At 69.3% G+C, this 57,267-nt stretch carries 51 protein-coding genes (2 of these 51 cut by a window edge); 22 read left to right on the top strand and 29 right to left on the bottom strand.

All coding sequences use genetic code 11. The annotated features are described in order from the left end of the window. Positions 1-96, top strand: partial view of a glycosyltransferase gene (locus tag ABFX55_RS28320; protein ID WP_346125811.1) — the 3' portion only. 1,050 nt of this gene lie to the left of the window's left edge; 96 of the gene's 1,146 nt are visible here — the last part of the coding sequence; its start codon lies beyond the left edge, outside the window; it ends in the stop codon at positions 94-96. On the opposite strand, the gene ABFX55_RS28315 is transcribed toward ABFX55_RS28320, so the two are convergent. Beyond that, positions 56-2,401, bottom strand: coding sequence for an ABC transporter permease (locus ABFX55_RS28315; protein ID WP_346131270.1), 2,346 nt, complete (start codon positions 2,399-2,401; stop codon positions 56-58). The two genes, ABFX55_RS28320 and ABFX55_RS28315, sit on opposite strands and share 41 nt — an antisense overlap. Continuing rightward, the gene (locus ABFX55_RS28310; protein ID WP_346125810.1) at positions 2,401-3,132 is read right to left on the bottom strand and encodes an ABC transporter ATP-binding protein; all 732 of its coding nucleotides are present in this window, start codon (positions 3,130-3,132) and stop codon (positions 2,401-2,403) included. The genes ABFX55_RS28315 and ABFX55_RS28310 overlap by 1 nt, the downstream gene beginning before the upstream one ends. A gap of 98 nt (positions 3,133-3,230) precedes the next feature. Between ABFX55_RS28310 and ABFX55_RS28305 the strand changes: the two genes are divergently transcribed. Beyond that, entirely contained in the window at positions 3,231-3,839 is a 609-nt protein-coding gene (locus ABFX55_RS28305) for a response regulator transcription factor (protein ID WP_346131268.1), read from the top strand. On the opposite strand, the gene ABFX55_RS28300 is transcribed toward ABFX55_RS28305, so the two are convergent. Together ABFX55_RS28300 and ABFX55_RS28295 are read right to left on the bottom strand one after the other, a co-directional pair. Next, positions 3,836-5,800 carry a sensor histidine kinase gene (locus ABFX55_RS28300; protein ID WP_346125809.1) on the bottom strand — a complete coding sequence of 655 codons (1,965 nt, stop codon included), beginning with the start codon at positions 5,798-5,800 and terminating at the stop codon, positions 3,836-3,838. The genes ABFX55_RS28305 and ABFX55_RS28300 overlap by 4 nt on opposite strands. 27 nt (positions 5,801-5,827) lie before the next feature. After that, the gene (locus tag ABFX55_RS28295; protein ID WP_346125808.1) at positions 5,828-6,622 is read right to left on the bottom strand and encodes a universal stress protein; all 795 of its coding nucleotides are present in this window, start codon (positions 6,620-6,622) and stop codon (positions 5,828-5,830) included. Positions 6,623-6,699: 77 nt separating this feature from the next. Between ABFX55_RS28295 and ABFX55_RS28290 the strand changes: the two genes are divergently transcribed. After that, the gene (locus ABFX55_RS28290) at positions 6,700-7,026 is read left to right on the top strand and encodes a hypothetical protein (protein ID WP_183649272.1); all 327 of its coding nucleotides are present in this window, start codon (positions 6,700-6,702) and stop codon (positions 7,024-7,026) included. A 136-nt stretch (positions 7,027-7,162) separates the two neighbouring features. Continuing rightward, positions 7,163-7,732 carry a phosphatase PAP2 family protein gene (locus ABFX55_RS28285; protein WP_346125807.1) on the top strand — a complete coding sequence of 190 codons (570 nt, stop codon included), beginning with the start codon at positions 7,163-7,165 and terminating at the stop codon, positions 7,730-7,732. On the opposite strand, the gene pip (ABFX55_RS28280) is transcribed toward ABFX55_RS28285, so the two are convergent. Genes pip (ABFX55_RS28280) through ABFX55_RS28270 form a run of 3 tightly spaced genes read right to left on the bottom strand, consistent with a single transcriptional unit; the run spans position 7,665 to position 10,170 of the window. Further along, the gene (gene pip, locus ABFX55_RS28280) at positions 7,665-8,627 is read right to left on the bottom strand and encodes a prolyl aminopeptidase (protein WP_346125806.1); all 963 of its coding nucleotides are present in this window, start codon (positions 8,625-8,627) and stop codon (positions 7,665-7,667) included. The two genes, ABFX55_RS28285 and pip (ABFX55_RS28280), sit on opposite strands and share 68 nt — an antisense overlap. Positions 8,628-8,638: 11 nt before the next feature. Continuing rightward, positions 8,639-9,556: a prolyl aminopeptidase gene (pip, locus tag ABFX55_RS28275; protein ID WP_346125805.1), complete on the bottom strand. Its 918-nt coding sequence runs from the start codon at positions 9,554-9,556 to the stop codon at positions 8,639-8,641. A 26-nt stretch (positions 9,557-9,582) separates the two neighbouring features. Beyond that, positions 9,583-10,170 carry a hypothetical protein gene (locus tag ABFX55_RS28270; RefSeq protein ID WP_346125804.1) on the bottom strand — a complete coding sequence of 196 codons (588 nt, stop codon included), beginning with the start codon at positions 10,168-10,170 and terminating at the stop codon, positions 9,583-9,585. Between the two features lie 87 nt (positions 10,171-10,257). Between ABFX55_RS28270 and ABFX55_RS28265 the strand changes: the two genes are divergently transcribed. Continuing rightward, on the top strand, positions 10,258-11,820 hold the full coding sequence (locus ABFX55_RS28265) for a hypothetical protein (protein ID WP_346125803.1): 1,563 nt from the start codon (positions 10,258-10,260) through the stop codon (positions 11,818-11,820). Here ABFX55_RS28265 and mscL read toward each other — a convergent pair whose 3' ends face one another. From mscL to ABFX55_RS28245, 4 genes are all read right to left on the bottom strand, one after another. Then, complete coding sequence (gene mscL, locus ABFX55_RS28260) at positions 11,821-12,243, bottom strand: large conductance mechanosensitive channel protein MscL (RefSeq protein ID WP_346125802.1); 423 nt, start codon at positions 12,241-12,243, stop codon at positions 11,821-11,823. It abuts the gene before it with no gap. Between the two features lie 36 nt (positions 12,244-12,279). Further along, complete coding sequence (locus ABFX55_RS28255) at positions 12,280-12,468, bottom strand: DUF397 domain-containing protein (protein WP_346125801.1); 189 nt, start codon at positions 12,466-12,468, stop codon at positions 12,280-12,282. 82 nt (positions 12,469-12,550) lie between these two features. Beyond that, positions 12,551-12,742, bottom strand: coding sequence for a DUF397 domain-containing protein (locus tag ABFX55_RS28250; RefSeq protein WP_346125800.1), 192 nt, complete (start codon positions 12,740-12,742; stop codon positions 12,551-12,553). A gap of 178 nt (positions 12,743-12,920) precedes the next feature. After that, on the bottom strand, positions 12,921-13,775 hold the full coding sequence (locus ABFX55_RS28245; protein WP_346125799.1) for a helix-turn-helix domain-containing protein: 855 nt from the start codon (positions 13,773-13,775) through the stop codon (positions 12,921-12,923). Between the two features lie 181 nt (positions 13,776-13,956). On the opposite strand from ABFX55_RS28245, the gene ABFX55_RS28240 reads away from it, so the two are divergent. The 9 genes from ABFX55_RS28240 to ABFX55_RS28200 all read left to right on the top strand — a co-directional run bounded on the left by ABFX55_RS28240 (position 13,957) and on the right by ABFX55_RS28200 (position 26,253). Further along, entirely contained in the window at positions 13,957-14,223 is a 267-nt protein-coding gene (locus ABFX55_RS28240; RefSeq protein WP_346125798.1) for a hypothetical protein, read from the top strand. Continuing rightward, positions 14,220-14,729 (top strand): hypothetical protein, encoded by a 510-nt coding sequence (locus ABFX55_RS28235; RefSeq protein WP_346125797.1) that lies wholly within the window; start codon positions 14,220-14,222, stop codon positions 14,727-14,729. The genes ABFX55_RS28240 and ABFX55_RS28235 overlap by 4 nt, the downstream gene beginning before the upstream one ends. Positions 14,730-14,780: 51 nt before the next feature. Beyond that, a complete protein-coding gene (gene glgX, locus ABFX55_RS28230) occupies positions 14,781-16,811 on the top strand; it encodes a glycogen debranching protein GlgX (protein WP_346125796.1) in 2,031 nt (676 codons plus the stop codon). Continuing rightward, the gene (treY, locus tag ABFX55_RS28225; protein ID WP_346125795.1) at positions 16,804-18,864 is read left to right on the top strand and encodes a malto-oligosyltrehalose synthase; all 2,061 of its coding nucleotides are present in this window, start codon (positions 16,804-16,806) and stop codon (positions 18,862-18,864) included. The genes glgX and treY overlap by 8 nt, the downstream gene beginning before the upstream one ends. After that, complete coding sequence (gene treZ, locus ABFX55_RS28220; RefSeq protein WP_346125794.1) at positions 18,854-20,572, top strand: malto-oligosyltrehalose trehalohydrolase; 1,719 nt, start codon at positions 18,854-18,856, stop codon at positions 20,570-20,572. Before treY ends, treZ begins: the two co-directional genes overlap by 11 nt. Positions 20,573-20,697: 125 nt before the next feature. Further along, the gene (locus ABFX55_RS28215) at positions 20,698-21,675 is read left to right on the top strand and encodes an ABC transporter permease (protein ID WP_346125793.1); all 978 of its coding nucleotides are present in this window, start codon (positions 20,698-20,700) and stop codon (positions 21,673-21,675) included. 2 nt (positions 21,676-21,677) lie between these two features. After that, positions 21,678-22,520, top strand: coding sequence for an ABC transporter permease (locus ABFX55_RS28210; RefSeq protein WP_183649240.1), 843 nt, complete (start codon positions 21,678-21,680; stop codon positions 22,518-22,520). Next, complete coding sequence (locus ABFX55_RS28205) at positions 22,517-24,547, top strand: ABC transporter ATP-binding protein (protein ID WP_346125792.1); 2,031 nt, start codon at positions 22,517-22,519, stop codon at positions 24,545-24,547. Before ABFX55_RS28210 ends, ABFX55_RS28205 begins: the two co-directional genes overlap by 4 nt. Beyond that, entirely contained in the window at positions 24,544-26,253 is a 1,710-nt protein-coding gene (locus tag ABFX55_RS28200; protein WP_346125791.1) for an ABC transporter family substrate-binding protein, read from the top strand. The genes ABFX55_RS28205 and ABFX55_RS28200 overlap by 4 nt, the downstream gene beginning before the upstream one ends. 130 nt (positions 26,254-26,383) lie before the next feature. Here ABFX55_RS28200 and ABFX55_RS28195 read toward each other — a convergent pair whose 3' ends face one another. The 5 genes from ABFX55_RS28195 to ABFX55_RS28175 form a co-directional block, all read right to left on the bottom strand. After that, on the bottom strand, positions 26,384-27,379 hold the full coding sequence (locus tag ABFX55_RS28195) for an ABC transporter ATP-binding protein (RefSeq protein WP_346125790.1): 996 nt from the start codon (positions 27,377-27,379) through the stop codon (positions 26,384-26,386). Beyond that, positions 27,376-28,449: an ABC transporter ATP-binding protein gene (locus ABFX55_RS28190; RefSeq protein ID WP_346125789.1), complete on the bottom strand. Its 1,074-nt coding sequence runs from the start codon at positions 28,447-28,449 to the stop codon at positions 27,376-27,378. Before ABFX55_RS28190 ends, ABFX55_RS28195 begins: the two co-directional genes overlap by 4 nt. Then, positions 28,449-29,423, bottom strand: a complete 975-nt coding sequence (locus ABFX55_RS28185) for an ABC transporter permease (protein WP_346125788.1) — start codon at positions 29,421-29,423, stop codon at positions 28,449-28,451. The genes ABFX55_RS28190 and ABFX55_RS28185 overlap by 1 nt, the downstream gene beginning before the upstream one ends. A gap of 14 nt (positions 29,424-29,437) precedes the next feature. Continuing rightward, the gene (locus tag ABFX55_RS28180) at positions 29,438-30,985 is read right to left on the bottom strand and encodes an ABC transporter permease (protein WP_346125787.1); all 1,548 of its coding nucleotides are present in this window, start codon (positions 30,983-30,985) and stop codon (positions 29,438-29,440) included. A 160-nt stretch (positions 30,986-31,145) separates the two neighbouring features. Beyond that, the gene (locus tag ABFX55_RS28175) at positions 31,146-32,894 is read right to left on the bottom strand and encodes an ABC transporter family substrate-binding protein (RefSeq protein ID WP_346125786.1); all 1,749 of its coding nucleotides are present in this window, start codon (positions 32,892-32,894) and stop codon (positions 31,146-31,148) included. Between the two features lie 1,745 nt (positions 32,895-34,639). Here ABFX55_RS28175 and ABFX55_RS28170 point away from each other — a divergent pair. Further along, the gene (locus tag ABFX55_RS28170; RefSeq protein ID WP_346125785.1) at positions 34,640-35,014 is read left to right on the top strand and encodes a hypothetical protein; all 375 of its coding nucleotides are present in this window, start codon (positions 34,640-34,642) and stop codon (positions 35,012-35,014) included. Between the two features lie 254 nt (positions 35,015-35,268). Then, positions 35,269-36,039 carry an SAM-dependent methyltransferase gene (locus ABFX55_RS28165; protein WP_346125784.1) on the top strand — a complete coding sequence of 257 codons (771 nt, stop codon included), beginning with the start codon at positions 35,269-35,271 and terminating at the stop codon, positions 36,037-36,039. A gap of 822 nt (positions 36,040-36,861) precedes the next feature. On the opposite strand, the gene ABFX55_RS28160 is transcribed toward ABFX55_RS28165, so the two are convergent. Further along, complete coding sequence (locus ABFX55_RS28160; protein WP_346125783.1) at positions 36,862-37,458, bottom strand: GNAT family N-acetyltransferase; 597 nt, start codon at positions 37,456-37,458, stop codon at positions 36,862-36,864. A 260-nt stretch (positions 37,459-37,718) separates the two neighbouring features. Then, positions 37,719-38,297, bottom strand: coding sequence for a TetR/AcrR family transcriptional regulator (locus ABFX55_RS28155; protein WP_346125782.1), 579 nt, complete (start codon positions 38,295-38,297; stop codon positions 37,719-37,721). Between the two features lie 76 nt (positions 38,298-38,373). Between ABFX55_RS28155 and ABFX55_RS28150 the strand changes: the two genes are divergently transcribed. From ABFX55_RS28150 to ABFX55_RS28140, 3 genes are all read left to right on the top strand, one after another. After that, the gene (locus ABFX55_RS28150; RefSeq protein ID WP_346125781.1) at positions 38,374-39,369 is read left to right on the top strand and encodes an alpha/beta hydrolase; all 996 of its coding nucleotides are present in this window, start codon (positions 38,374-38,376) and stop codon (positions 39,367-39,369) included. A 358-nt stretch (positions 39,370-39,727) separates the two neighbouring features. Then, positions 39,728-40,990: a serine hydrolase domain-containing protein gene (locus ABFX55_RS28145; protein ID WP_346125780.1), complete on the top strand. Its 1,263-nt coding sequence runs from the start codon at positions 39,728-39,730 to the stop codon at positions 40,988-40,990. A gap of 48 nt (positions 40,991-41,038) precedes the next feature. Further along, positions 41,039-41,986, top strand: a complete 948-nt coding sequence (locus ABFX55_RS28140; RefSeq protein ID WP_346125779.1) for a hypothetical protein — start codon at positions 41,039-41,041, stop codon at positions 41,984-41,986. Positions 41,987-42,190: 204 nt separating this feature from the next. Here the strand turns inward: ABFX55_RS28140 and ABFX55_RS28135 are convergent, their stop codons facing one another. The 9 genes from ABFX55_RS28135 to ABFX55_RS28095 form a co-directional block, all read right to left on the bottom strand. Then, complete coding sequence (locus ABFX55_RS28135; protein WP_346125778.1) at positions 42,191-43,066, bottom strand: winged helix-turn-helix transcriptional regulator; 876 nt, start codon at positions 43,064-43,066, stop codon at positions 42,191-42,193. Between the two features lie 37 nt (positions 43,067-43,103). Beyond that, entirely contained in the window at positions 43,104-44,669 is a 1,566-nt protein-coding gene (locus tag ABFX55_RS28130; protein WP_346125777.1) for an FAD-dependent monooxygenase, read from the bottom strand. A gap of 104 nt (positions 44,670-44,773) precedes the next feature. Then, positions 44,774-45,064, bottom strand: coding sequence for an MTH1187 family thiamine-binding protein (locus ABFX55_RS28125; protein WP_346125776.1), 291 nt, complete (start codon positions 45,062-45,064; stop codon positions 44,774-44,776). Between the two features lie 54 nt (positions 45,065-45,118). After that, positions 45,119-45,439, bottom strand: coding sequence for a hypothetical protein (locus tag ABFX55_RS28120; protein WP_346125775.1), 321 nt, complete (start codon positions 45,437-45,439; stop codon positions 45,119-45,121). Between the two features lie 11 nt (positions 45,440-45,450). Next, the gene (locus ABFX55_RS28115) at positions 45,451-46,128 is read right to left on the bottom strand and encodes a uracil-DNA glycosylase (RefSeq protein WP_346125774.1); all 678 of its coding nucleotides are present in this window, start codon (positions 46,126-46,128) and stop codon (positions 45,451-45,453) included. 107 nt (positions 46,129-46,235) lie between these two features. After that, positions 46,236-47,111: a carbohydrate ABC transporter permease gene (locus tag ABFX55_RS28110; RefSeq protein WP_183649196.1), complete on the bottom strand. Its 876-nt coding sequence runs from the start codon at positions 47,109-47,111 to the stop codon at positions 46,236-46,238. Then, positions 47,111-48,676 (bottom strand): ABC transporter permease, encoded by a 1,566-nt coding sequence (locus ABFX55_RS28105; protein WP_346125773.1) that lies wholly within the window; start codon positions 48,674-48,676, stop codon positions 47,111-47,113. Before ABFX55_RS28105 ends, ABFX55_RS28110 begins: the two co-directional genes overlap by 1 nt. A 12-nt stretch (positions 48,677-48,688) precedes the next feature. Next, complete coding sequence (locus ABFX55_RS28100) at positions 48,689-50,002, bottom strand: ABC transporter substrate-binding protein (RefSeq protein WP_346125772.1); 1,314 nt, start codon at positions 50,000-50,002, stop codon at positions 48,689-48,691. A 16-nt stretch (positions 50,003-50,018) separates the two neighbouring features. Further along, positions 50,019-51,236 carry an ABC transporter substrate-binding protein gene (locus ABFX55_RS28095; protein ID WP_312895604.1) on the bottom strand — a complete coding sequence of 406 codons (1,218 nt, stop codon included), beginning with the start codon at positions 51,234-51,236 and terminating at the stop codon, positions 50,019-50,021. Between the two features lie 120 nt (positions 51,237-51,356). Here ABFX55_RS28095 and ABFX55_RS28090 point away from each other — a divergent pair, with 120 nt between their 5' ends. From ABFX55_RS28090 to ABFX55_RS28080, 3 genes are read left to right on the top strand one after another with little or no spacing between them, the layout of a single operon-like run. Next, positions 51,357-51,863 carry a PadR family transcriptional regulator gene (locus tag ABFX55_RS28090; RefSeq protein WP_183649189.1) on the top strand — a complete coding sequence of 169 codons (507 nt, stop codon included), beginning with the start codon at positions 51,357-51,359 and terminating at the stop codon, positions 51,861-51,863. Then, positions 51,860-52,591 carry an ABC transporter ATP-binding protein gene (locus ABFX55_RS28085; protein ID WP_346125771.1) on the top strand — a complete coding sequence of 244 codons (732 nt, stop codon included), beginning with the start codon at positions 51,860-51,862 and terminating at the stop codon, positions 52,589-52,591. The genes ABFX55_RS28090 and ABFX55_RS28085 overlap by 4 nt, the downstream gene beginning before the upstream one ends. Beyond that, the gene (locus tag ABFX55_RS28080) at positions 52,588-54,861 is read left to right on the top strand and encodes an ABC transporter permease (RefSeq protein ID WP_346125770.1); all 2,274 of its coding nucleotides are present in this window, start codon (positions 52,588-52,590) and stop codon (positions 54,859-54,861) included. Before ABFX55_RS28085 ends, ABFX55_RS28080 begins: the two co-directional genes overlap by 4 nt. Here ABFX55_RS28080 and treS read toward each other — a convergent pair. Together treS and ABFX55_RS28070 are read right to left on the bottom strand one after the other, a co-directional pair. Then, complete coding sequence (gene treS, locus ABFX55_RS28075) at positions 54,837-56,510, bottom strand: maltose alpha-D-glucosyltransferase (protein ID WP_346125769.1); 1,674 nt, start codon at positions 56,508-56,510, stop codon at positions 54,837-54,839. The two genes, ABFX55_RS28080 and treS, sit on opposite strands and share 25 nt — an antisense overlap. 333 nt (positions 56,511-56,843) lie before the next feature. After that, positions 56,844-57,267, bottom strand: partial view of an asparagine synthetase B family protein gene (locus ABFX55_RS28070; protein ID WP_346125768.1) — the 3' end only. The gene runs 1,220 nt beyond the window's last position; the window shows 424 of its 1,644 coding nt (coding positions 1,221-1,644); its start codon lies off the right edge, out of view; the stop codon is at positions 56,844-56,846.

Below are 57,267 nucleotides of genomic sequence, written 5' to 3'. Positions count from 1 at the left end.
CGCTTCTCTCCCTCGGTGATGGCCGACCGCTACCTCGAGGTGTACGGCAGGGCCATCACTCGCGGGCTCCGATCGCCTCGCCGGGGGGCTGCCTGAGGACGAACCTGGCAGGCAGCGCGGTGGCGGCCAGCGCGAGGAGGGCCGCCGCCGCGACCACCGCGAGATAGGCGAGCGGCGGGACCGAAGGCGTCGCCGAGCCGGTCATCCCCGTGCTGAAGGCGGAGAGCGTGACCAGCGAGACGGCGGTTCCGAGCACGGCGGCGACCAGCACGGCCGTCGCCGTCTCCAGGCGCAGCATGCGCAGCACCTGGCGCCTGGTCGTGCCCACCAGGCGCAGGAGCGCCAGCTCGCGGGCGCGGCCCACCGTCGACATCGCCAGGGTGTTGACCACCGCGATCGCGCAGAAGGCGACGATCAGCCCCATCGCGACGTAGTTGACCGCCGCGTTGGACATCGCGACCTCGGCCGGGTACTCCACCCGGGCGCCGCCCGCCGCCCGCTCCAGCGCGGCCCGGTCGCCGCCCGCCACCAGGAGGGTGCCGCGCGGGTCGTCCACGTGCGCGGCCACGAGCGTGTGGTGCAGGGTGAGGTCGCCGAAGGCGAGGCCACGGGTGTAGACGGCGGCGACCTTGAGCGAGGCGGGCGTGCCGTCGCCGAGCGTGAGTGTGAGCGGGGAGCCCACGCCGACGCCCAGACGCTCGGCCGCCGTCGAGCTGACCGCGACCGAACTCTCGCCGAAGCCCTGCAGGGAGCCCGCGCTCACGCCCAGGTCCATGGTCTGGTCGAGCCCTTCGGGGGTGACGGCCTGCGCGCCGTACCTCTCCAGGTCGATCCTGACCGAGGTGCGCAGCACGTCGGTCGTGGCGCGGACGCCCGGCACCCTCCGGACGGCCGCGGGCGCGTCGGAACCGAGCACGTGGTCGGCCCTGATCCCCGCCGCCGCCTGGCCGGTGGCGGCCTGGCCCATCGTGGTCTGGACGAACAGGATGGTGCACGTCATCGCGATCATCAGGCTGAGCGGGGTGATGACGGCGGCCATGCGGGCGGAGTTCGCGCGCAGGTTGGCGGCGGCCAGATAGCCGCCTGCCCCGGGCGCGCGCACCGGCAGCGCCATGACCAGCCTGGCGAGCGCCGGGCCGAGCACCGCCACCGCGATCGTCCAGACCAGCGCGGTGAGCATCGTGACGGGGCTGGAGGCGGCCTCGGTGTTCAGGTTCGACAGCACGATCGTGAGGACCACGGCGCCCGCCATGATGAGCACCCCCGCGAGCAGGCGCGCCCATGGCAGCCGCGCCCCCGGCATGGCCGCCTCGCCGAGCGCCTCGACGGGCCGGATCCTGGCCGTACGGCGGGCGCTGACGCGGGCGGCGGCCCACGCGGCCGCCACGGTGGCCAGGAGCGCCGCGGCCACGGGGAACGGGCTCACCACGAGCCCGAGGTTGTCGGGCATCGCGCCGAGCGCGACGAACCGTGAACGCAGCCAGAAGCCGAGGAGGATGCCCAGCAGCGACCCGGGCAGGCCCGCGCCCAGGCTGACCAGCAACGCCTCGCCGCCCAGCAGCTTGCGGATCTGCCTGGGCGTGGCGGCCACCGCCCGCAGCATGGCCAGCTCGCGCTGACGCTGCTGGACCGAAAGCGCGAACGTGCCGACCACGACCAGGATCGCGACCAGGAGCGAGGTGCCGCCGAGCGCGCCGCCCAGGCTGATCAGCATCACCCTCGCCTTCTCCGCGCCGAGGAACTCGACCGTGCCGCGCTCGTCGCCCGTGTACACGACGGCGCCCTTGACGCTGACGTTCACGGCGGGGAAGACGCCGACGGCGCTGACCTGGCCCGGCCTGCCGGCCAGTCGCCTGGCCTCACGGGTGCTGAAGAAGATCGTGTCCTGGCTGGGCAGGACCTGCGCGGTGACGCCGACGACCCGGTAGACACGCGAGCCCACCGTGAGCGAGCGCCCCGCGAACCGCGCGTCGACCACCACCTCGTCGGCGGCCTCAGGGGCACGGCCCGAGGCCAGGGTGAAGGGGGTGAGCGCGGCCGACTCCCATCCGTGGCCGAGCGCGGAGCCGACGGGGAAGGTCACCTCGCTGACCACCTTCTCCACTCCCTGCGCCTTCGCCAGCTCGGCGGCCACGGAGGCGGGGATCCAGCGCCGCTCCGACAGCGCCTTGGCCTTGGTCTTGACCTTCTCTCCCTCACCGACCGTGCTGCGGACGAACTGGTCACCCGCCACGATCACCGGCGCGCCGGCGTACCGCTCGGGCGCGACCCCGCCGCGCAACCCGGTCTCCAGCAGCAGTCCGCACGCCGTCACCAGCGCCGCCGCGCACAGCAGGGCCACGAACGCGCCGGCGAAGCCCGCCTTGCGGTGCCGCAGCGTACTCAACGCGAAGGAGATCATCAGTTCCACGCCCCCAGCCTGGTCATCCGCTCGGCCACCTTCTCGGCGGTCGGGGCGGCCATCGAGTCCACGATCCGGCCGTCGGCCAGGAAGAGCACGGTGTCGGCGTAGGAGGCGGCCACCGGGTCGTGCGTGACCATCACCACGGTCTGGCCCAGCGAGGAGACGACCTCGCGCAGCAGGACCAGCACGTCGCGGGCGGTCATCGTGTCGAGCGCGCCGGTCGGCTCGTCACCGAAGACCACCTCGGGCCTGGTCACCAGTGCCCTGGCGATCGCAACCCGCTGCTGCTGCCCGCCGGACAGCTGGGCGGGGCGGTGTCCCGTGCGGCCGTCGAGGCCGACCCTGCCGACGATCTCGGCCAGCCACGCGCCGTCCACCTTGGCGCCGGCCAGGCGCAGCGGCAGGGTGATGTTCTCGAGCACCGTCAGCGCCGACACCAGGTTGAACGCCTGGAAGACGAAGCCGACCCGGCGCCTGCGCAGCTCGGTGAGCGCGCTCTCGTTCATCCCGGCCAGCTCGGTGCCGCCGAGCCTCACCGAGCCCGAGGACGGCACGTCCAGACCCGCCGAGCAGTGCAGGAACGTGCTCTTGCCCGATCCCGAGGGGCCCATCACCGCCGTGAAGCTCCCGCGAGGGATGCCCACCGACACCTCGCGAAGGGCGGCCACCGCGCTCTGCCCCCTGCCGTAGATCTTGCTCACCGACTCCAACCGCACCACGTCTGTCATGGCTCCAAGCCTGCTGAACTGCGGCTTCACCGACCAGAGACGCGATCACCCGTCGACCATGACGTCATCATGATCCGGACACTGGTAGACATATGCCTGTGATTCGCGTGCTGCTGGCAGAGGACCAGCACGTCATCAGGGGCGCTCTCGTCGCGCTGCTCGGCCTCGAACACGACCTCGAGGTCGTGGCCGCCGTGGAGTCCGGCGACGAGGTCGTGGCCGCCGCGCTGGCGCACCGGCCCGACGTCGCGGTGCTCGACATCGACATGCCGGGCGCGATCGACGGCCTCGAGGCGGCAGGCGAGCTGCGCACCAGGCTGCCTGGCTGCCGCACACTCATGCTGACCGCGTACGGCAAGCCGGGACATCTGCGGCGCGCGCTCGACGCCCAGGTCGACGGGTTCGTGCTGAAGACCGTGCCGCCCGAGGAGCTGGCGGCGGCGATCCGCAAGGTGGCGGCAGGAGAGCGGGTGCTCGACCCCTCGCTGGCGGTCACGGCGTGGGACCTGGCGGACAACCCGCTCACCCCCAGGGAGGCGGACGTGCTGTGCATGGCCGCCGACGGCGCGGAGGCCACCGAGATCGCCACCAGGCTCTTCCTGAGCGCGGGCACCGTGCGCAACTACCTGACGGCGATCGTCGCCAAGCTCAACGCCCGCAACCGCACCGACGCCGCCCGCATCGCCCGCGAGGCGGGCTGGATCTAACGGGCCGCCCAGGTCAGGACCGGCGCCTCGGCGGTCAGCTCGAACCAGCCCTCGCCTCGCGCGGTGGTGAGAGCGCCCTGCAGCACGGCCAGGCGGGTGGTCAGGTTGCCGATGCCCGCAGAGCCGTGGCGGCCCTCGGCCGAGCCCACGCCGTCGTTGCGCACGCGCAGCCGCACCACGCCGTCCACCCGGGTGGTCGTGACCGTGCAGTGGCGCGCCGAGCTGTGGCGCAGCACGTTGGTGACCGACTCCCTGAGCACCGTGCTCAGCACGGTCTCGACCTGCTCGCCGAGCTCCCCGTGGCCGAGGTCGAGCGTGACCGAGATGCCCGCCGCCGCCAGCACCGAGCGCGCCGAGTCGGCCTCCGCGCCCAGCGACATCGAGGGGCCCTCTCCTGAGACCGCCTGCAGATCCCGCTCCGCGCGCTTGACCATCGCCTGCACCTCCTCGAGCCGCGCCCTCGCGCCCTCGGGGTCGAGCCTGCGCGCCAGTTCGCAGGTGAGCAGGATCGCCGCGAGGTTGTGGCCGAGCAGGTCGTGCAGGTCACGGGCGGCCCGCAGGCGCTCCTCGACCACCGCCGAGCGGGCCAGGGCCTGCCGCGCCTCCATCAGCTCCTTGACCAGCTGGGCCAGCCGCACCAGCCCGTAGACGACCAGGCCGGTGACCAGTGCGCTGACCGTGTGGTTGACGGTCACGGGCACGGGCAGCTCCAGCAGGACGCCCGCCCAGGCCACGCTGGCAAGCACCAGGCCGACCAGGGGCAGTGCCACCTTCCACGAGAAGGTGAGCAGGACCGGTCCCGCCAGGAACCCCGCCACACCGAGCCAGGAGGTGCCGAGGAGCGGGAGCGGCGCGTAGGTGAGCGCGGTCATCACGGCGAGGGCGACCATGTGGCGGCCCCTGACCGAGCGCAGCTGCATGACGCAGATCAGCGCGAGGAGCGCCGTGGAGGCCCACACGTGTTCGGCGAGCAGCAGGCCCTTCAGCGAGAAGCCGGCCAGCACGGCGGCGAGCAGGGCGAGTGAGAGCGCGTAGGCGCCGTCGCGCTCGGGGAGCGGGCGGGTGCCAGGGAGCGTGGCCTCGACCGTCAGCCTGCCGTCCGCGCCCATGGACGTGGTCAACGTGCCGCCCGCCTCCTCGACCCTCACGGGCAGCTCGCCCATGAACTGCGACTCGGCGGTGCGGGCTCCGTCGTTGGTCACGCGCAGCCGTACGCCGCCCTCTTCGGCGACGGTCTCGATCAGGCAGGTGGTCGCGGCGTGGCGCCGTACGACCTCGGTCACCGCCTCGCGCAGGACGGCCGCCAGCAGCGCGCCCGCGGGGCCCAGCGGCTCGTGGTGGCCGACCCTGACCTCCGCGCCGATCCCCGCCGCGGCCAGCATCGCCCTGGCGGTCGTGATCTCGGGCGTCAGCGACATCGCCCGGTAGCCGGCGGCGGCCGCGCGGGCGTCGGCCAGGGCGCGCCTGGCGGTGTCGACGTCGGGCCTGCCCGCCCGCGCGCTGTCCGCGATCACGGCCAGCGCCCTGCCCAGGCCCTCGTTCAGCTCGGCGGCGATGCGCAGGCGCTCCTCGGCGACGGAGGTCATCGCCAGGGCGAGCCTGGTGGCGTGGACCTCGTCGACCCGCTCCGTCAGGCGGGTGAGGCCGTAGACGACCAGCGCGATCAGCACCGCGCTGATCGCGGAATCGGCGGGGCCGAGCAGCGCGGCGCTGACCCCGACCACGGGCGCGAGCGGCCACAGCCGGGTCAGCAGCAGCGAACCGCCCACGAAGCCGAGGATCCCGACCGAGGTGCCCATGGTGAGCACCGAGGTGTAGGCGGCCATCGCGACGACGAGCGGCAGCCACCACCAGCGGCGGACGACGAAGGCGGCCTGCGCGGCGAACACCACCAGGGCCAGTGGCGAGCCCGCCACCACGTAGACGCCGGCGAACCCGCCGAGAACGACGAAGGTGATCAAGCGGGCTCTCTGCGGCACTCCCGCAGCTTAGGAGAAGCCCCTGGGCAGCACGGCGACGGGGCACGACGAGGCGCGCAACACCTTCATCGCGACCTCGCCGAGGAAGACCCTGTGCGGCTGGGCGTCCTCGCCGGCGGCGCACACCAGCAGCTCGCCGGGCGGCCACTCCACGCTGGCCAGCGCCGCCGACACGTCATGGCCCTCCGCGGTCTCGGCCTCCGCCTCGATGCCGGTGCTCTCCCACGCCAGCCGTACGGCCAGCGCCAGATCGTCGCGGAGCCTGCCGCTGTCCTCGGTGCGCAGGTCGAGTGTGATGAGGCGCATGGGCACGCCCAGCCGGAGCGCCGCCTGGGCCACCCGCTCGACCGCCTCGTCGGCCTGCGGCCTGTGCACGTAGGCCAGCGTCAGCCTGGTCGGCGCGCCGGCCGGCTCGTAGCCCAACGGGGCGATCATGACCGCCTCGGGCGACAGGTGCAGCAGGTGGTCGGCGGTGCTGCCGATGGCGATGCGCCCTCGCGGCCCGCCAGGAGGGGAGCCGACCACGATCAGGTCGGCCCTGATCCTGCTGGCCAGCACCGACAGGCCCCGCCCCGAACCACGGCTCTCGAAGGCGAGGTACTCCGCGGGCACCTCGCCCAGTTGCTCGGCCGCGTGCGCCAGATTGGCCTGCGCCTCGACGGCCCGTCCGGCGCTCTCCTGGGGGTAGATCGTGGCCACTGTCAGCTCGCCGCCGGTGACCCCCGTGATGGCGGCCCCGAGTGCGAGAGCGTCACGTCCACCCGAGTCGTGCGTGTATCCGACGACGACGTGCTCTCCGATCACGCTGCGCCCTTACCCCATCTGACCTGGGAATATTCATGATTCGTCAGGGGTTGTACGTTAAGGGATCCACGGAGAAGGTGAGGACGACGAAGATCACGCTGGACACCCGTTTCAATGACGCCTTCGGCCCCGTCACCCTGCGCGAGGCGGTTCGCAGGATGAAGGCTCATGAGATGGCCTGCACGGTCGAGCCCGAACTGCTCGAAGGCAAGGCGAACGTCTTCTGCGACTGCGTCGAGCGCGGGTTCACCCCGCTCCGCGGCGAGATCATGGCGGCCTACTACGTGGCCGAGCGCGACGCCACGCTCGACGCGTTCGACAGAGGGCTGATCACCGAGGGCGAGCTGCTGCAGAAACGCATCGACCTCGACCGGCAGGTGCTCGGCCACCTGTCCCATTCCTGACTTTCGTCAAGGTCGGGCAACCGGCCGAAAGACCGAAGTCAAGGTCGGCCAGTCGACCGAAAGGGCGACGCAGCGGGTATCGCTGTTCCCTAGGGTTCATGTTCATCGATCTTTCACCGATTGGACATGACACGAGATGTACGGGGACATCGTCGCCTTCGCGATGAGCATGCCGGAATGGGTGCACGCCCTCGCCGAGATCGGCACCGACGCGGGACTGCTGCTGTTCGCGGCGCTCTTCGCGGTGGCGTTCTGGCGGGCCAGGGCGGCACCCGACCGCGACCTGGCCCTCACCTTGACAGGCCCTTTCGCGGTCGTGGCCGCCTACGTGCTCAGCGAGGTGGTCAAGTTGCTCATCAAGGAGGAGCGGCCGTGCAGGGGCGGGATCGCCACCATCGCGGCCTGCCCACCGGTCGGTGACTGGTCCTTTCCCAGCAACCACGCCGTGATCGCGGCCGCCTCCGCGGGTGCGCTGACCCTGGTGTGGCGGCGGCTGGCCTGGCTGGTGCTGCCCCTGGCCGCGCTGATGGCGTTCTCGCGCGTGTTCGTCGGTGTGCACTACCCGCACGACGTGGCGATCGGCTACCTGTTCGGTGTCACCATGGCGCCCCTGCTCGCGCTACTGATGATCGGCGCCTTCACCCCTTTGGTACGGCGAACGCGTCAGTGGCTGCCACCAGCCTGGCGAGAGTCCCAGGCTCGGTGAAGGCGTGCCCCGCGTCGTCCACGATGTGGAACTCCGCCTCGGGCCAGGCCTTGTGCAGGTCCCAGGCGGTGGCCATCGGGGTGCAGGCGTCGTAGCGGCCCTGCACGATGACCGCGGGGATGTGCCTGATCCTGTCGACGCCGCGGATGAGCTGCCCCGGCTCGAAGAAGCCGCCGTTGACGAAGTAGTGGTTCTCGATCCTGGCGAAGGAGACGGCCCTGCCCTCCTCGCCGTACTCGGCCACGTGCTCGGGATCGGGGTAGAGCGTGATGGTGGCCGCCTCCCACTGCGCCCAGGCGCGGGCGGCGGCCACCCGCACCTGGTCGTCCTTGCTCTCGAGCCTCCTGGCGAAGGCGGCGATCAGGTCGCCGCGCTCCTCCTCGGGGATGGGCGCGAGGTAGGACTCCCACAGGTCGGGGAAGAGGAACGAGGCGCCCTCCTGGTAGAACCAGCGCAGCTCTGCGGGCCTGAGCGTGAAGATGCCGCGCAGGACCAGCTCGGTGACCTTGTCAGGGTGGGTCTGCGCGTAGGCCAGCGCGAGCGCGCTGCCCCACGAACCGCCGAAGACCTGCCAGGTGTCGATCCCGAGGTGCTCGCGCAGCAGCTCCATGTCCCTGACCAGGTGCCAGGTGGTGTTGGCCTTCAGCGACACCAGGGGATCGCCGGCGTGGGGCCTGCTGCGCCCGCAGTTGCGCTGGTCGAACAGGACGATCCGGTACGCCGAGGGGTCCCACTGGCGCCGGTGCTTGGCGGAGCAGCCGCTGCCAGGCCCTCCGTGCAGCATGACCGCGGGCTTGCCGTCGGGGTTGCCGCAGACCTCCCAGTAGATCTGGTTGCCGTCGCCGACGTCGAGCATGCCGTGGTCGTAGGGCTCGATGGGTGGATAGAGGCTCATGGGATCCTGTCTTACCTGAATCGGTCGGTGGCGGCGACCAGCTCGGCGGCCACGGCGGGTTCGCCGCCCGAGTGCCCCGCGCCCTCCACGATCCTGAAGTCGGCCTCGGGCCAGGCCCTGTGCAGGTCCCAGGCGGTGGCGATGGGGGTGGCCAGGTCGTAGCGGCCCTGCACGATGACCGCGGGGATGTGCCTGATCCTGCCGACGTCGCGGATGAGCTGCCCCTCCTCGAGGAAGCCGCGGTTGACGACGTAGTGACTCTCGATCAGGGCGAAGGACAGGGCGAACTCGTCGTCCATCGGGCTCAGGTCGGGGATCAGGTTGCAGATCACCATCTCCCATCGCGCCCACGCCCTGGCCGCGGCCAGCCGTACGGACGGTTCCGGGTCGGCGAAGCGGCGGCGATAGTGGGCGATCACGTCGCCTGTGACCCCCTCGGTGAATCGCTCCCAGTGGTCGGGAAGCAGGTCACGGGCGGGCTCCCACCGCAGCTCGGACTCCCGCATGGTGAAGATGCCGCGCAGGATCAGCTCGGTGACCCTGCCAGGATGGGTCTGCGCGTAGGCCAGCGCCAGCGTGCTGCCCCACGAACCGCCGAAGACCTGCCAGGTGTCGATCCCGAGGTGCTCGCGCAGCAGCTCCATGTCCTGGACGAGGTGCCAGGTGGTGTTGTGCTCGAGCGAGACGCCCTCGGCGCACACGTGCGGCGTGCTCCTGCCGCAGTTGCGTTGGTCGAACAGGACGATGCGATAGGCGTCGGGGTCGAACAGCTGCCGGTGGACGGGCAGGAGCCCGCCTCCGGGGCCGCCGTGCAGGAAGACGGCGGGCTTGCCGTCGGGGTTGCCGCAGACCTCCCAGTAGATCTCGTTGCCGTCGCCGACGTCGAGCATCCCCGAGGCGTGCGGCTCGATGGGTGGATAGATCTCCATCTCTCGATCATGCAGGGCGGGCGCGCCTAGCGTGCGCTCCAGTGGAAGCGCTCGAGGAAGCCCCGCTCGCCGATGGCGTACTCGTGGAAGGCCCTGCGCACCTCCTCGAGGGCGGGCACCATCGTGCTGCGGATCGTGCCCTCCTTGTACTCCAGCTCGTAGCCGGGCGAGACCTGGATGAAGTGACGGCCGAAGGTCACCAGGACGGCGAAGGGGTTCTGCGGCGACAGCGTGCCGAGCACGTCGTGCACCAGCGCCAGGTCGGGGTTGGTCACCAGCATGCCGTCGCCGGTGTGGAGCTGGGTCTCGGGGTCGACGCCGAGCGGGGCCAGGTTGTGCACCAGGTGGCGCTGCGGGTCGTAGCAGACCAGGCCGTAGTGGCGGGCCAGGGCGAAGACGCGGTTGGAGACCTCGTCGAGGTCGTCGGGCTCCATGACGATCAACGCGTGCTCGGTGAAGAGCCTGGCGTGGCCGGGCACCTCCTTCGCCAGCGCGGCCACCTCGGGGACCACCGTGTCGGCCGGCGGCGTGCCCTGGGCCAGGCTGTAGGTCTGAGCGGCCTGCTCCCTGGTGATCGGTTCGTTCTCGCGCCAGACCATCAACTCCATGCTCATGCCCCCTATCTTGCCGTGCGGCAGGCGGGCGAGTGACACCATGGCTACGATATGTGCTTGAGCAGTCACCAATCGTGAGGAATGCCGGTGCGAGGGTCGATCCGAGACAGCCGGGCGCTCGCCAAGCCGTACCGCGACCTGGTCTGGCTCGCCTACCTGACACTGCCAGCGTGGACGGACGAGCACCGCAGGGTGGTGCTCGCCCACCGGCTGGCGGCGGCCACGCTCTCCCGCCATCAGGAGGAGGATCCCGTACGGCTGCGCGCCCTGCTGCTGCGTTCGGCGCTGCGCGCGAGGCCGCGCCCGTGGACGGGCCTGCTGGCCGCCGTGGAGGTCGTGCCCGCCGTGACCGGCAGCGGCGACATCGGCTTCACTCGGGCGCTGGAGGCCGTGCCGGCCCCCGCCCGCGCCGCCTACGCGCTGCTCAGGCTGGAGGAACGCGCGGCCGAGGAGGTCGCCCAGGTGCTGGCGGGCGCGGGAGTGCCCGACCCCGCGGGCGCCCTGGCGGCTCTGGCCGAGATGGAGGAGCGGTTCGGCGTCACGGCCACGCTGCACAGCCCCGCCGCCGATCCCTGCCTGGCCAGGCTCTACGGCAGGCTCGACGTCGAGGCGCCGCGCAGGCTGCTGGCGGCTCTGGTCTTCTGCGCCGTGGCGGTGGCCGCCGTCGTGCCGTGGCTCGGCTCCGGCCGTCCGAGCTCGGCCGCCGCACCGGCGGCCACCCCCGAGACGGCCGCGCCCGGCGCCTGGCGCACCACGACCTCACTCGACCTCGCCACCTGGCCTCCGCGCGGCGACCTCCTGTCCGACCGCGCGCTGATCGGCAGGGCGATGCGCGCGTGGGGGCGCCGCCATCCTCAGCTCCTCTACGCGGGGCGCCTCGGCGCGACCGCCGTCGTTCTCCTCAGGCGGTCCTCGCAGGTGGCGCGCTACCTCGAGACGAAGGGCAGGCCCACGCTCGAGGTCCTTCCCGAGCCCGGCGGCTCGAGCCCGCTGAAGCTCACCGCCACCCCCAGGGGCAGCCGCTACCTGCTCCCGCCGTGGGTGACCGAGGCCGCCATGGCGCCCTTCGACGGCCGGTGGCGTCCGTCGGTGATCGCCGACGGGGTGATCGGGCCGGTTCCCGTGCTGCGCGAGGACGGATGCTGGCGCGGTCCGCTGGTCAGGCTGCGCGCGCCCGAGGTGCCTCCCGGCCTGCCGTACACGATGGTCGACCTGGGGCGGCTCGCGCCCGCGAGGGTCAGCTATCGGGGCGAGGGGTCGCTGGCGAGCGCGTGGCGGCGGCTCGGCTGCGCCCTTCCCCGCCCGGTCAGCGAGGTGCGCGAGGCCTCGGCGTGGGCCTTTCGCTCCGTGCGGCTGCCCGAGGGCGCGCGCGGGCAGTGGTTCTGCGTCAGGCTGACCGACCCCTCGGGAGCGGGCGCGGTCCAGGCGGTCCTGCTGGCCACCTCCGGCGGGCGCACCACCGCCACCCGCACCGGCGTCACCCACGGAACATGGGACTGCAGCCGCCTGGCCCCCGACATCGCCGCCAGCGTGTGGTGGAGCGCCCCCTCGGGCCGCCACTACCGTGTCTACGCCGCCAGCGCGGGCGTCACGGTCGACGGCGACACGGCCACGAACGCCGACGGCGAGGCCGTCACGGTGCTGCGTTGATCAGACCTGCGGCTTCTCGGCCTCCGGCACCAGCTCCACCGTGCAGTGGGCGCACCTCCTGGCCTCGATCGGGATGTCGCTGAGGCACTCGGGACACTGCTTCGTCGTGGCGGCCCTGTCCCTCTCGAAGAGGCTGACCAGCTTGGTCATCGGCGTCACGACCAGCCAGTAGACGACCGCTGCGATGATCAGGAAGCTGATCAGGTGGTTGAGGAAGTCGCCGTACTTGAACTCGCTGCCGTTGATCGTGAAGGAGTACTGCGCGAAGTCGGGGTTCTTGCCGCCGGTCACCGCGCCGATGAGGGGCGTGATGAGGTCGGCGACGAGCGCCTGGACGAGCCCGCTGAAGGTGGCCCCGACGATCACCGCGACGGCTAACTCGATGATGTTGCCCCTGAGGAGAAACTGTTTGAATCCGCCCATGGCGCTGGCACATTGCCGGGGGACCGGACGGCAAACCTAGATGCCGTCGAATCGACCCCTTTTGACGGCCTCGACGAAGCTTTCCCATTCCTGAGTGGAGAAGCGCAGAACGGCGCCATCGGCACTCTTGCTGTCCCGAATGAGAACCCTGTCGTCGAGCTTGGCCACCTGAACGCAGTCACCGTTGTTGCACGCGTGCCAGATCAGTTCGTGGGGGGAACTCATGCGCTACCTCTCAGCGGTTGCCTGCAGGACGTCGTGCGCACTGTAAGCGTAACCCGGACGTACTTCGCGAAGAGGGCAGGAGTTAGACGTGCTTGAGACGAAGGACGAACTCGTCCCATTCTTCGGCCGTGAAACGCAGGACGGGGCTGTCGGCCTGCTTACTGTCGCGCACCCCGATCAGTGTTTCCGGCAGCACGGCGACCTCGAGGCAGTTGCCGTTGTTGCAGTACCTGGAGGCCTTCCAGCGAGGCGCCGCTTGAGGCAGTGACGTCATCTTGTCTCTCCTGGAGACTCGAAACAGGCATTGCCCGACCAGGGCGTCGCCTTTTCAGGACGGATAGAACCATCCGTCGCCACCTGCCGGGTGCGCGGTGTGGTTCCCGCATGCTAACGCGCGGGGGCACTTGCCGGCGGTAATTTCCATGCCCTTCTTCGCTAACGATACGCCCTCGTCAGGTGGTGAACTGAGCGATCCCCGCTTCTATCCGAAGAGCGGAGTCGTGCGGGGTCAGCGCCACGGCGCGCAGATAGTTGAGCACCTCCCGAAAGCGATTCAGCTGGGTGGCCTTCTCGATGAAGAAGGACCCCGCCAGCGTCTCCATGTGGACGGTGTCGCGAATCGCTGCGTCGGCGTCGAACTCCAGGAGCCTGAACGCCGCGTCGAATCCCATGTGGGCGCCTGCGGTGTAGGGGACGACCTGGACCGTGATGGTGGGCAGGTCGGCCTGCCGCCTCAGGTGGCGGAGCTGCTCTCGCATGACCTCAACGCCGCCGACGTGGCGGTGCAGCGCCGACTCGTCGAGGAGGACCCAGTAGCGGGGGGGCTGGACCTTCGACAGGATCTGCTGGCGCTTCATCCTGACCTCGACCCGCTCCTCCAGCACGCCGGGGTCGATGAGGGGCAGGTAGCCGAGGATGACGGCGCGGGCGTACTCGGGGGTCTGCAGCAGGCCGGGGATGGTGGTCGTCTCGTACTCGGAGATGGCGATGGCCTCGCTCTCCAGGCCGATCAGCGGGCGGAAGTCCACGTCTTCGGACTTCTGCCACCACTCGTCCTGCTTCGACTCCCTGGCCAGCGCCATCAGCCGCTCGACCTCGTCGGGATCTGTCAGGCCGTAGATGGCGCACAGGTCGCGCACGTCGCGCAGGCTCGCACGGCGTCTGGCGGTCTCCAGCCTGCTGATCTTGGCGGAGGAGCACAGGAGGCGTTCGGCGACGTCGGCGATGCTCAGCCCTGACTCCTGGCGCAGCTCCCGCAGGCGCTTGGCCAGTTGACGCTGTCTCAGGGTGGAGTTGGCGCTCTCCATGGCGGGATCGTACCTCTCTGGCGAGATTGCCGGGGGCATGTGAGGTAGGTAAACGTCACCGGCATGTTCCTGTGGCAATTGCCAAAACGGGTAGGGAGTAACCAGGCAGCGAAACGGAGGATCCGATGCCTGTCGAAGACACAGAGACCCGCCCCGCACCGACGCCACCGGAGGAGTCACCATGGACGTTAACCACCTGACCACGAGAGCCGCGATCGGTTCGCCGGTTCGCGCGCTCCTGGAGCTCCTGGAGGCCTGGGCCTTCGACGCGCAGGACGCGCGGGCCAGGCGCCAGGGCTGGACGGTCCACAGGCCCGCTCCGCTGATACGCGTCTACCGCAATCCCCGCTTCGACACCATGATCCCCTGCGAGCACTGCGCGGGGGAGGGCGTGACGACGAGGGGCGCGTGCCGTACCTGCCTGGGCTCGGGGAGGGAGCGGCCGTGAACCGCAGGCTGCTGGACGAGCTGAATCGTGCCACGACCCCCACCGCACGCCCCAACCCCCTGGTCGTGCTCTGGCGGTGGCGGTACGAGATCGGGCTGCCGGTCCTGCTCTCCTTCGCGATCAGGCAGCTCGGCCCTGTCGTGCTGCTGTTCGCCGCGGTCCTCCTCTGGCCGCCTGCCAGGTCGGAGGTGTGGGGGCGGATCCGGTGCGTGGTCCTCGCGCACCGGATCCGCGTCGGATGCGTCGAGGCGTACGTGGTGAACAGGCGCGGCAAGATCCCCATCGTGCTGTGGTGCGCCCCCGCCCCCTTCGGCGCGCGGGTGTGGGTGTGGTGCAGAGCCGGAACCACCCCCGACCAGCTGGAAGCCGGACGCCAGGTGATCGCGGCGGCCTGCTGGGTGAGTGAGGTGGTCGTGCTGCCCCATCCGCGTCACGGACACCGCGTGCTTCTGGAGGTGGTGTGTAACCGATACGGGGTTATCCAGGGGCGAGAAGTGGGCATCTAGGCAGCCGCTGCCTCCTGGGTGAACATGGGGCCAGAGCGGAAGGGAGCCTAGATGATCGAAATCTGGCCGGGAGACCCCTACCCCCTCGGGGCGACCTACGACGGCGCGGGCACGAATTTCGCGCTCTTCACCGAGGTCGCCGACAAGGTGGAGCTCTGTCTGTTCGACGACGACCAGAACGAGACCAGGGTTCCGCTCACCGAGGTGGAGGGGTTCGTCTGGCACGGCTATCTGCCGCGCGTCGGCCCCGGCCAGCGTTACGGCTACCGCGTCCACGGCCCCTTCGACCCGGCCAGGGGACAGCGCTGCAACCCCGCCAAGCTCCTGCTCGACCCGTACGCCAAGGCGATCGAGGGCGCCATCACGTGGGACAAGTGCCTGTACGACCGTGACCGCCCGAAGCCGAAGGACACCGCCCCCTTCGTCCAGCGCTCCATCGTCATCAACCCGTTCTTCGGGTGGGGCCATGACAGGCCGCCCGCCACGCCGTACCACGAGACGGTGATCTACGAGGCGCACGTGCGCGGGCTGACGATGGCGCACCCGAAGATCCCCGAGCGGATCCGCGGCACCTACGCGGCGCTCGGCCACCCCGAGGTCATCGACCATCTCACCAAACTCGGCGTGACCGCGCTGGAGCTGATGCCGGTCCACCAGTTCGTCACCGACCAGCACCTGGAGGAGCGGGGGCTGAGCAACTACTGGGGCTACAACACCAGCGGCTTCTTCGCCCCGCACAACCGCTACTCCAGCCAGGGGCAGCGCGGCGGCCAGGTGCTGGAGTTCAAGGCCATGGTCAAGAGCCTGCACGAGGCGAACATCGAGGTCATCCTCGACGTGGTCTACAACCACACAGCCGAGGGCAACCACATGGGCCCGACGCTCGGGTTCAAGGGCATCGACAACGCCACCTACTACCGCCTGGTGGACGGCGACCCGCGCTACTACATGGACACCACCGGCACCGGCAACAGCCTGTTCATGCGCTCGCCCCAGGTGCTGCAGATGATCATGGACTCGTTGCGCTACTGGGTCACCGAGATGCACGTGGACGGCTTCCGCTTCGACCTGGCCGCCACGCTCGCCCGCGAGCTGCACGCGGTTGACCGGCTTTCGGCCTTCTTCGACCTCGTGCAGCAGGACCCCGTGCTCTCGCAGGTCAAGCTCATCGCCGAGCCGTGGGACGTCGGCCCCGGCGGCTACCAGGTCGGCAACTTCCCCGCCAGGTGGACCGAGTGGAACGGCAAGTACCGCGACACGATCAGGGACCTGTGGCGGGGCGAGCCCGCCACGCTGCCCGAGTTCGGCTCGCGCTTCACCGGCTCGGGCGACCTCTACCAGAACGACAGCCGCCGCCCCGCCGCCTCCATCAACTTCGTCACCTGCCACGACGGTTTCACCCTGCACGACCTGGTCTCCTACAACGAGAAGCACAACGAGGCCAACGGCGAGGACAACAGGGACGGCACCGACGACAACCGTTCATGGGACGCCGGCACCGAGGCGCTGCGCGAGCAGCAGAAGCGCAACTTCCTGACCACGCTCTTCCTGTCGCAGGGCGTGCCGATGCTCTCCCACGGCGACGAGATCGGCCGCACCCAGAAGGGCAACAACAACGGGTACTGCCAGGACAACGAGGTCACCTGGGTCGACTGGTCGGACGTGCGGCACAACTGGCTGCTGCTGGAGTTCACCCAGCGCCTGGCCAAGCTGCGCCGCGAGCACCCGGTGTTCAGGCGCAGGCGCTTCTTCTACGACATGGCCTGGCTGACTCCGTCGGGAGAGGTGATGACCGACGCCGACTGGAACGTCGGCTACGCCAGGTCGCTGACGATCTTCCTCAACGGGAAGGCGATCACCGAACCAGACAGAAGGGGCAGACCCATCGTCGACGACTCCTTTCTCGTGCTGCTCAACGCCCACCACGACATCATCGAGTTCACGATCCCGAAGGACTACGGCGAGATGTGGCTGACCGAGATCGACACCGCGATGCCGATCATGCTGGACACCAGGATCCTCAGAGCGGGGGACGATCTGCAGGTGCCGGGACGCTCGATGCGGGTGCTGCGCGGTGTCTAGGCCCGTCTCGACCTACCGGGTCCAGCTGACGCCCGACTTCGGCTTCGCCGAGGTGGCGAAGATCGCCCCCTACCTTCGCGATCTCGGTGTCAGCCACGTCTACCTCTCGCCCGTGCTGCAGGCGGTGCCAGGCTCGCTGCACGGCTACGACGTCGTCGACCACTCCAGGATCAGGCAGGAGTTCGGCGGCGCCCAGGGCTTCCGCGAGATGGCAGGGGTGCTGGCCGCGCACGATCTGGCCGTCGTGGTGGACATCGTGCCCAACCACATGAACACCGCCAACGCGCAGTTCCTGTCCGTGCTCGAGGAGGGCGCGGCCTCGCCGTACGCGGACTGGTTCGACATCGAGTGGCGCGAGGGCAAGGTGATCGTCCACCGCTTCGCCGACGACCTGCCGCAGTCGGAGCACTACACCGTGGTCGACTGGCGGGAGGGCCCCGGCTACCGGCGCTTCTTCGACGTCTCGTCGCTGATCGGGCTGCGCGTGGAGGACCCGGCGGTGTTCTTCGCGACGCACGAGGTCATCTTCTGGCTGCTGGACGAGGGCCTGGTCGAGGGGTTGCGGATCGACCATCCCGACGGCCTGGCCGACCCCCGCCGCTACCTCGACATGCTCAGGGACAGGAGCGGCGGCGTCTGGACGGTGGTGGAGAAGATCCTCATCGGCGACGAGAGGCTGCCTGACGACTGGGCGTGCGACGGCACCACCGGCTACGACGTGCTCAACAGGGTCAACGGGCTGTTCGTCGATCCGGAGGGCAGGCAGCCGCTGGTGGCGCTGTTCACCGCGATGACGGGGCAGGACGCCGACTACCACGCCGTGATGGCCAGGTCCAAGCGCGACGTCATCGACCTGTTCTTCCGCTCCGAGGTCGAGCGCCTGGCCCGCGTCGCGGGCGCCTCCGTCCAGGACCTCGTCGACCTGCTGGTGGAGATGCCGGTCTACCGGGCCTACGTCACGCCGGGCGAGCCGGTGGATCCCGTGGCGCGCCGGATCGTGGAGTCGGCCGCGCCGAACCCCGAGATCGCGCGGGCCGTCCTGTACGGCTCGCCCGAGGCGGTCGTCCGCTTCCAGCAGACCTGCGGCCCGGTGATGGCCAAGGGCGTGGAGGACACCGCGCTCTACCGCTGGTACCCCCTGGCCTGCCTGAACGAGGTGGGCGGCGAGCCCGACCGCTTCGGCCTGTCCGTGGAGGACTTCCACGACTTCTGCGCCGGGATGCGGCCCTTCACGATGACCACGCTGTCCACCCACGACACCAAGCGCTCGGAGGACGTGCGCGCCCGCCTCCAGGTGCTGTCGGAGCTGCCCGGCGAGTGGGCCGAGGCGGTGCGCGGCTGGTCGCGGCAGGTGTCCTTCGACCCGCACCTCGACTACCTGGCCTGGCAGACGCTCATGGCCGCGTGGCCGATCTCCGCCGAGCGCTTCACCGACTACCTGCTCAAGGCCGCGCGCGAGGCCAAGACGGCCACCTCGTGGATCGCGCAGGACCACGCCTACGAGGAGGGTCTGCGCGCCTTCGCCGCCAAGGCCGTCGAGCTGCCGATCGGCGACTTCACCGCCCTCGTCGACCGCCACGCCGTCGCCAACTCGCTCGGCCAGAAGCTGGTCCAGCTCATGATGCCGGGCGTGCCCGACGTCTACCAGGGCAACGAGCGGACGGACTTCTCGCTGGTCGACCCCGACAACCGGCGGCCCGTCTCCTTCCCCTGCGCCCCGAACTCGGCGTGGGACGAGGCCAAGCTGCAGGTCACGACCCAGGCGCTCAGGCTCAGGCGCAGGCTGGGCCCCGACGCGCCGTACGAGCCGATGGCCGCCGAGGGGGAGGCCGCCGAGCACGCGATCGCCTTCGGCAGGGGGCGCGCGGTCGCCGTGGCGACCCGCCTGCCCGTACGGCTGGCGGCCCGCGGCGGCTGGGGCGCGACCTCGCTCACCCTGCCGCACGGCAGCTGGCGCGACCTGCTCACCGGAGGCCTGTACAGCGGCCGCACCCCCCTGGCACACCTGCTCAGCCGCCACCCCGTCGCACTCCTGGAGAGACATGATCTTTGAGGTCTGGGCGCCCCGAGCGACCTCCATCGAGCTCTCGCTGCCGGACAGCCGGCGGCCACTGCGACGCAGGGACAACGGCTGGTGGTCGGTCGAAGCGCCCGAGGCCGGACACGGCACCGACTACCGCTACTTCGTCGACGGGGAGGGCCCGTATCCCGACCCCCGCTCCCGCAGACAGCCCGAGGGCATCTTCGGGCCCAGCCGCGTCTACGACCACGCCCGCTTCACCTGGAGCGACCACGAGTGGAAGGGGCGCGACCTGCGCGGCTCGATCATCTACGAACTGCACGTGGGCGCCTTCACGGCGGAGGGCACCTTCACCGCGGCGCTGGACAGGCTCGACCACCTGGTGGAGCTCGGCGTCGACTTCGTGGAGCTCATGCCGGTCGCGCCGGTGCCAGGCGGGCGCAACTGGGGCTACGACGGCGTCGACCTCTACGCGGTCAACGAGACCTACGGCGGGCCCGACGGGCTCAAGGAGCTGGTCGACGGCTGCCACAGGGCGGGCCTGGGGGTCATCCTCGACGTCGTCTACAACCACCTCGGCCCTTCGGGCAACTTCCTCCACCCCTTCGGCCCGTACTTCTCGGGCTACGCGGGCAGCTTCTGGGGTGAGGCGGTGAACCTCGACGGGCCCGACTCCGACGAGGTCAGGCGCTACTTCATCGACAACGCCGTGCAGTGGCTGCGCGACTACCACATCGACGGGCTGCGGCTCGACGCCGTCCACGCCCTGCACGACCGCCGCGCCGTCCATCTGCTGGCCGAGCTGGCCGCCGAGGTGGACGCGCTGGCCTGCTCGGTGGGCCGTCCGCTGACGCTGATCGCCGAGTCGGACCTCAACGACCCCCGCATGATCACCCCGTTGGAGGCGGGGGGCCTCGGCATGACCGCGCAGTGGAACGACGACGTGCACCACGCGCTCCACACGGCGGTGTCGGGGGAGCGGCACGGCTACTACGCCGACTTCGCCTCGATGGAGGCGCTGGCCAAGGCGCTCACCAACGGCTTCGTCCACGACGGAGGCTACTCCAGCTTCCGCGGGCGCTCGCATGGGGCCCCTGCCCGCGGCGTTCCCGGCTACCGCCTGGTGTGCTGCCTGCAGAACCACGACCAGGTCGGCAACAGGCCCGCGGGCGACAGGCTGCCGCTGACCGCGCTGAAGCTGGGCGCGGGGCTCCTGCTGACCTCGCCGTTCACGCCCATGCTGTTCATGGGCGAGGAGTGGGGCGCGCGCACGCCGTTCCCGTTCTTCACCGACCACGTCGAGCCGGCGCTGCGCGAGGGGGAGGCCGAGCGCAGGGCGCGCGAGTTCGAGGGCTTCGGCTACGACTGGATCGCGCCCGACCCCTCGGCCGAGGACACCTTCCTGCGTGCCAAGCTCGAATGGAGCGAGCTCAAGGACGAGGAGCACTGGTCGCTGCTGTGCTGGTACCGCGATCTGATCGCGCTGCGCAAGGCCATGCCCGAGCTCACCGATCCCCGTCTCGACCGGGTGCGGGTCGAGTTCGACGAGGCCTCGAGATGGCTCATGGTGCATCGATCGTCACTCATCGTGATGGTAAATTTTTGTCCGGATTCTGTGACGTTGACCGTTCCGTTGGGGGCCGTTCTGCTGGCCTCTGAGGAGGGTGTTACCGCAGGTAGGGACTGGGTACGACTGCCCGGTCAGACCCTTGCGATCTACCGGTCCGAGATAAATCCGTAATACGGACAGCCCTATAACCTGCGACGTGCCGTCAAGCCCCTGCCAAGGGACGGTCACGGCTATCTCGTCGCGGGGGCGACCCTTCCTTCAGGCTGCCTGGCCCCCGTTCGTCCGAACGGAGGGCAATGGGCACGTACCTGCTGCGCAGGCTGCTGTCGAGCGTCATCCTGGTGGCCATCGCCGCGAGCCTCGCGTACCTGCTGGCCGCCAGCAGTCTCAACCCTCGCGCCAACTACACAGGCCGCCAGCCGCCCATCCCCGTCGGGGTCGTCGACAGCACGCTGAGCGAGTACAACCTCAACGACAAGACCCCCTTGCTGGAGCGGTACGGCACCTGGGTGTCAGGGGTCGTCCAGGGCGACTTCGGCAAGACCTGGGACGGCGGCTCGGTCAACCAGCAGATGGGCCAGCGGGTGGGGGTGAGCCTCCGCCTGCTGCTGATCGGCACCCTGCTGGGCTCCGCGCTCGGGGTCGCGGTGGGCGCCTTCGCCGCGATCAGGCAGTACCGCATCAGCGACAGAGCGATCGGCGTGGCCTCGTTCGTCGTCATGGCGGTGCCGGTCTTCGTCCTGGCGACGCTGCTGACCATCGGCGCGACCGGGCTCAACGGCGCCGTCGGGCACACGCTGATCGAATACACCGGTGAGTACAACCCGGCGCTCAGCGGCGCCGACCAACTGCTGAACAGGCTCAACCACCTGATCCTTCCGACGATCTCGCTCTGTCTCGGGCAGATCGCCTTCTACAGCCGCATCCAGCGCAACATGATGCTCGACGTGCTGGGTCAGGACTTCGTCCGCACCGCGCAGGCCAAGGGCCTCAGCCGCAGGACGGCGCTGGTCAAGCACGCCCTGCGCACCGCGCTCATCCCCTCGGCCACCTACTTCGCCTTCGCCTTCGGCACGATGCTGACGGGCGCCACCTTCACCGAGAAGATCTTCGGCTGGCACGGCATGGGTGAGTGGCTGGTGGAGTCGATCCAGCACAACGACACCAACGCCGTCGCGGCGGTCGCCCTGTTCGCCGCCGTGTGCGTCCTGGTGGCGGGGGTTCTGTCCGACCTGCTCGTCGCGGCCCTCGACCCGAGAGTGCGGGTGAGCTAGACATGCGTTCCAAGGTCGTCCTGCGCAGGGTGATGGCCAAGCCGCAGGTCGTCATCGGTCTGATCGGGGTGCTCGCGCTGCTGGCGCTGGCCTACCTCGGCCCTCTGTTCGGCCAGTACACCTGGGAGCAGAAGGACTTCACCGCCTTCCGGTCGCCCCCCGGCGCCGACCACTGGTGGGGCACCACCCAGATCGGCCAGGACATGTTCGCGGTGACGCTGCGCGGCATGCAGAAGTCGATCCTCATCGGCTTCCTGGTCGCGCTCATCTCCACGGGTCTGGCCGCGCTCGTCGGAGCCTTCGCGGGCTACTTCGGCGGCAAGCTCGACAAGATCCTCATGTGGGGCACCGACCTGCTTCTCGTCCTGCCGAGCTTCCTGATCATCGCGGTCATCTCGCCACGGCTGGAGAGCGGCAGCTGGCTGATGTTCGTCGTGCTGCTGGCCTCCTTCTCCTGGATGATCACCTCGCGTGTCGTCAGGAGCATGACGCTCTCCCTGCGCGAGCGGGAGTACGTGCTCGCCGCGCGCTACATGGGCATCCCGGACTGGAAGATCATCTTCAGGCACGTGGTCCCGAACCTGTCCTCCCTACTGATCATCGACGCCACCATGAACGTGAGCGGCGCGATCATCGGCGAGACCGCGCTGTCGTACTTCGGGTTCGGCGTCAGACCACCGGACGTGTCGCTCGGCACGCTGATCTCGGCGGGAGGCGGCAGCACGGCGATCAGCTACCCGTGGCTGTTCCTCTTCCCCGCCGGCCTGCTGGTCCTGCTGGTCCTGTTCATCAACCTCATCGGCGACGGACTGCGCGACGCCCTCGACCCGGGGAGCACCTCATGACGATCCTCGAGGTGAACGACCTCACGGTGACCTTCCGCGGCGGCGTCAAGGCCGTCAGGGGAGTGTCCTACCAGGTCGGCAGGGGCGAGGTCCTCGGCATCGTCGGAGAGTCGGGCTCGGGCAAGTCGGTGACCTCGCTGGCCGTCATGGGACTGCTGCCCGCAGGCGCCGAGGTCACGGGGTCGGTCAAGCTGCACGGCCACGAACTGCTCGGCATGCGCGAGCAGGAGATCCTCAAGCGGCGCGGCAAGTCGATCAGCATGATCTTCCAGGACCCGCTGTCGGCGTTCACGCCCGTCTACACGATCGGCGACCAGATCGCCGAGGCGGTCCGCGTCCACCAGAAGGTCTCCAAGGAGCAGGCCGCCAGGCAGGCGGTCGAACTGCTGGAACTGGTCGGCATCCCGCACCCCGACGTGCGCGCCAAGGCCTTTCCGCACGAGTTCTCCGGGGGCATGCGGCAGCGCGCTATGATCGCGATGGCCATCGCCAACGACCCCGACGTGCTGATCTGCGACGAGCCCACCACCGCGCTCGACGTCACCATCCAGGCGCAGGTGCTCGAAGTGCTCAAGACCGCGCAGAAGGAGACCGGCGCGGGCATCGTCATGATCACCCACGACCTCGGCGTGGTGGCGGGGCTGGCCGACAGGGTGCTGGTGATGTACGCCGGCAAGCCGGTCGAGCAGGGCCGGGTCGAGGAGATCTACTACGAGCCCCGCATGCCGTACACCATGGGGCTGCTGGCCTCGATCCCGCGGCTCGACCAGGAGAACCAGCGCCTGGTGCCGATCGAGGGCACCCCGCCCTCGCCCGCGGCGCTGCCGCCCGGCTGCCCCTTCGCGCCGCGCTGCCCGCTGAAGGTGGACGCCTGCGAAGACGCCGAGCCCGAGCTCGTCCAGGTGGGCGAGCGCGGGGTGGCCTGCATCCGCTCGCACGAGATCGACATGAAGGGGCTCAGGGGCGTCGACGTCTTCCCAGCCCCCGAGCTCGTCGCCGAGCCGCCCCGCGACGCGCGGCGTCGTGAGACGGTGCTCGAGCTCGACAACCTCGTCAGGCACTACCCGCTGATGAAGGGGGCGGTGTTCAAGCGCCGCGTCGGCACCGTGCACGCCGTGGACGGCATCAGCTTCGACATCGCCAGGGGCGAGACCCTCGCGCTCGTCGGCGAGTCCGGCTGCGGCAAGACCACCACGCTGCAGCAGATCATGCAGCTGGAGGCAGCCCAGGGCGGCAGGGTCGTGGTGTTCGGCAAGGACAGCGGCGAGCTGACCAAGCCGGAGCGCAAGGAGCTCCGCCGCGACCTTCAGATCGTCTTCCAGGACCCGATGGCCGCGCTCGACCCGCGCATGCCGGTCGGCGACATCCTCGCCGAGCCGCTGCGCGCCCACGGGCACAAGGACGTCCAGGGCCGCGTCGCCGAACTGCTCGAACTCGTCGGCCTCGACCCCTCCTACGCCGAGCGCTACCCCCAGCACTTCTCAGGAGGACAGCGCCAGCGCATCGGCATCGCCCGCGCGCTGGCGCTGGAGCCCAAGCTGATCGTCCTCGACGAGCCCGTCTCGGCGCTCGACGTGTCGATCCAGGCCGGCGTCATCAACCTGCTGGAGGACCTGAAGGCCAGGCTCGGCCTGTCCTACCTGTTCGTCGCCCACGACCTGTCCGTGGTCCGCCACCTGGCCGACCGCGTCGCCGTGATGTACCTCGGCAAGATCGTGGAGATCGGCACCGTGGCCGAGGTGTACGGCACGCCCGCCCACCCCTACACCAGGGCGCTGATGTCGGCGATCCCGCTTCCCGACCCCGAGCTGGAACGTTCACGCCGAAGGATCATCCTCGAAGGCGACCTGCCCAGCCCGGCGCAGCCCCCCTCGGGCTGCCGCTTCCATACCCGCTGCCCCAAGCGCGCCCTGCTCCCCGAGCCCGAGCGCGCCAGGTGCGTGGCCGAAGAACCCCCCGTTGTACGGCTGGCGCACGCCGACGACCATGGCGCCGCCTGCCACTATCCCGAAGTGAGGAACTCGTGAAGGTTGGCTACAAGGCCGCCGCTGGAGCGGCCCTGCTGGCTCTCGCCCTTGCCGCCTGCGGTGGCGGGTCCGACAAGCCCGCCGCCGGTACGGCCGAGGGCGCCAAGGCCGCCCAGGAGCAGGCCGCCGCGCTGCCCGGCAGCGCGATCAACCCGGTCGCCTACGACCAGGTCAAGGACGGCGGCACCATCACCCTCGCGCTGTCCCAGTGGCACCAGCAGTGGAACTACAGCCAGGTGAACGGCACGCACGCGGACGTCGCCGACGTCTACGACGCCACCATGCCCTCCATCTACAAGGCCAGTGACAAGGCCGAGCTGACCAACAACCCGGACTTCGTCACCGAGTGGAAGATGGAGCTGAAGGGCGACAAGCAGGTCGTCACCTACAAGCTCAACGACAAGGCCAAGTGGTCCGACGGCACGCCGATCACCTACAAGGACTACGTCGGGCAGTGGAAGGCGCTCAACGGCTCGGACGACAAGTTCCAGGTCTCCTCCACCGACGGCTACGACCGCGTGGAGTCGGTGGAGAAGGGCGCGACCGACCACGACGTCATCGTGACCTTCTCCCGGCATTACCCGGACTGGCAGGGCATGTTCTCCCCTCTCATCCCCGCCTCCACGAGCTCCGACGTCACCGAGTTCAACAAGGGCTGGATCGACAAGTTCCCTGTGACGGCGGGCCCGTTCAAGCTCGAGAAGATGGACCAGACCGCCAAGACCATCACGCTCGTCCGTGACGACAACTGGTGGGGCCAGAAGGCCAAGCTCGACAAGGTGATCTTCCGCGCGCTCGACTCGGACGCCACGGTCAACGCCTTCGCCAACGGCGAGCTCGACGCGCTGGAGATCGTCCCCAGCGCCGCCGACCTCCAGCGCGCCAAGGCAGTCGCGGACGTCGACATCCGCAAGGCCGCCGCGCCCAACTGGCGCCACATCACGGTCAACGGCTCGGCCCCGAACCTGACCGACAAGTCGGTCCGCCAGGCCGTCCTGCTGGGCATCAACCGCGAGGCCATCACCCAGTCCGACCTCAAGGACCTCGACTGGCCCGTGCAGGTGCTCAACAACCACCTGTACATGAACACCCACAAGGGTTACGTCGACAACTCCGGCGAGCTGGGCAAGTACAACCCCGAGAAGGCCAAGCAGCTGCTCGACGCGGCCGGCTGGAAGCTGGAGGGTGAGTACCGCAAGAAGGACGGCAAGGAACTCGAGCTGCGCTTCATCGTCCCCGCGGCCTACCCGCTGGCCAAGCAGGAGGGCGAGCTGACCCAGGCGATGCTGAAGGACGTCGGCGTCAAGGTCAAGATCGAGCCGGTCCCCGACGACAAGTTCTTCGACGACTACATCACGCCGGGCAACTTCGACCTGGTGCCGTTCTCGTGGCTCGGCACGCCGTTCCCGAACGGCGCCCTGCCGCAGATCTACAAGCAGCCGACGAGCAAGGACAACTTCGGCAGCAACTTCCCGCGCATCGGCTCGCCCGAGCTCGACACCCTGATCGAGCAGGCGGCCGGTGAGATGGACCCGGTCAAGTACATCGAACTGGGCAACCAGGCCGACAAGCTGATCTGGGACGAGGTGCACACGATCCCGCTGTACCAGCGTCCGAGCATCTTCGCCGCCAAGAAGACGCTGGCCAACTACGGCGCCTTCGGCTTCGCCACAAAGGACTGGAGCGCGGTCGGCTTCACCAAGTAGCCCCCGCCCCACGGAAGGTCCTCGCCCGAAGAAGGCGGGGGCCTTTCCCGTTTCCGGCCGAACCTCAGCCCCGCGCAACGGAAAGGCCCCCGCCGGTCGAGAACCGGCGGGGGCCCGAGAACCCGGAAGGTCAGACGACCTTGGTGTTCACCTCGGCGAAGTGGCAGGCGACCGGGTGGCCGTTGCCCCTGTCCACCAGCGCGGGCTCCTCCGTGGCGCAGATCTCCTGCGCCTTCCAGCACCGCGTCCTGAACCTGCAGCCGCTCGGCGGGTCCATCGGCGAGGGCACGTCGCCCGTCAGGATGATCCGCTCGCGCTGCCGCTCCTCCTCGGGGTTGGCCGTGGGGGCCGCCGACAGCAGCGCCTGCGTGTACGGGTGCGCGGGCCTGTCGTACAGGTCGTCACGCGGGCCCGTCTCCACGACCTTCCCGAGGTACATCACCGCCACCCTGTCGGAGATGTGCCGCACCACCGACAGGTCGTGGGCGATGAACACGTACGCCAGGCCCAGGGCGTCCTGCAGGTCCTCCAGCAGGTTCACCACTCCGGCCTGCACCGACACGTCCAGCGCCGAGACCGGCTCGTCAAGGATCAGCAGCTTCGGCTCCAGCGCCAGCGCCCTGGCGATGCCGACGCGCTGCCGCTGACCGCCGGAGAACTCGTGCGGGTAGCGGTTGCCGTGCTCGGGCGACAGGCCCACCAGCGACAGCAGCTCGGCCACGCGCTTCGGCCCCGCCTTGCCGTCCCACCGTCCGTGCACCTTCAGCGGCTCGGCGATGATGTCGTTCACCGGCATCTTGGGGTTCAGCGAGGCGTAGGGGTCCTGGAAGACGATCTGCATGTTCTGCCGTACGGCCTGCATCTCCTTGTTCGGCAGGGAGGTGAGCTCCTGGCCGTCGAACTTCACCGAGCCCGAGGTGGGCTTGTGGAGCTGCAGGATGGCGCGACCCGTCGTCGACTTGCCGCAGCCCGACTCGCCCACCACGCCGAGGGTCTCGCCCTTGTCCACGTGGAGGGAGACGCCGCTGACCGCCTGCACGTGAGTGACGACGCGGCGCATGAGGCCGGTCCCCCTGACGGGGAAGTTCATCACGAGGTCGTTGACCTCGAGCAGTTTCTCGCTCATGGCGTGATCTCGCTGTTCGTGCGGAAGATGGCGGTCGGATCTGCCGTTTCCGCCAGCTTGGGCCAGTGGTGGCAGGCGGCGTAGTGCGCGCCGCCGTCCGTCTCCTCGAGGACGGGCTCCTCGGTGGTGCACACCTCGGTGGCCATGGGGCAGCGGGGCGAGAAGGGGCAGCCCGTGGGCAGGTTGATCAGCGAGGGCGGGGTGCCCTTGATCGGCCGCAGCCTGCCGCCCGAGGTCTCCAGCGAGGGGATGGACCCGAGCAGACCGGCGGTGTACGGCATCCGCGGCGTGTTGAACACCGGCTCGACGTCACCGACCTCGACCGGCTTGCCCGCGTACATGACCAGCACCCTGTGCGCCATGCCCGCGATCACGCCCAGGTCGTGCGTGATGAGCACGACGGCCGCGTCGACCGCGTCCTTCACCTCGAGCAGCTTCTCGAGGATCTGCGCCTGCACGGTCACGTCGAGAGCCGTGGTCGGCTCGTCGGCGATGATCACGTCGGGGTTGTTGATGATCGCCATGGCGATCATCGCGCGCTGCCGCATGCCGCCGGAGAACTCGTGCGGGTAGGACTTCAGCCTGGCCGCCGCCTGCGGGATGCCGACCAGGTCGAGCATCTCCTTGGCGCGCGCCTGCGCCTGCTTGTACGGCACCAGCTCGTGCGCCAGCACGGCCTCGGCCAGCTGGTCGCCGACGGTGTGGACCGGGTTGAGCGCGGTCATCGGGTCCTGGAAGACCATCGCGATCTTCCTGCCCCGCAGGCTCCGCCGCTTGCGCTCGGACATCTTGAGCATGTCGTCGCCGCGGTAGGAGATGGCGCCGCTGATCCTGGCGCTCTTGGGCAGCAGGCCCATGACCGCCATCGAGGAGACCGACTTGCCCGAGCCGGACTCGCCGACGATGCCGAGCACCTCACGCTCGTGCACCGTGTAGGAGACACCGCGCACGGCCTTGACCAGGCCGTCGTCGGTGGGGAAGCTGACCTGGAGGTTCTCGACCTTGAGCACCTCGGTGGTGCCGGGGCGCTTGGCCTCCGACAGCCGCTTGGCGATGTGTACGGAGGTCATCAGTCACGCACCCTGTTCTGTCGAGGGTCGAAGGCGTCGCGCAGGCCGTCCCCGATGAAGTTGACAGACAGCGCGATGGCCACGATGAACAGACCCGGCCACCAGAACAGCCACGGGCGCGTGACCATGGCGTTCTTGTAGTCGCTGATCAGCAGGCCGAGCGAGGTGTCGGGGCTCTTGACGCCGAAGCCGAGGAAGGACAGAGCCGTCTCCAGCAGGATGCCGGAGGAGATGGCGAGCGTGGCGGAGACGATGATCACACCGAGCGTGTTCGGCAGGATGTGCTTGAAGATGATCCGCATCGACGAGGTGCCGACGGCCCTGGCGGCCTCGACGAACTCCTTCTCCCTCAGGGAGAGGAACTCGCCGCGGACCAGGCGGGTGACGCTGGTCCAGGTGATGAGACCCAGCATGATAGCCATGAAGTACGGGCCCAGGTTGCCGGTGGCGCTGCCGACCACCGCGGCGATCACCAGAACGGGGATGGTGATCATCACGTCGGTGAAGCGCATGATGACGGCCTCGATCTTGCCGCGGAAGAAGCCCGCGAGGGCGCCGAGCACGGTGCCGACGGCGGTGGACACCAGGCCGATGGTCAACGCCACGATGATCGAGACCTGCGCGCCGCGCATGGTCATCGCGAAGTAGTCCTTGCCGATGTTGTCCTGGCCGAAGGGGTGCTCGCCCAGGTGCATGCCCTCACCGCCGAGGAACTGGGGGATGACGCTGAGCGTCGGGCGGCCCCTGTCCACGACGGTGCCCGAGCCGGTCCACGGCTTGTCCCACCAGCCGGGGATCGGGCCGAAGCCGATGGAGCTGAAGGCCAGCAGGAAGACCAGCCCGAACAGGATCATGCCCACGAGGGCGCCGCGGTGGCGGAAGAACCTGCGCCGGACGAGCTGGCCCTGGGTACGGGCGACGATCGTCATGCCCTGGGCGTCGTTCGACGCGGGCGGCTCCGTCTTGATGGTCATCTCGGTCTTCTCCGTCATGACAGCCTGATCCGCGGGTCGAGGTAGGCGTAGGCGATGTCGGCGAGCATGTTCCACACGACGATGGAGGTGCCGGTGACGAGGAAGAAGCCCATGACCGGCATGGGGTCGACCTCCCGCAGCCCGACCTCGAACATCTTGCCCATGCCCCGCCAGCCGAAGACCGTCTCGGTGATGACCGCGCCGCCGAAGACGCCGGCGAAGTCGAGGGCGAGGATCGTGGTGATCGGGATCATGCCGTTGCGGAAGGCGTGCTTGATGACGACGGTCCGCTCGGGCAGGCCCTTGGCGCGGGCCGTACGGACGTAGTCCTGGTTCATCACCTCGAGCATGCTGGCGCGGCTGTAGCGGGAGTGGCTGGCCAGTCCGACCAGGATCAGCGCCAGGGTGGGCAGCAGCAGGTGCATGCCGGAGTCGAGCGTGGTCTGCCAGAAGTTGCCGAGGAAGTTGGGCGTCTCGGAGCCGATGGTGGCCACCGGGCGGCCCTTGAGCGCCCTGGCGTAGCCGTCCCACGCCTCGAGCAGCCGGTCGATGAAGATCATCGCGGCGACGAAGAGGCCGCTGAAGACGGCCAGCGGGATCGCCTGGCGGCGCAGCAGTCCGCCGAACTGCCAGCCGATGGCGGCGCTGACCAGCCCGGCGACGACGAACAGCCCGAGCAGGGTGAGGACGCCCGGCGCGATCAGCATGGGCTGGAGCGGGTAGTAGAGCAGCGCTCCGACGCCCGCCGCGCCCAGCGCCGCGTACATCGGCTGCAGGTGCTCGACGCCCGCGACCAGCGCGGCGACGCCTGCGGCCGTGGCCAGCCCCACGACGAGAATGAACGGGAAGCCCAGGCCGGGGTCGGCGAACCAGCGACTCGCGGAGAGCGCGAAGAGGATCACGGCGGTGACGACCAGGCCGATGCCGAATGCGGTCAGCTTGCCCTTCCTGTCGCCGTTGTAGACCGACGCCCAGATCAGGCCCGCGCAGAGCGCCACGATCAGGATGATGGGAAGCGGGATGTACGGGTCCCTCAGCCAGTCGTTGAACTCGATCGCCACATACTGCTTCAGCATCGTCGCGACCCAGAAAACCGGTAGCGAGAAGCAGACGAAGGCTGCGAAGGTGATCCCGTGGTCGAAGCTGCTGTACTGACGGAGCGCCGAGACGATGCCGATCGCGATGCCGATCACGGCGGCCAGCACCGTGGCGACCACGACCAGCTTCAGCGTCGACTCCATGGCGCCGCCGAGCAGCGAGGAGACCGTGGTGCCCGCCTTGTTGACCCCGAGGTCACCCTGGAAGATGCCGGTCAGCCAGGAGAAATAGCGGACGGGGATGGGCTCGTCAAGGTGCATGGCCGCGATGCGCGCCTCCATCAGCCTGGGAGCGTCGGGGAGCGAGCTCTCGCGCAGGTCGGCGAGCGGGTCACCCGACAGTGCCACCAGGAAGAACATGATGAAAGTGGCGGCTAGCAGCGTGAGGCTCGATATGGCGAGCCTACGCGCGATGAATACAAGCAATTCCCCGACCTCCTGCAGGTGACGGCTTCCGGACGCCATGGCGGGGGGTGGCCGGGGCTCGAGCCGGAAAGCCGGGCCCGCCCCGGTGCCTCGTGGGCGCGGCTTCGACGGGCGGACAAGTTCGACTTGGTTTGTACAGCTCTGACGCGGGGCCGGTCTGGTGACCGTACCCCGCGTCAGTTATGCGGCTTGGCCGTGCTTACTGAGCAGCCCACTGGTGCATGTTCCAGGTGATGGAGGCCTGGCTCGGGTTGGGCTGGACGTTCTGGATGTTCGAGCTCCAGGCGGACAGAGCCGGCTGCGAGTACAGCGGGATCGTCGCCAGGTCGTCCCAGAGGATCTTCTCGACCTGCTGGATCAGCGGGGCGACCTTCGCGGGGTCGGTCTCCGAGAGGATCTGGTCGGCGAGCTTGTCGTACTCCTTGTTGGAGTAGCAGCCCTTGTTGTTGCCCTTGGCCGAGGGGGTGCACTTCTTCGGCGTGTAGTAGGTGGAGGTCCAGCCGCTGTTCAGCGACGAACCGGCCCAACCGAACAGGGCGATGTCGAAGTTGCCGTTGGCCAGGTCACCGGCGTCGTCGAAGAACTTCTCGCTGCCGGTGTCGGTGACCTCGAAGCCGGCCTGGTCGCAGGAGGCCTTGATCAGTTCGACCACCTGGGTACGGCGGGGGTTCGGCTGGTTGTAGCCGATGTTGACCTTGATCGGGGTCTTGACGCCCGAGTCGGCCACGAGCTTCTTGGAGCCCTCGAGGTCGACGGTGTTGAACTTGTCAGCACCGGCGAACTTCACGGCCTCGGCGTAGCCCGGCTGGAACGGCGCGATGTTGCGGACGTTCATCGGGGCGGCGTTCGGGTTCTGCGGCTTGATCAGGTTGTCCACGATCTGCTGACGCGGGGTGCAGGCCGCGAAGGCCTGACGCAGCTTGGCGTCCTTGAACGGGCCCTTGTTGAAGTTGAAGTCCAGGTGGTCGTACAGGAACTGCTCACCGGTCTTCACGGTGACGTTCTGCAGCGCCTCGACCTGCGCCAGGATGTCCGGGTTCGACTGCGGCTCGATGATGTTCGTCTCGCCGTTCTGCAGCGCCTGGACCTGCTGGTCCTGGGCGATGAAACGGATGACGACCTTCTCGGTCTTGGCCTTCTCGCCCCAGTACTTGTCGTTGGCCGCCAGGGTGATGGACTGGCCGGGGGAGTAAGAGTCGATCACGTACTGGCCGGAGGACGGGATGAGCGCCTTGTCCGGGAGCTTGCCGTTGAAGATCCAGCCCTTGTTGAAGAACTCGGCGGCCTTCTTGAGCTTGTCGTGGTCCTCGGCCTTGATGGCGTCGAACATCTCCTGCTCGCTGAGCCCACCCTGCTGGGCGACGATGTGCGCCGGCAGCTGGATGAGGTTGGCGGCCGCCCAGTCACCGTAGGACTTGGTGTAGTTGAGCGTCACATCCTTGTCGCCGATCGCGCAGTCCGGCATCTTGATCTTGTCCCACGTGTCCGTGCTGATGTAGCTGAACTCGGGGAACTTGCCGGAGGCGACAGCGTAGGTGAGCATCACGTCGTCACAGGCGATCGCGTTGCCGTCGGACCACACCGCGTTCGGGTTGATGGCGTACTTCACCGTCAGCGGGTCGTCAGAGGTCTTCTCGTAGCTGCCCATGTCCTTGTCCGGCTGGACGGAGCCGTCGGCACCGAAGTGCCAGAAGTCCGTCTGGATCCGGTTCAGGACGATGTGGTTCTTCGAGGAGTATTCCTCGGCCGTCTCGCCGTTGTAGGAGCTGATCTCCTGCTCGAACGTGTGGGTGATCGTCGAGGCGTTGGCGGCGCCGCTGGCCGGAGCGGAGGGCGCGGTCGACGGGTCGGCGGCGGGTGCGTTATCGGCAGCGCCGCAGGCCGTCAGCAGGATCGCTGCTCCCGTCGCCGCTGCCAGGAACCTTCCGGCCCTGCGTGCAGATGACACGGACGTACTCCTTGGGGGTTGAAACAACAAGCCACTCTTGCGGAGAAATCAAGCATTACTTCGCAAGCGGAGGTAAGGGGTCACAGCAGAGTGTTGCAGACCTGATGCCGTGAGCGTCATGTTCCGTAACAAAGCAGGGTGGAATGGGTGCAAATCACCACATAATCGTTACCTAGGGTTACGGGCGCCAGGATGATGTTCTGTCAAGGCCGCCCACTGTCCACAGGCCCGTTACGACCCATCCACAGAATCCCGTTCACCGCGCTCACCCAACCCACCCCTCACCGATCCTGAGGTCCCCCGCATCCATGGAGGACCCCGTGACCCGGCCTCTCACTCCCTTCCCCACTCCCGCCCTCCCCACCCCTCCGACCTCCCAAACGCCCGCCCTCCCTACCCCTCCGACCTCCCAAAACCCCGCCCCACCGCAAACGCCCCCTGGGCCCACGCTCACTTCACGGCCAACGTCAGCCGTACCGCCAACGCCTGGCCCGCGGCCGCTTGATGGGCCAACGCCTGCCCTGTCGGCAACGCCTGGCCCACGGCTCGCCCCACGGCCAACGCCTGCCCTTCCGCCGACGCCTGGCCCGAGGCCCGCCCCACGGCCAACGCTTGCCCCTTCGTCGACGCCTGACCCGAGGCTCGCCCCACAGCCGACGCTTGTCCATCCACCAACGTCAGTCCCGCAGCCCGCCTCACGGCCAGTGCGTGCTTCACGGCCAACACCTGGTCCAAAGCCGGCCACATGGCCAACACGTGCCCTTCCGACAACGTCCTCCCGGCAGTCCGCCCCACGGCCGAGGCGGGCTTCACAGCGAACGCCTGCCCTTCCGTCAACGCATGGCCCATGGCTGGCCCCGGGACCGACGCCTGCCCCTTCGTCGACGTCTGGCCTGAGGCTCGCCCCCCGGCCAACGCTTGCCCTTTCGCCAACGTCCGCCCGGCAGCCCGCGCAACGGCCGAGGCGGGCTTCACAGCCACCGCCTGCCCTTCCGCCAGCGCATGGCCCACGGCCGACGCCAGGGGCAACGCCTGCCCTACCGCCAACGTCCGCCCTGCCGGACCCCGCGTCGCGCTCAACCCCAGCGGTACGGTCAATCGCCGCTCTGCGCGCTATGCCCAGGTCCCGCCCAATCGCCGCCCTCCGCTCTGCCTTTGTGGAGCGCCCCGCCCTCGCTTCGGATGTGCATGCTCGAAACCGGATCCCCTCTCCGGGTGCCCCTCCGGTGACACGATCGGCCTCGACCACGCGCCCGGCATCCAGCGCCGCCTACCTCCACGTCCTCCACTCCGCCCACGACGCCCTCCACGGCCCCGGCGACGCCTTCTGCCCTGCGGACGACGGCCTCTGCAGGCCCGGTGATGCCTTCGGGGTTGGCGGTGACGCCTTCCGCGCTGGTGTCGACGTCTCCGGCAGACCCGCCGTCGCTTCCTGGGGAGCCGCCGAGGTCCCCCGCCTCGCCGACGACGGCCTCTGCAGGTCCGGTGATGCCTCCTGGGTTGCCGGCGAGGACTCCCGCGCCTGTGTCGACGTTCCCGGCAGACCCGCCGCTCTCTGGGGAAATGACGACGCTTCCCGTACCGCCGACGACGGCCTCCACGGGTCCGGTGATGCTTCCTGGGTTGCCGCCGACGCGTTCCGCACCGCCGACGGCGTCCCTCGTGAACCCGCCGACGGTTCCCGGGGAGCCGACGACGTGCCCTGCAGGGCACGCTGCGTCCGCGGTGCCGGGGATCGCAGCCGCGTGGACGCCCAGACCGGTGTGAGCGCCAAGCCCATGCTGGGGCTCGCGCCGGCCGACGGTGAGGACGCTCGGGGCCGCCACGGTGATGACCCCGTGGTTCGCGCCTCCATCCCGGCGGTGCCCTCGTTCAGCCCCGCGACCCCCTCATCCGGAGTCATCTGGACCAGTTCCTCCGCAGTCATCTGGACCAGAATCACCAGCCCCGCCCCCTCGACCCCCGCCGGAGACGCGGCGGTCATCCCGCTTCGGCCCCGCCCCGGCGCCGTGCCTCCTCATGAACCCGACGACCCCGACCGCTCGCCCTCGGGCCCCGCCGCCGTACGGCCTGCCGTACCTGTCAGCGCCCCCGGAAACGTCCGGCGGCTCGCGGCCTGAATCCCCGCAAATCCAGCGTTATAGGGACGTTATGGTGCGGTACGCTGACCGCGCGGAGATAGGTGATCCCTTTATCGCGACGTAAGTCCTGGTGCGAGGAGGAATGCTCTGAGCCGGCGAACCAACCAGTGGCCCGCCTGCGCCCACACGAACTTCATCCCCCGTCCACGTCACGTTTTTGCACCCGAAATCCCAGTTCTGCGCACTTTTGAACAGCGCCAGACAACTTCGAGCGGCAGATTGGCGATCGCCCGATGACAGAGAATCCGCCCGCGGGTATCGACATCTCCACGCCGAACGTCGCACGCATCTACGACTACATGCTCGGCGGAAAGGACAACTTCGAGGCGGACCGAGAGGCCGCCGAGCAGATCATCAAGGCGTTCCCCGAATCGCGCGAAGGCGTGCAGCTGAACCGGGAGTTCCTCGGCAACGCCGTCCGCCATCTCGCGGGCGACGCGGGCATCCGCCAGTTCGTCGACCTCGGGGCGGGACTGCCCACACAGAACAACGTGCACCAGGTCGCCTACGCGGTGAACCCCGACGTTCGCGCCGTCTACGTCGACAACGACCCGGTCGTCTGTGTCCACGGACGCGCTCTGCTGGCCAGCTCGCCCAACGTCGCCATGGTCGAAAGCGACCTCCGCAAACCCGACGAGATCTGGTCCAGGGTCCTCGAAACCGGCCTCATCAACGCCGATGAACCTGTGGCGCTGCTGCTCGTGGCCGTACTCCACTTCCTCGACGATCCGTACGCCGAGGTCGCCAGGCTCAGGGAGCTGATGGCGCCTGGCAGCCACCTGGTGATCACGCACCTGTCGTCGAAGGACGACCGCAGCGGCGACACCGAGACGATGCGGCAGGTGTACTCGCGGGCCAGCTCAGGCGTAGTGCCGAGGACCGTCGCGGACATCCAGCGCTTCTTCGGCGACTTCGAACTGCTCGACTCGGGCGACTTCATCTCTCCCCGAGCGCTGGAGCGCTTCGCCGTCCTGGGCTGGGCCGGCGTCGCCCGCAAACCCTGACCCACCCAGCACGGCAGGGCCGCCGCAGTGGGAGAAGCACCACCCGCAGCGATTCCGCGTCCAGGCAGGACCGCTTGGCTCACACACCTGGATCAGCCGCGGCCAGATCCGCGACGTGCCCGGCTGTCCAGCCGTGGTTTGTTCACCATGATCCGGGCGAGTCGGCGTAAGTCGCACAAAGCAACGGCAGCGATCTCGTCGCGGCGGCGGTTTCCTTGGTTTCATCGGGCAGGATTTCGGTGTAGGCCAGGCGGGAGTGGTCGTCCAGAGCGCTGTGCAGGTAGCTCCAGGTGGCACCGCGGTGACGGCCGCGGTCAGGACGGCGCGGTCAGGACGGCGCGGTCAGGACGGCGCGGTCAGGACGGCGCGGCAGCGCGGCGGAGGTTGAGCCGGCGATGGGGCCCGAGCTCCAGCCGGTTTGCCGGGTGGGGGGAGAGGTCTTCCGTGTGGAGGCCGAGGGGGACTTTGCCGGCTGACTGGGCGAGGTGTTCGGCTTGGTCGCAGGTGGCGGCGCTGCTTGCGGGTGTTGTCCTGGCGTTGGTGGCGCTGGGTGAGCGGACGCCGGCGCCTGGCGCGTGTACGGCCGAAGGCCCCTCGGCAGGCGTCGGAGCAGTATTTGCGGGGCCGTCCGCCGCGCCGGTGGATGGGGGCAGCGGCGCGTCGCAGTTCAAGCAGTGCTCGGTTCGAGAACTCATGAGGGGGGCCGTTTGCTGCGGATCGGCCTGCAGCTGATGGTTCATCACGGTCGCTGACATTCGCGGGGTGTTGCCGTCAGCCGGGTGTGCGTCCGCGCCGCCTCCTTGTGGCGCAAGGGTGGGGGAATCAACCCAGCCTTGGCTTACGCCACATCGTGTACACGGTCGGCCCGCCCCCGGGGATGTGGACCTCGCCTGTGACCTCGAACCCGAAGCGTTCGTACAGGGGAATGTTGGCCTCTGGAGACTCCAGGTAGGCGGGACTCCCCTCGGCATCGCACCGTGCGAGCCTGGAGTCCAGCAGCGCCCGGCCCAGCCCGGTGCCCTGGGCCTGGGGATCGGTCCCCAACTCGGCCAGGTACCAGTGCGGCTCCGCGGGGTGCACGGCCTCGACTGCGCGGGCCACGGACATGAGCCGCCCGATGCGGCGGCCCGCCAGTCGCAGCGCGGTCGGCAACTGGCGCACCTGGCTCAGTACCGGCATCCGCCACTGTCCGGGCGGGTTCCACAGCGCGCCCGCCTTGATCGCTCCCTGGTGCACGACGACCTCTGTGGCGCCCTGCGTGAGAAAGAGCCCGCGCAACTGCATCGCATATGCCTGTGGCAGGATGCGCCGCCGACGGGTGTCGTCGGGCTCGATCCACCGAGCGACCGGGTCGCTGTGGAACGCCGCCGCCAGCACAGCCGCCAGCGCACCGAGGTCCGCGCCGGTTGCCACTCTCACACTCGAACTCATTGAACTGCTCCTTGATCGATCCCCCCGGGTGGTAGCGATCACCCGGCGGTCTCTTTGGACGAATGTCAGATGCTGGCTGAACGCAGCCAAGATCCCGCGATGGGCCCTCCACTCGGGTCCGTGCGACCACGTGCGAAGTAGCTCCGCGTAGTCGCCCTAGTCGTGGAGTGACCTTTTGCTGCATCCTCTTGCGGCGCTGGACCAGAACATCGACACCACCGCCCTGGCCGCGCTTGCCGAGTGCAGGTCTAGGTCGGTTCGGCACCGTCGGCGAAGTGCGGCAGAACCATCTCGACCAGGGCGGCGACGTCGGCGTCGACCATCGGCTCGCCGGTCATGCCCAGCCGGTGGAGCAAGGTGCCGACGACGACGTCGATGAAGAAAAGGACCCGGTTCTCCGGTTCGCCGAGCGCGTCCTGGAGCGCGAGCCGGTAGCGGTCCTGCAACCGCGTGGACAGAACCTCGCGCAGGGCCGGATCGCTGACCGCGTCACTGAACACGCCCGCGAACGCGTCGCCCACCCCGGGCTCGCCGATCTTGGCCGCGATCCAGCGAACGGCCGAGGACATGAGCTCGGCTCGACCGGCGCCCTCCAGCGGTATCGGGCCGAACGCGTCCAGGAGGCAGTCCACGATCAGCTCGCCCTTCGACGGCCAGCGACGGTAGATCGTCGTCTTGGCGACGCCGGCCGCGGCGGCGATGCGGTCGACGGTGGCACGCGCGTAGCCGAGCTCGGCGACCGTGCTCAGCGTCGCGGCGAAGACCACGGCGTTGACGCCGGAGCGCGGGCGCCCGGGTGGTCTGGCGGATGTGCTCGCTCGGGTCATGGCCACACGATAGCCCTTTGCGCTACTCTTGGTATCGATACTTGCGGTAGCGAAACTGTTTGGCGGAGGAGAAGACATGAGCGAGATCACCGATACGGAGCGGCCGCCGCTGGGCATCCGGCTGCTGCATGCACTGGGCAAGGAGCCGGACTGGTCGGCGATGACGACCGAGGAACTGGTCGCCTTCCGCGACGCGGAGAACCGCAAGCGGGCCTCCCGCCTGGCGCGGCTGGTCACGGGCTTTCCAGACCGCGGCGCCGCGATCCAGTGGCAGGAGGTGGCGCTGCCCGGCCGCAGCCTCCCGGTCCGGGTGTACCGGCCCTCAGCCGGGCGCGACGGCGGACGTGACGGCCGGGCCGGCCTGCCGCTCGTGCTCCACGTGCACGGAGGCGGGTTCGTGGGCACGGCGGCGCAGAGCGACTGGGTCAACAGCCACCTCGCCGCGCGGCTGCCCGCGGTCGTCGTCTCGGTCGAGCACCGCCTCCTCGACCAGGAGACCCCGCTGTCGGCGGCCGTCGACGACGGCTGGGACGTGCTCCGGCACGTGGTGCAGCACGCCGCGCGGTGGGGAGTCGACCCGGCGCGCACCGCCGTCTTCGGCGAGAGCACCGGCTCGTTGATCGCCGCCCTGGCCGCGATCCGGGCCAGAGAGTCCGGCCTGCCGCTGCGGGCGCAGGTGCTGGTCAACCCCGCCGTCGACCTGACCCCGACGATGTACGAGCATGCCTCGATGCGCCGGCACGCCAACAGCCCGACCCTCACCATGCCGCAGATGCAACTGCTCCACCGCTTCGCCGTCCCGCGGGGAACCGATCCTCGTGCGATGTCTCCGCTGCATGCCGACGACCTGAGCGGGCTGGCCCCTGCGCTCGTGGTGGTGCCCACCATCGACCCGCTGGCCGATCACGGACGCACCTACGCCGAACGACTGCGCGCGGCCGGGACGCCCGCGCGCCTCACCGAACATCCCGGAGCCACGCACGCGTTCCTCAGCATGCCGGGCGTCGTGCCGCAGGCGAAAGCCGCGCGGGCGGAGATCCTCGAGTTCCTCCGGGATGCGCTCGCTGGGTGACGTGTCCCTGCCTGCCGGTTTATCGAGGCCAGCCGGGATACGGGCAGGTTCCTCAACCCCCATGGCGGGCCGGGCGCGAACGTACCGCCGCCGACCGCGGCGCAGCCGCATTCAGGGCTGATCGTCACCGGTGGGGCTCGCCCCGGCCGGACCTGCCAGGAAGGCGGCCGGCGGATACACCCCGGCCGCGGCGGCGAAGTGCAGGTGGCGTACCTGCCACAGACGTTCCGGCTCGGGCTTCTCAGGCTCGCTGACGCCGCCCCGGCCCGAACTCGGCGCCGCTCCGCGCCGAGCGAGGCGGGACGGACAACACAGGGCAGTCCCTGTTGCATTCATTGATCACGAAAGGACAAGTGTTGTGAAGATTCGACTGGTGACATGCGCAAGCGTGGCCGTACTGAGTGTCGGTGCGGGCATGGTGACGGCGGCTCCCGCGCCCAAGAGGACGGAAGTCGTGCTGGCCGGAAGCACGAGCCCGCTGACCGGCTTGGCTCCCGCGGAGCTGCAGTCCGCCCTGGACGAGGTCCACCGCGCGGGGATGCCGGGTATACACGCCGAGGCGCGCGATGCCGACCACGTATGGCGCGGCGCTTCCGGGGTCGCCGATCTCAGGACCGGCCGTCCCATCAGGCCCGACATGCGGCAGCGCGTCGGCAGCATCACCAAGACCTTCACCGCCACAGCGGTCCTGCAGCAGGTCGAGAAGGGCCGGATTCGGCTCGACGCGCCGATCGGCCGCTATCTGCCGAAGCTGGTGCCAGGCGAACGCGGCAAGAAGATCACTGTTCGGATGCTGCTCAACCACACCAGCGGCCTCGCCGAATACATCCCCTACGCGTTCCCGTCTCTCGCGAAGTACCCCTCCCTGCCGGATATCTCGCCCAAGAGCTTGGACGACAACCGGTACAGGCGGTTTCGCCCGACCGAGCTGATCGAGTCGGGGCTCAGGGCACCCGCCGTCGGCAAGCCCGGAGGCTCTCCTGGGGTGTACTCCAACACCAATTACATGATCCTCGGCGAGCTCCTGAAGCAGATCACCGGCACCCCGGCCAAGGAGTACATCACCCGGAATGTCATCCAACGCGCAGGGCTCAAGCACACCGAGTTCCCGGCCGGGCCGCGTATCAAGGGGCCGCACCCGCGGATGTACGAGTCGATGCACGGCTTGATCGACCCGCCGCGCGACTACAGCGTCTATGACATCTCCTGGGTGCCGACAGGGGCCGGTCTGGTCTCGACCATGGATGACCTCAATCGCTTCTACCGACTGCTGCTCGGTGGCAAGATCATCAAGCGATCGTCGCTGGCGCAGATGCAGCGCACGGTCACGGTCGATCGTCTCGGGGAGAAGCTCGACTATGGCCTCGGTCTGTTCGAGGTCAAGATCCCAGGATGTGGCACCTTCTGGGGCCACGATGGCTCGTCCTGGGGGGCCGGGACGTTGTCTCTGACCCGTGCCGACGGCAAGCGGCAGATGTCCGTCGCGGTGAACCTCGCGCGGTGGAACAAGCTGGACTCTTCGGGTAAGCCGCAGCACCATCCCATCGACGACGCGTTCTCGGCCTTCAAGCAGCAGGCGCTGTGCGGTAACGGGGACGCCCAGGCCGCGAACGCCTCGTAGATCCCGGCGTTCGGGAACGATGGCGGGGGGTCGGACGTCGTAGCCGGTATGACGGATTTCGCGGGGATTGATGACCAGCTGCGGGTGGCCAAGGAACGCGTACGGCATCTCGAGCACCTGACCCGCCAGCGAGGCGCGCTCACCGGCCAGATCCAGCAGGTACGGCAGGCGATCGTGGACCTGTCGCCCCGCCTGGCCGAGGAGGAGCAGGACGTCGTCCGTCTGGAAAGTGGTTTCGTGGGGTTCCTGGCGAAACTGGCGGGCTCGAAGGAGGAGCGGCTCGCTCAGGAGAGGATCGAGGCCGAGGCCGTCCGGCAGCGATTGCACGGCCACCGCCTCAGGCTGTCGGCGTTGGAGGGCGACCTCGAGGGCATCGACGCGGAGCGGGTGGCGCTGGAGACCGCGCCCGGGGAGTACGCGAGGCTGCTGGGGGAGAAGGAACGGCTCCTCATCGAGCTCGACGGTGACCCGCGAGGGCGGGACCTCGCCGAGCTGGCGTCGACGCTGGGCGATCTGACCGCCGACCTGCACGAACACGAGGAGGCGCGGAAGGCGGGGACGGTCGCGCGCGAGGAGCTTGCCCACGTTCTCGACCGGTTGAACAGCGCGCGCGGTGCTTCGACGTGGGACATGTTCGGGGGCGGCGTCCTCGCCGACTCCATCGAACGCAACCGACTGCAGCAGGCCGACGAGGCGGCATGGCGGGCGCAGCGGGCGCTGGACGTGTTCGCCAGGGAGCTGGCCGACGTCGGGGTGATGGCCAACCCTCGGTTGCCTGAGGTGGACACGCGGTGGTTCGTGGACACGTTCTTCGACAACATCGTCACGGACGTCATGAAGCACCACCGGATCACCGGCACGCACGACGCGGTGGCGCAGGCGGCCCAGTGGGTGGAGGAGACGGTCGCCTCGATCTCCAGGCGGACCGCCGAGCTGTCGTCCGAGTGCGCGCTTCTGCAGGCTCGCAGGGACGAACTCCTCGCCCCCGGTCCCTGACCGCGGCTGCCCGTACGCCAACTGGTGCTGTGATCCAGTGTGGTGGGGCCAGGCGCGGTGATCCGGTGGGGCGGCGCCGGATGTGGCGGGGCTGGGGGCGTGGGGTGTTGCGGTCTGAAGGGGGCGGGCGGGGGCTCGCCGTCCGGTAGGTGGCCGTGTGCGGGTGGTCGGCGGGCGGGGCGAGCCGGGATGCGGCGCCGTGGGTCAGGTGAGGGCGCGGGCGGCTTCGTGGGACTCTGTGACGGCCGCGGTGATGTCCACCACGGGAAAGATCACATGGCGGATCACCCGCCCCGCATCCACCACCAGGACGAGCCGCTTCAGCCGCAGCGTCTGTCCCGACCGGAACGTCGGGAGCCGCAGCGCCGCCGCCAGCCGTAGATCCACATCCGACAGCAGCGGAAACGGGATCCCCTCCATCTCCGCGAACGCCGCCTGCTCGTCCTGACGTTGCGTGCTGACCCCCCTGATCGCGATCCCGTCCGCCGCGAACCGCGGAGCCGCGTTCCTGAACAGCCGGTTCTCCAGCGTGCAGCCCACCGCTCCCGGCACCTCGTTCCAGCCGGGCGGCAGCGGGGTGGGAACCCCCGTCGCGGGATAGGCGAAGAGCACGGTCGGCAGGGAAGGATCCACCACCTCCCGCTCTCCTCCGCCGCTCGCGGGGAGTCTCAGGGGGTGCGGGATCGCCGTGCCCACGAGCGAGTGGACGCGCTGGGCGGGAGGGCTGTTCGGCGGGGACACCCCCGTGAGCGTGCCGTCGCCGACGATCCAGCGGTCGGCCCAGTCCTGCATCGAGATCAGTACGGGGGCGAGCGCGACGCCCACCTCGCTGAGCACGTAGTCGTTCCTGACCGGCCCCGACTGGTACGGCCTGCGCTCCAGCACGCCGTGATCGACGAGGTGCGTGAGCCGTTCGGTCAGGATCTTCCTGGAGATGCCGAGCTCGGTGAGCAGCTCCTCGAAGCGCAGGTGCCCCCGTGCGACCTCCCGGACGATCAGCAGGCTCCACCAGTCGCCGACCACGGCGGCGGCCTGGGCGATCGAGCAGGTGACGTCCTGGTCACGCAGTTGTCGGGCCATGCCCTCCACCCTACTCTGTAGAGTCTCCAATGGAGACTTACCAGAGGGCGAGGATCTGGAGGAGGACGCGCTCCAGCGTGCCTGCGGGGTCCAGGTCCGCGCCGGGACTGCGCCAGGCGACGAACCCGTCGGGCCGGACGAGGACCGCGCCGCTCTTGCTCACGCCGTACCGCTCCAGCCACACCTCGTCCACGTCCAGCAGTTCCCCTCCGATCCTGTGCGGCGCGAGGCGGAGCCCGAGCTGGTCCCTCACCGCGCGTCCCGCGTCCACCCACGCCTGCCCGTACGGCCCGGCCAGCAGCACGAATCCCGACCCGAACAGGTCGTGCGTGGAGATCTGCCGCCCGTCCCAGTCGAGCACCACGTGGGCGGCCCTGCCGCCGGGACGTCCGTTGGGGGTGCGCGGGTCCTCCAGCAGCGAGCCGCCGTCGCCGGGTTCGGCGAGGATGGCGAAGGAGTGGTAGCGGTAGCCGAGGAGCGCCGCGAACGGGTCCTCGAGCGGGGCCGGGTAGTCGACGCGCTGGGCGGGCGGCATGCGGAAGCCCAGGTTGGCGAGCTGGGCGTCGGCCGTCAGCTTCCCGATGGGACGGCGCTCGGCGTCGTAGGAGTCGAGGAAACGCGGGCCGGCCTGTCCCGTGATGACCAGCCAGAGCCTCCAGGCCAGGTCGCAGCCGTCCTGCAGCGCGGTGCTGCCGCCCTGGCCGCCTGTCGGGGGCATCGTGTGGGCGGCGTCGCCCGCCAGGAACACCCTGCCCTCCCTGTACCGGTCGGCCAGGACGTGCGCAGTGGGGAAGGTCGTCGTGTCGAGGACGGTGACGTCGAGGTCGGGCACGCCCACACCCAGCCTGACGAGCTTCTCGAAGTCGGGGTCGGGCTCGCCCTCATAGGTGACGCCCAGCACGTGCGCGCCGACGCCTGTGCCGGTGATGAAGACGCCGGTGAACTCGGGGCGCTGCAGGTACCAGAGCGTGACCTCGCGCTCGTTGACCAGCGTGCTGAGGTCGGCGTCGAACATGATCGCCTGCAGGTGGTTCAGCACGCCCCTCCCCGAGGTGGGGATGCCGAGCTGGTTACGAAGCCGGCTGCGGTAGCCGTCGGCGGCGATGACGTAGTCGGCGAGGACGGTCGTCTCCGTCCCGTCCTCGGCGCGGATGAGCGCGGTCACGCCGTCGTCGTCCTGCTCGAGCGAGACGAACTCGGTGGAGAAACGCAGGTCCGCGCCCAGCTCCTCGGCCTTGGCGCGCAGCACGCGCTCGACCTCCGCCTGCGGCGCCCCGAGGTCGGGGGCGGGCGAGAGGTGCGTGGGGAAGGGCACGGCGCCGGTGTCGAAGAGGACGTTCGGCTCGGGGTCGGTGAGGCTGGAGGCCACGGCGATGCGCATGCTGTCGCCGATGCCCTGCCAGATGCCGGACAGCTCCTTCTCCAGCCCCGGCACCGGACGCAGCAGCTCCATGGCGCGCATGTTGACGCCGAAGGCCTTGGGCTGGAGTGAGGTGCTCGCGTGCCGTTCGACCAGGAGGACGGGGACACCGCGCCAGGCGAGCATGGTGGCGGCGCTGAGCCCCGCGTAGCCGCCGCCGACGATCAGGACAGGTACTCTCATCGTTCCGCCCTTCGAGATATGTCGCGTCATGCATCAAGATATGACGCGTTCTCGAGGACAGTCAAGATATGTCGTGTCTGCGCCACCCGCGGGGGCGTCCCGCCTTACTGGAGGTGGGCTTCCAGGCGTTCGACCTTGCCGGTCATGCCGTCAGTGACGCCGGGCCGTACATCGGCCTTGAGCACCAGGCTGACGCGGGGAGCGACCTCGGCCACCGCCTCCACCGCACGCTTGAGGACGTCCATCACCTCGTCCCACTCGCCCTCGACGGTGGTGAACATGGCGTCGGTGTGGTTGGGCAGTCCGCTGTCGCGCACCACCTTGACAGCGCGCGCGACGGGCTCGGAGACACCCTCGCCGACTCCCAGCGGGGTGATGGAGAAAGCAACGATCATGCTTCGATCCTAGGGCGGTGGGTGGGAGCGCGGGGCTCCCACCCACCCCGAGCGTCAGTGGTCGTGACCCTCGTCCTCGTCCTCGTCGCTGGGCCCGTCGGAGGGCTCGACGCCCAGCACGGCCTCCCGCGGCTCGACCTCCTGGACGTGCTCGATCAGGGACAGCACGTGGTCGGGCTCGATCAGCCACTGGAGGGCGGTCGCGCCCGTCTCGTCGGAACCCACCAACTCGGCCTGCTCCTTGCGCTCGTCCTCGTCGAGGTCGGCGTCAGGGTGCCGGATCTCGGCGAGGGCGGCCGCCTGCAGGGCGGCGACGTCCAGCACCTCGACGGTCAGCTCGACCGTGAGGCGGAGGAACTTTTCTTCATCACTCATGGGAAAAGAGCCTAGGGCAGCTTCCACTCGACAGGTGTCGCGCCTTGCTGGATGAGCAGTTCATTGGCGCGGCTGAAGGGCCGCGAGCCGAAGAAGCCGCTGCGGGCCGACAGCGGGGAAGGGTGCGCGGACTCGATGCGCGGCACGCTGCCGAGCATCGGGGCGAGGTTGCGCGCGTCGCGGCCCCAGAGGATGGCCACCATCGGCTTGTCGCGGGCGACGAGGGCGTGGATGGCCTGCTCGGTGACCTCCTCCCAGCCCTTGCCCCGGTGGGAGGCCGGCTTGCCAGGCATGACGGTCAGCACCCTGTTGAGCAGCAGGACGCCCTGCTCGGCCCACGGGGTCAGGTCGCCGTTGGAGGGCATGGGCAGGCCGAGATCGCTCTCCATCTCCTTGTAGATGTTGCGCAGGCTGCCGGGCAGCGGGCGCACGTCGGGGGCGACGGAGAAGGACAGCCCGACGGGGTGTCCTGGCGTGGGGTAGGGGTCCTGGCCGACGATCAGCACCTTGACGTCGTCAAAGGGCTGGTTGAAGGCGCGCAGGACGTGGGCTCCGGAGGGGAGGTACTGCCTGCCCTCGGCGATCTCGTCTCGGAGGAACTCGCCCATGAGGGAGATCCGCTCGGCGACGGGCTCGAGGGCGCTCGCCCATCCGGATTCGACTACTTCGTGTAGGGGACGACCGGCCATGGTCATGCACCCTATCGATCAGAGCGAGCGGGGCGCACGCCGTCCAGAAAAGATCACAAAGGGGGACCGGGCGCCCGCCTGCCGCCGCGAGACGGGCGCCCAGTGGATCACTTGACCGAACCGGCCATCATGCCCTGGACGAAGTAGCGCTGGAAGGCGAAGAACAGGACCAGCGGGATGATCAGCGACAGGAAGGCTCCAGGCGCGATGATGTCCACGTTGGTGCCGAACTGTCGCATCTGCGACTGCAGGGCCTTAGTCATCGGCTGGTTCGACGCGTCGGCGAAGACCAGGGCGATGAGCAGGTCGTTCCACACCCACAGGAACTGGAAGATGCCCAGTGACGCGATCGCGGGCTTGCCGAGCGGGAACACCACCGTCGAGAAGATCTTCCACTCCGACGCGCCGTCCATCCTGGCCGCCTCGAGCAGCGAGGCGGGGATGCCGACGAAGAAGTTGCGGAGCAGGAAGATCGCGAAGGGGAGCCCGAAGGCGACGTGGAAGAGGACCACGCCGGGGATCGTGCCGAAGATCCCGGCCTGGCCGTACAGCGTGGCGATCGGGATCAGCGCGATCTGGATCGGCACGATCAGCAGGCCGACGACGACCAGGAACAGCGGGTCGCGTCCCTTGAAGTCCATCCAGGCGAAGGCGTAGGCGGCCATCGCCGCGATGCCGATCACCAGGATCGTGGTCGGCACCGTGATCATGACGGTGTTCCAGAAGGAGGCCGAGAAGCCGGTCGCCAGCAGGCTGGCGTAGTTGCTGAGTGTCAGCTCGGCGGGCTTGGTGAAGATCGTCCACCAGCCCTCGGCGTTGTTCGCGGTCTCGTCTCGCATCGAGACCACCAGCAGGCCGAGCGTCGGCACCAGCCAGAACAGGCCGATCAGGATCATCAGCACCTGGACGGCGCCGCTGCCGAGACGGTCGACGATCCTGCTGAGCGGGCCTCGTTTCACCGTTCCCGCCTGGACGTCAGCCATCACTGCTCCCTCCTGAACCGGCGGATGTTCATGATCATGAACGGCAGGACCAGGATGAGCAGGAAGATCGCCAACGCGCTGCCGAGTCCCTGGTTGTTCCCGCCGCCGAAGGAGACTCGCCACATCTCCAGCGCGATCACGTTCGCGTTCGGCTGCACCGAGCCTGGCGCGATGATGAAGACCAGGTCGAAGACCTTCAGCGTATTGATGATCATCGTGACGAACACGACGAGCAGCACGGGAGAGAGCAGCGGCACGGTGATCTTCCTGAAGACCTGCCACTCGGTCGCGCCGTCGATGCGCGCCGCCTCGAGCGCGTCACGCGGGATGGCCGACAGGCCCGCCGCGATCAGCACCATCGCGAAGCCCGCCCACACCCAGACGAACGCGCCGATGATGGCGGGCGTGATCAGGGTGGGCCCGAGCCAGGTCAGGCCGTTGAAGGGCGCCTCGAAGTTCGACTGCGGCAGGCGTACCGTGTAGGAGCCCTGCGCGAGCCCGTCGAATCGGAAGGTCCCGTCGGCGGCCGTCGTGGTGGTGGCCGCGACCTGACCGCCGCTGACCGCCTCCACCGTCACCCCCGGCAGGCCCTTCTCGGTGCCGTCGACCTCGCCTGCCTTGCCGCCGCCTCCAGCGGTGAAGTCGAGCCACACCGTGCCGGTGAGGCCGTCGCCCGCGGCGGGCTTGGCCGTCTGTGCGTCGGAGGGAACGGCCTCGGGCTTGAGCCCGACCAGCGGGATCAGCACCGGCTGGCCCGCCTGCGCGGGCTGCTTGGTGACGACCGTGTCGCCCTGCGCCGTGACGGGTGAGGTGTCGTTCTCCCTCGGCCGCGCCCCCTCCAGGCCGCCACCGGAGGAGAACACCCCGGAGATGGTGGACATGATCGCGTTGGCCGCGCCGCGGTCGGGGTCCTCCTCGTAGACGAGGCGGAAGATGACGCCCGCGGCCAGCAGCGAGACGGCCATCGGCATGAACACGATCAGCTTGAACGCGGTGGCCCACTTGATGCGCTCGGTGAGCACCGCGAAGATCAGGCCCAGCGTGGTGACCAGGATCGGGGCCACGATCACCCAGATGAGGTTGTTCCTGATCGTGGTGAGCGTGCCGGAGTCGGTGAAGATCGTGCCGAAGTTCTCCAGGCCGACGAACTGGCTGCCCGTGGCGTCGTAGAGGCTGCGGAAGATCGAGTAGATGATCGGGTAGATCACCCAGATGCCCAGCAGCAGCATCGCGGGGAGTACGAAGAACCAGGCAACCGCGGCGGAGGGGCCCAGTCTGTTCTTGCCGGGGGCCGGCGCCACGGTGGGCGCGGCCCCTCCCGCCGTCGCCGGCTCGGGCTCATCCGAGGCGGCGGTCCTGCGGGTGCCCACTCTCGACGCGGCGTCCTCGGCGGAGGAGGCCGCGGCGCGGGCGGGGTCGGCGGAGTCGGAGGTGTGGGCGGGGTCGGGATTGCCCGCGGAGGCGGAGCCCGAAGTCGCCGTCTGGGGGGTGGGTTCTGGCCCGGGGGAGGACCCGCGCGACACCTCGTCGCGCGGGTCGGTCGGGCCGTTCAACCGGTCGGTCACGGCCTCGCCCCTTTACTTCCAGGCCTTGGCGGCCTCGGTCTCCAGGGCCTTGGCGGCTGCCTTGGCGTCGGACGGGTCGCGCAGGAAGTCCTGCAGGACCTTCCACTCGCCCTTGCCGTCGGTTCCGCCGAAGGCGCTCGGCGCGAGGTCGGACATGTCGTATCGGACCGTCTCGCCGGCGGAGATGATGGTCTGCGCCAGCTGCTTGGTCAGCTCGCTCGGGTAGTTGTCAGGCGAGACGTTGCGGTTCGGCGACAGGTAGCCGGGCAGCTTCGCCCACACCTCGCCGCCCTCCTTGGAGGCGAGGAACTCCAGCAGCGCCATCGCGCCGGGGGAGTCCTTCAGCGCCACGGCGATGTCGCCGCCCAGCACGACGGGAGCGGTGTCGCCGACCTTCGGGAAGGGGAAGATCTTCGCGGTCTCGCCGATCTTCGCGCCGGACTGGGTGGCGGAGGCGGCCACGAAGTCGGCCTCGATGACCATTGCGCCCTTGTCCTGGCCGTACACCTGGGTCACGCAGGTCGGGAAGTCGGTCTGCAGGGCGCCGGTGTTGCCGCCGACCATGTAGTCCTTCTTGCCGAAGATGCCGGCCATCTTCTCCAGCGCGGTCACCACGGAGGCGTCGGTCCAGGGGATCTCGTGCTTGGCGAGCTGGTCGTACTTCTCGGGACCCGCGGTCGAGAGGTAGACGTTCTCGAACAGGTCGGTGAGCGTCCAGCCGGAGGCGCCGCACAGCGAGAACGGCGGGGTGCCGGAGTCGGAGACCGCCTGCGCGGTCTTCAGCAGCTCGTCCCAGGTGGTCGGGGCCTGCACGCCGGCGTCGGTGAACGCGGCGTCGCGGTACCAGATGATCGACTTGTGCGCGGCCTTGACGAGCACGCCGTACACCTGGCCGCCCGCGGAGCCGAGCTCCTTCCAGTACGGGGTGTAGTTGTCGTCGATCTGCTTCTGGACCTCGGCGCTGAGGGGCTTGAGCGCCTTCTGGTCGGCGTACTGCTGCACCAGACCGGGCTGGGGCAGGATCGCCACGTCGGGCGGGCTGCCGCCCTGGATGCGCGGGCCGAGGTAGGCGCCGGTGTCCTCACCTGTGGAGGCGTAGGTGACCTGGGCGCCGGTCTTCTCCTGGAAGGCCTTGAGCACCGCCTCGAAGTTGGTCTGCTCCTCGCCCGTCCACTTGGCGGCGACCTCGATCTTCACCCCCTCCAGCGTCTTCTTGGCGGGAGCCGCCGAGCTGGCGGCGCCCGTCTCCTGGGGGGTGGTGCTCGGCGCGTTGCCGCACGCGGCGATGGCTACGGCGAGCCCCGCCAGAACAACTGCTTTTCGCATGATGCCTGACCTCGAATCACTGGGTTGCGACGATCTCGGCCAACTCCGCTTTCATGGAGGCGGCCACGTCATCGGTGGACTGGTCGTAGGGCGGGCTGAGCGCTTTGGAGACCGCGCTCGCGACCACCAGGCTCAACTGGTTGTAGTTGGCGCTCACCGGCCGAGGCTTGGCCGCGAGAATGCTCTCTTTGAGCACCGGCAGGTAAGGGAAACGCTTGATCAGCGCAGGGTCGTCGTAGAGCTCTGCCCAGACAGGAGGGAAGGACCCTTCTGTCAGGACGCGGCGCTCGTTCTCCAGGCTGGTGAAGTACTTGATGAACTCCTGGGCGGTGTTCTGCCGCTTGGAGTAGGCGCTGATCGCCAGGTTGGCGCCGCCCAGTGAGCTCGATCCGGGCCCGTCGAGGCCGGGCAGCCTGGTCACCGCGAACTTGCCCGCCACCTTGGACTGGGTGGCGGGGCCGTACGCGTGGGGCCAGTTGCGGGCGAAGACGAGCTGGCCGTTCTGGAAGGCGAGCCTCGACTCCTCCTCCTTGTAGTTCAGGGCCTGCGGGGGGATCCACCCCTCGCGCAGCCCCTGGGTGAAGAAGTCGAGAGCCTGCTTGGCCTTGGCCTGGTCGAGGTCGGGGAGCGTGCCGCCCGCCGACTGCACGGCCTCGGCGAAGTTGACGGTGAGTCCTTCGTAGGCGGCCAGCTGGCCCGCATAGCCGCCTATGTCGTGCTTCTTGGTTGCCGAAAGAGCCTGGGAGCGAAGCTGGGCCCAGGTCGTGGGCGGCTTCTTCACCAGGTCCTTGCGGTAGTAGAGGAGCCCTGCGTTGCTGGTGTACGGCACGGCCCAGAGCTTGCCCTTGTAGACCGCGGTGTCGACGACGGGCGGCAGGAACCTGTCGAGCGGGAAGCTCCCGCGCTCCAGGGGGATGATCCAGCCGTTGTCGGCGAACTCCGCCGTCCAGACCACGTCGAGTCCGAGCACGTCGTAGCGGTCACTCCTGGCCTGCAGGTTGGCCACCAGCTGTGCTCGCTGCTCGTCGGCCGCCTCAGGCAGCTCGAGCAGTGTCACCTTCTGCGCGGGATGCGCCTTGTTCCACCGGTCCAGCAGGGGTTGCAGGTAGCCGGTGGTGTCGCGTCCCGTGGCGAAGGTGATCGGACCCTTGGGGTCCTCGCCGCCCTCTTCCGTCGCCGCCGCGCATCCGGCCACCAGGAGCGCGAGCAGCATCACGGACAGGGGGCGGAACACGTGACCTCCAAATTTCTACCGGATTACATTCGTGTTAGGTAGATGCATTCATGTTATGCACAGCGCTAATCTGAACGTCAACGGATATCTCCGTAACGAGCCCGTAACGAGGAGGTGGGCGTGCGGCTGCACCTGCTGGCGCTCCTCGCGAAGGAACCTGCCCACGGCTACGAACTCAAGCAGGCCCTCGAGCAAACCTTCGGCAGCGCCTACCCTTCGCCCAACATCGGCCAGATCTACGTGACGCTCGGCCGGCTGGAGAAGGACGGGCTGGTCAGAGCCGTCGACGTCGAACAGTCCAACAGACCCAACAAGAAGGTCTACTATCTGACGGGCAAGGGCCGCGACGCGCTCACCGACTGGGTGGACGAGCCCACGGAGGGGCCGAGGGTGCGCGACGAGTTCTTCATGAAACTCGTCCTCGCCCCGCTGACCGGCATCGCCGACCGGATGGCGCTGATCAACCGCCAGCGCCGTCACTACCTCGCGCTGATGCGCGACCTCAACGAACTCGCCGAGCGGACCGATCAGGGGAATCAGGTCGCGCTTCTGCTGATCGAGGGAGCCATGCTGCACCTGCAGGCCGACCTTGACTGGCTCGAACGCTGCCAGGAGGACCTCGCGTGACCGTGCTCAGAACGGTGAACCTCGTCAAGATCTACCAGAACAAGCACGTGCCCGTGCCGGCCGTCAGAGGGGTGGACCTGCTCGTCGACGAGGGCGAGTTCGTCGCGGTCATGGGCCCTTCGGGCTCGGGGAAGTCGACCCTCCTGCACATGCTCGGCGGGCTCGACATCCGCACCAGCGGCGAGATCTGGCTCGACGGCCAGCGCGCCGACACCCTCTCCGAGAGCGCGTGGGCGCTGCTGAGGCGCAAGAAGATCGGCTTCGTCTTCCAGTTCTTCAACCTGGTCGCCAGCATGACCGTGGCCGACAACGTCGAGCTGCCTGCGCTGCTGGCGGGGGTCTCCTCCAAGGAGGCCAGGACACGCAGGGAGTACCTCCTCGACGCGCTGAGCCTCACCGAGCGGGCCGACGCCGCGCCCGCGCAGCTGTCGGGCGGCGAGCAGCAGCGCGTCGCCCTCGCCCGCGCGCTGGCCAACAAGCCGGCCCTGCTGCTGGCCGACGAGCCCACGGGCAACCTCGACAGCCGCAACACCCGCGACGTGCTGCGCCTGCTGAGCGAGGTCCACCGCGACGGCCAGACGATCGTCCTGGTCACCCATGACGCCAGGGTCGCCAGCCTGGCCGACAGGGTGGTCTCGCTGCTGGACGGCCAGATCGTCGACGACGGAAGGATCGCCCGCAGGCGTCCCGGCAGGGGCGGCGCGGGGGAGGTCATCGACCTGCGATGAGAGCCGGAGCCCGATGGATCAGGGCCGACCTGCGGGCCAGGCGCGGCCAGGCCGTCCTCACCGTGGCGACCATCGCCGCGATCGTGGCCGCGCTGATCACCGCCGCCACGCTGCTCGAGGACAGCACCAACCCGTGGCGGGGCCTGTTCTCCCAGACCAACGGCGCGCACCTGTGGGTCCACACCAAGGACAGGCCGCAGGTCGTCGCGCTGAGGGAGATCGACGGCGTCACGCAGGCGGCGGGGCCCTACCGCACGGCGCCCGTGACGCTGCTGGAGGAGGGCAGGAAGGCGCCCGCCGCGCTGCGCGCGATGCCGGTGACGCCGCCCGAGGTGGCCAGGCCCGTCGTCGCGGAGGGCGGCTGGCTGACCTCCTCGCAGCCCGACGGCGCGGTCGTCGAGCGCTCCTTCGCCAGGGCGCTCGGCCTCGGCGTGGGCAGCCCCGTGAACGTGACGGCGCTGAGCGGCGCCCGCCACGTGCTGTACGTGCGCGGCATCGCCGACTCCGCCGACCAGGGCTTCTACCCCGAGTGGACACCCGGCATGATCTGGGTGCTGCCGGAGAAGCTCGACAGGATCGAGCCCGAGCTCGGCCGCAGCGAATGGGTGACGGGCCTGCGCCTGGCCGACCCCGAGTCCACCCAGTTCGTCTCCCAGCGCGTGGTCGTGATGCTCGACGAGGAGGTGCAGCGCGTCTACACCTGGCGCGAGGTGCGCGACGCGATGGAGCTCGACAACAGGCTGCTCGGCACGCTGCTCGCGCTGTTCGGCATCGTCGGCCTGGTGGCCGCCGCGCTCGCGCTGGCCAACGCGGCGGGCGGGCGGGTCCTCTCCCAGCTGCGCGACCTGGCCACGCTGAAGTCCATGGGCTTCACCCGCGGCCAGGTGGCCGGGCTGCTGCTCGTCGAGCACGGCGCGCTGGGCCTGCTGGGCATCGCCCTCGGCGTGCTGCCGGGGTGGCTGGTGACCTGGCTGGTGCTCGACAGGACCGCCGTCGCCCTGGTGCCGCTGGTGGCGATCACGGCCGGCACCGCGCTGGTGGTGCTGGTGGCCGTCGGGCTGCCCGCCTGGCGCGGCAGCCGCACCCCGCCCATCCCCGCGGCACCCTCGGTGCCGCCGCGCGGCCACCTGTCCAGGCTGGCCAAGCTGGCCCTGCTGGTACGGCTGCCGCCCGCGCTCGTCCTGGGCGCCCGCGACGCCTTCAGCAGGCGGGTGCCCGCCTTCCTGACCACGTTCGGGCTCGCGGTGCCGATGATGATGATCACCATCGGGCTCGGCGTCTGGGCCACGCTCGACAACTTCCTCGCCCATCCCGAGCAGGTGGGCCAGCACGCCCAGCTGCTGGTCCGCCCGGTCAAGCTGACCCCCGAGGAGGCGAAGCGCGCGGCCCAGCTCGACCCTGGCGTGCACGAGGTCTATCCGGGCGCGGACGTCGACGCGCTGGTGCCCGGCGTGGCCAGGTCCATCAGGGTGCGCGCGATCGGCGGCTCGGGCGCGCCCTACCCGTTCCCCGTGGCCGAGGGCCGGATGTACGCCGACAGGGGCGAGGCCGTCGCGGGGCAGGGGCTGCTCGACCTGCTCAAGGTGAAGATCGGTGACAGGGTGTGGCTGTCGGTCGGCGGCACTCCGCTGATCGTGCGCATCGTCGGCAGGACCGTCGAGCCCGACCTCGACGGGCAGGTGCTGTCGCTCGGCGTCGACAGTCTCGCGGCCAAGGACGTGGTGCCGCCCGAGTTCTGGGGCCTGGCGCTGAAGAAGGGCGCCGACCCCGCCGACGTGCGCGACAGGCTGCTGGCCGCGTCGGGGGAGGGTCTGGAGATCCAGCGCGTGGTCAACCCCGCCGAACGACTGTCGATCATCAGGGCGGTCATCGTCGCGCTGATCGTCGTGCTGGCGCTGATCGGCCTGGCCAACCTGCTGACCGCCAGCGCGCTGGGGCTGCGTGACCACGCCCTCGACCTGGCGGTGCTGAAGGCGATGGGGCTGACCCCGCGCCAGGTCATGGCCACGCTCGTCACCGGCACGGGGGTGCTCGTGGTGCTGGGCGTCGTCCTGGGCACCGCGGCGGGTTCCTTCGTCGTGACGAGCCTGATCGACCTGCAGGGCCACACCAGCGGCGTGGGCGCGGGCATCGGCAGGCCGCCGTCGGCCCTGGCGCTGACTGTGGCCGTCACCGTGGCAGTGGGCGCGGCCCTCGCGGTGGCGCTGCTTCCAGCGCGCCGCGCGGCCCGCGCCCAGCTGGGAACCTACGGCTTCAACGCGAACCAGTAGAAGCCGTGACCCGGCAGGGTCAGCAGGTACGGCAGGTTGCCGATCACGGGGAACGGCACCCCGCCCCTGGCCTCGACCGGGGTCATGCCCTCGAACCTGCGCAGGTCGAGCTCCACCGGCTGGGGGAACTTCGACAGGTTGTTCACGCACAGCATCAGGTCGTCGCCCTCCTCACGGGTGAAGGTGAGGACGGCGGGATTGGACGACCACATCTCGGTGTACGCGCCGGTGCCGAAGACCGGGTGGTGGCGGCGGATCTGCAGCATGTTGCGGGTGAAGTGCAGCAGCGACGACTGGCTCTTCTGCTGGGCCTCCACGTTGACCGCCTGGAAGCCGTAGATCGGGTCCATGACCGTCGGCAGGTAGAGCCTGCCGGGGTCGGCGGTGGAGAAGCCCGCGTTGCGGTCGGGGCTCCACTGCATCGGCGTGCGGACCGAGTCGCGGTCCTCCAGCCAGATGTTGTCGCCCATGCCGATCTCGTCGCCGTAGTACATGACGGGCGAGCCGGGCAGGCTCAGCAGCAGCGCGGTGAACAGCTCGATCCTGTCGCGGTCGTTGTCGAGCAACGGCGCGAGACGCCGCCTGATGCCGAGGTAGGCGCGCATGCGCGGGTCCTTGGCGTACTCCGAGTGCATGTAGTCGCGCTCTTCCTCGGTCACCGTCTCGAGCGTCAGCTCGTCGTGGTTGCGGAGGAAGATGCCCCACTGCGCGTTCTCGGGCAGCTTCGGCGTGCGTGACATGATCTCGGAGATCGGCTCGCGCGTCTCCTTCTTGACCGCCATGTAGATGCGCGGCATCAGCGGGAAGTGGAAGGCCATGTGGCACTCGTCGCCGCCCGTGGTGGGGTCGCCGAAGTACTCGACGACGTCCTCGGGCCAGCCGTTGGCCTCGGCCAGCAGCACCCTGTCGGGGTAGAGGCGGTCGACCTCGGCGCGCACCTTCTTCAGGTAGGCGTGGGTCTCGGCCAGCCCGCTGCAGCTGGTGCCCTCCCTCTCGAACAGGTACGGCACGGCGTCGAGCCTGAACCCGTCGATGCCGAGGTCCAGCCAGAACCTCAGCACCTCCAGCATGGCGTCCTGAACGGCGGGGTTGTCGTAGTTCAGGTCAGGCTGGTGGTGGAAGAAACGGTGCCAGTAGTACTGCTTGCGGACCGGGTCGTAGGTCCAGTTCGACTCCTCGGCGCCCACGAAGATGATCGGCGCGTCGGGGTAGCCCGTCGGTTCGTCCGCCCACACGTAGAAGTCGCCGTAGGGCCCCTCGGGATCGTGCCGCGAGGCCTGGAACCACGGGTGCATGTCGCTGGTGTGGTTCATCACCAGGTCGGTGATGATGCGGATGCCACGCGCGTGCGCCGACTCGATGAGCTGCACGAAGTCACCGAGATCACCGAAATCCGGCAGGATCTTCCCGTAGTCCGAGATGTCGTAGCCGCCGTCACGCAGGGGGGACTCGTACAGCGGCAGCAGCCAGAGGCAGTCGACGCCGAGCCATTCCAGGTAGTCGAGTTTCTCGATGAGACCACGGAGGTCTCCGGTCCCGTCGCCGTTGGAGTCCTTGAACCCCCGGACGAGCACCTCGTAGAACACCGCCCGCTTGTACCAGCGTGGATCGGCCGAGACAAAGGTCTCGCTGACCGATGGGTTGTTCATATGACGCTCACAGAAGGAGATGTGGGCAGGACGAAGTCACCGGATTCCCCGGTGTGTTGTGTGGTGACCGCGCCGCTGGAGTCGTCATCCCTGCGAACCCCAGGCCCTGCCGGAACCAGATCTGTGATCTGGAGGCTCCGGTTGTGCGGCGCTTTTCAACGAAAAACGTGCAGCTCGGAGGCCCTGAAGGCCGAGAGCAGCGTACGTTTTTCATTGGTACGGGCCGAACACTACCAGCCCGGGGGACCGTCCATAATCCCCTTGGTTCGACCGCCTGTAATGCCCGCGAGACCGGTACGTAATTGTGGCGTTACCCTGCGTTCTCCGTGCCTGTCAGAACGGCGGAGCCAGCTCCGTGAGGTCGTTCTCGTAGTCGGTCAGCCACGCGCCGAACAGCACGAGCCCCCGCACCCAGAACCTGTCGTTCCAGCCGCTGAACCTGGTCAGGGCGTCGGGGCCGGACGAGATCACCTCGTGCAGCCCCTCCGACAGCAGCCAGGGAGCCCGCTCGGCGACCTTGCCGAGCATCGTGTGGGAGTAGGCGCGGGCGGGCGCGGCGGTCGAGCGCAGCGGCACCCGCTGCAGCGGCTGCTTGACCACGTTCGTGGACGGCAGAGCGGCCACGCGCGGGTTGGCGGCGTGCAGGACCTCCCTGTAGAAGCGGCCCTTGTCCTTGCGCGCCACCCCCACCGACAGCGCGGCGTCGAAGAAGTCGGGGTGGATGAACGGCCCGGCGAAGGAGGCCTCGGGGCCCACC

This window comes from Nonomuraea roseola (genome assembly GCF_039535395.1).
Classification (GTDB): Bacteria; Actinomycetota; Actinomycetes; order Streptosporangiales; family Streptosporangiaceae; genus Nonomuraea; species Nonomuraea roseola.
This window is presented reverse-complemented; position numbering and strand designations above follow the sequence as displayed.

Bases quoted from the DNA above. Each gene is read 5' to 3' on its own strand.
- ABFX55_RS28315 (WP_346131270.1), bottom strand. From the start codon at position 2,401: ATGATCTCCTTCGCGTTGAGTACGCTGCGGCACCGCAAGGCGGGCTTC.
- ABFX55_RS28310 (WP_346125810.1), bottom strand. From the start codon at position 3,132: ATGACAGACGTGGTGCGGTTGGAGTCGGTGAGCAAGATCTACGGCAGG.
- ABFX55_RS28285 (WP_346125807.1), top strand. From the start codon at position 7,163: ATGTACGGGGACATCGTCGCCTTCGCGATGAGCATGCCGGAATGGGTG.
- pip (WP_346125806.1), bottom strand. From the start codon at position 8,627: ATGAGCCTCTATCCACCCATCGAGCCCTACGACCACGGCATGCTCGAC.
- pip (WP_346125805.1), bottom strand. From the start codon at position 9,556: ATGGAGATCTATCCACCCATCGAGCCGCACGCCTCGGGGATGCTCGAC.
- ABFX55_RS28270 (WP_346125804.1), bottom strand. From the start codon at position 10,170: ATGAGCATGGAGTTGATGGTCTGGCGCGAGAACGAACCGATCACCAGG.
- mscL (WP_346125802.1), bottom strand. From the start codon at position 12,243: ATGGGCGGATTCAAACAGTTTCTCCTCAGGGGCAACATCATCGAGTTA.
- ABFX55_RS28255 (WP_346125801.1), bottom strand. From the start codon at position 12,468: ATGAGTTCCCCCCACGAACTGATCTGGCACGCGTGCAACAACGGTGAC.
- ABFX55_RS28250 (WP_346125800.1), bottom strand. From the start codon at position 12,742: ATGACGTCACTGCCTCAAGCGGCGCCTCGCTGGAAGGCCTCCAGGTAC.
- ABFX55_RS28245 (WP_346125799.1), bottom strand. From the start codon at position 13,775: ATGGAGAGCGCCAACTCCACCCTGAGACAGCGTCAACTGGCCAAGCGC.
- ABFX55_RS28240 (WP_346125798.1), top strand. From the start codon at position 13,957: ATGGACGTTAACCACCTGACCACGAGAGCCGCGATCGGTTCGCCGGTT.
- glgX (WP_346125796.1), top strand. From the start codon at position 14,781: ATGATCGAAATCTGGCCGGGAGACCCCTACCCCCTCGGGGCGACCTAC.
- treZ (WP_346125794.1), top strand. From the start codon at position 18,854: ATGATCTTTGAGGTCTGGGCGCCCCGAGCGACCTCCATCGAGCTCTCG.
- ABFX55_RS28215 (WP_346125793.1), top strand. From the start codon at position 20,698: ATGGGCACGTACCTGCTGCGCAGGCTGCTGTCGAGCGTCATCCTGGTG.
- ABFX55_RS28210 (WP_183649240.1), top strand. From the start codon at position 21,678: ATGCGTTCCAAGGTCGTCCTGCGCAGGGTGATGGCCAAGCCGCAGGTC.
- ABFX55_RS28205 (WP_346125792.1), top strand. From the start codon at position 22,517: ATGACGATCCTCGAGGTGAACGACCTCACGGTGACCTTCCGCGGCGGC.
- ABFX55_RS28195 (WP_346125790.1), bottom strand. From the start codon at position 27,379: ATGAGCGAGAAACTGCTCGAGGTCAACGACCTCGTGATGAACTTCCCC.
- ABFX55_RS28190 (WP_346125789.1), bottom strand. From the start codon at position 28,449: ATGACCTCCGTACACATCGCCAAGCGGCTGTCGGAGGCCAAGCGCCCC.
- ABFX55_RS28185 (WP_346125788.1), bottom strand. From the start codon at position 29,423: ATGACCATCAAGACGGAGCCGCCCGCGTCGAACGACGCCCAGGGCATG.
- ABFX55_RS28180 (WP_346125787.1), bottom strand. From the start codon at position 30,985: ATGGCGTCCGGAAGCCGTCACCTGCAGGAGGTCGGGGAATTGCTTGTA.
- ABFX55_RS28165 (WP_346125784.1), top strand. From the start codon at position 35,269: ATGACAGAGAATCCGCCCGCGGGTATCGACATCTCCACGCCGAACGTC.
- ABFX55_RS28155 (WP_346125782.1), bottom strand. From the start codon at position 38,297: ATGACCCGAGCGAGCACATCCGCCAGACCACCCGGGCGCCCGCGCTCC.
- ABFX55_RS28150 (WP_346125781.1), top strand. From the start codon at position 38,374: ATGAGCGAGATCACCGATACGGAGCGGCCGCCGCTGGGCATCCGGCTG.
- ABFX55_RS28140 (WP_346125779.1), top strand. From the start codon at position 41,039: ATGACGGATTTCGCGGGGATTGATGACCAGCTGCGGGTGGCCAAGGAA.
- ABFX55_RS28135 (WP_346125778.1), bottom strand. From the start codon at position 43,066: ATGGCCCGACAACTGCGTGACCAGGACGTCACCTGCTCGATCGCCCAG.
- ABFX55_RS28130 (WP_346125777.1), bottom strand. From the start codon at position 44,669: ATGAGAGTACCTGTCCTGATCGTCGGCGGCGGCTACGCGGGGCTCAGC.
- ABFX55_RS28125 (WP_346125776.1), bottom strand. From the start codon at position 45,064: ATGATCGTTGCTTTCTCCATCACCCCGCTGGGAGTCGGCGAGGGTGTC.
- ABFX55_RS28120 (WP_346125775.1), bottom strand. From the start codon at position 45,439: ATGAGTGATGAAGAAAAGTTCCTCCGCCTCACGGTCGAGCTGACCGTC.
- ABFX55_RS28115 (WP_346125774.1), bottom strand. From the start codon at position 46,128: ATGGCCGGTCGTCCCCTACACGAAGTAGTCGAATCCGGATGGGCGAGC.
- ABFX55_RS28110 (WP_183649196.1), bottom strand. From the start codon at position 47,111: ATGGCTGACGTCCAGGCGGGAACGGTGAAACGAGGCCCGCTCAGCAGG.
- ABFX55_RS28100 (WP_346125772.1), bottom strand. From the start codon at position 50,002: ATGCGAAAAGCAGTTGTTCTGGCGGGGCTCGCCGTAGCCATCGCCGCG.
- ABFX55_RS28080 (WP_346125770.1), top strand. From the start codon at position 52,588: ATGAGAGCCGGAGCCCGATGGATCAGGGCCGACCTGCGGGCCAGGCGC.
- treS (WP_346125769.1), bottom strand. From the start codon at position 56,510: ATGAACAACCCATCGGTCAGCGAGACCTTTGTCTCGGCCGATCCACGC.